The sequence below is a fragment of the Paraliomyxa miuraensis genome (genome assembly GCF_026337845.1).
GTDB classification, from domain to species: Bacteria; Myxococcota_A; Polyangia; order Nannocystales; family Nannocystaceae; genus Paraliomyxa; species Paraliomyxa miuraensis.
In genome coordinates this window covers 171466-229136 of sequence record NZ_JAOVZF010000146.1, presented here as the reverse complement: position 1 = coordinate 229136, position 57671 = coordinate 171466, and the positions used below count along the sequence as shown (strand labels likewise).

Here is a 57671-nt window from a genome sequence, read left to right as displayed (position 1 = left end):
GGAAGCCGGCCTCGTCGAGCGGCAGCGGCGTGTCGCCGGCCGACGCGCTCGCGGGCCGCCAGCCCGCGTAGCCCGAGCCCCCCGTGGGACCCACCAGGGGGCCGTTGGGGAAGCCCACGAACAGCACCTTGGGCAGCGGAACGAGGCCATCGTCCTGGGCGCCCACGGTGAACGAGCGAAGGAAGGGAACGGCAGCCGCGGTGCTGCACAGCGAGCCGAGGAAGGTGCGGCGGCTGGTCTTGGTGGAGCGGCGGCGACGGGAAGCGGTGGAATTGGCGCGGGTCATGGCGAGGTCTCCTGCGATACGAGTCGAGCATCAAGGGGCTTGGAAGTCGCTGGCGGCACGCGAGCGGAACCACTCCGAGGTGGCGATGGCGACCACCAGCGAGCGCAGGTCTCCGTCGCTGGTGGCCACGATCTCGGAGAAGGCATCCATCGTGCAGCGCTCGGCGCTGGTGTCGAGCCGCTGCAGGGCGTAGCGCGACCACTGGATCGCAAAGCAGCGATTGACCTCGGGCTCGCCGATGAGCAGCTGGGCCAGCTCGGGGATGGTCTCGAACGTGCCCTCCACCCCGTCTGCGCCGATGGGCTCGATCTCGCCGTCGGCCTGCAGTGGATCGCCGTCGGCGTCGAGCGACTGGAAGCGCCCCAGGCCGTCGTAGTTGTCGAAGCCGTGGCCGATGGGGTCGGTCCAGCGGTGGCACGCACCGCACACCGGATCCTCGACCCGCGAGGTCTCAAGCCCCGCGTTGGCGTCGACCGCCCCCTCGGGCGGCGGAGGCAAGGTGCTGCACAGCAGGCTCTCGCGCACGAAGATCCCGCGATGGACCTCGGGGAAGATCGCCCCCGTGTGCTGCAAGAAGCCCAGCTGGGTGAGCACGCCCGCGCGCTGCTGCGGGTCGAGCTCCACGCGCCCGAACGGCTCGGCGGGCGGCTCCACCCCGTAGAGCGCAGCCAGGTCCGCGTCGACGAACGTGTGGCTCGAGCCCAGCAGCGTCTCGATGCGAGAGTCCCCCGCGGTGAACAGGTCGTCGACGAAGGTGACGAGCTCGCGGGTCATCGAGTCGCCCAGCTCGAGGTCGTCGAGGTGCCCGACGCCGAGCCACTGGGTGTGGAAGCTCTCCACCGTGCGCAGGAACCGGGGATCGTCCATCATGCGCAGCACCTGCACCTCGATCTGCTCGGGCTCGTCGAGCTCGCCGGCCTCCGCCGCGTCGAGCAGCGCGTCGTCGGGCACGCTGCTCCACAGGAAGAACGACAGCCGCGAGGCCGTGGCATGGGGATCGAGCAGCACCACGCCCTCCTGGCCGTCGCCAGGCAGCTCGACCACCTCCTCCTCGAGGTAGAGGAACGCGGGCGAGGCCAGCAGCGCGGTCACCAGGGCCTGCACCGCGATCGATGGCCCCTGCTGGTCGCGCAACGAGGTGTAGAGCCCGACGAAGTCGGCCCGCTCGCTCGGATCGAGCGGGCGTCGGAACGCGCGCCGACCCAGGCCGTCGAGCAGCGTGTCGATGCAGCTGGTCTGCGCCCAGTCGCACGCGAGCACCTGCGGGAGCCGGTCGCTCACGTAGACCTCGGCCAGACCCTCGGCCAGCTCGAGGTAGCGGCGCGTCAGCTCGGGGTCGAAGCCGGCCGTGGTCGAGGCAAAGCCCCCCTGCGCGCCGTCGGTGATGAGCTGAAGGTGCTGCAGCGATTCCTCGGTGACCACGCTCGTCCCCAGCAGATCCGTCACCGCGTGGCGGTACTGCGTGGTGGTGAGGCTGCGCAGCGGGGCACGGGCCGCCACGACCTGGCCGGGCACGCACGCGGCGGCGGGGCCGTCGTCCCCGCCACTCTCGTCGTCATCGGCACCGTCGGCCCCGCTCGAGGAGCCACCATCGGTGGGATCTTGCTGGTCGAACGAGGACAGCCCCTGGTAGCACCCGGGGACGAGCAGGAGGCTGGCGAGGACGAGCGCGGGGTCGAGGCGCACGGAAGGGCGCGGCGACGCCCACGCCCGGCCGCGAGGGCGGCGATGCGTGGATCGGGACATGGGAAGGCTCCGGTCTGGGGAAGCTCGGCTGCGGCGGTCGCCGTCGGCCCGGCTTCACGGACCAAGTAACCCCTGGCGCCGATCCGTCCACGAAGTAATCGCACGGGGTGGTCTCACCGATTCTTCGGTCGGCGATGCCACCCCAGCGCCAGCAGCCCCACGAGCCCCAGCAGCCCCAGCGGGCCCTCCGCGGCGGGCACGAGGTGGCAGCCGTCCTCGTCCTCGCCGAGCCCGTTGCCGACCGGCTCGTCCATGCGCTCGGGCAGGCCGCTGGTGTCCAGCGCCAGCACGAACCCCGGCACGCGAGCACCCATGCGTCCCCCGATGCGTGCCACGTCGGTCAGCGTGCCGGTGTGGACGAGCGTGGCCTCGGCGTCGCGCCACAGCGGCTCGAGCAGCGACAGCATCACCGTGACCTCGCCCGCAGGCTCGTCGAGCGTGGCCGTGCACCCCGTCGCCACCACCACCTGGCCGCCCACCTGGACCTCGAGGCCCTCGCAGCCCCCCAGGGGCTCGAGCGGGGGCGCCACGCGGGACTCCACCGTCAGTCGCACCCGCGAAGGATCGCTGGCCTCCACCGTGGCCGCACGCACCACCGGCGCCTCGAGGGCCCCCAGATCTGGCGCGGCTCCGTGATGCGGCAGCAACGACGGCGCCGCGTCGATCGCCGGGCCGTCCGGCATCGGCGTCACGCCATCACCCACGTCGAGCCGCGGGTCGGCCACCTGCGAGGCCGCGTCGCACTCGCAGGCCCCCTGCCACTCCTCCAGGCTCGCTCGATCGCCGTTGCGCTTGAACAGCAGCGGATTGCCGTGCTGCCAGTAGAGCTGGTGGTCGATCGTGAACTCCGCATCGTCGCGGAACGCCTGCACCAGCGTGGTGTGTGCCACCACCACGTTGCTCGACACCACCGTGCCGAGCGTCTTGCCCAGGCGAATGCCCGTCGCCGCGTCGACCACCGTGTTGTGCTCCCAGCGATTGTCGGCGTTGCAGCCGGGAGCATCGCAGTCGTCGCCGGCGTTGCCGGCATAGTGATCGGCCGCGTCGCACAGGCTGCATCCACCACCCTGCAGCCCGATCGCCCGGGTCACGTTGTGGTGCACCCACCAGCGGCTGGCCCCGTCGTGCAGCGAGATCCCGCCCGCGAACCCGCTCGGCGTAGAGATGCTGCGGATGTCCTCGATCAGGTTGTGGTGGATCTCCCCGTCGGCCGCGCCCTCCCGCACCTCGATGCCCTGGGTGTGGACGCCCTCGAGCTCGAGACACTCGGGCTGATCTCGCACCGTGTTGTGGGCCACCGTGATGCGCTGCGCCCCGTAGCCGAGCTGGATGCCCGCGTACGAGTTGTAGCCGTTGTCACCGCAGCGGACCTGCTCGACGACGTTGCCCACCACCTCCCCGTCGTCGACCCCGTCGAGCTCGATGCCCGCGTAGGTCACGTCGCGGATGCGATTGTCGGCCACCACCACGTCGCGGATCGCCAAGCCGTTCTGCGGAGGGCCCACCACCACCCCATGGTTGGGCCAGTGCACGATCGTGCAGCCGCGGACCTCGAGGCCGATCACATCGGCGCCGATCGCCTCCACCGTGAGGGCCCGGCCCTCGCCCACCTCGCGGCCGTCCCAGGTCAGCCCGCGCAGCACCCAGTGGCTCACGTCGCGCACCACCACCGTGTCGCCGATGATCGGCGCATGGCCCGGGGCCGCGGCCAGCTCGATGGGCAGCTGTGCCGTACCGTCGACCCCCGTGATCATGAAACCCGGGTAGGGCTCGTCGGCCTCTTGCAGGCACACCACGTCGCCGGGGCTCGGCGGGGCCGCCAGCGCCTGCGCGATCGAGTCGAACGGCGACGAGGCGGTGCCATCACCCCCGGGCTCGGCGTCGCCGTCGACGAACCACTGGCACGCGTCCGCGCACGGGGACCACCCCAGGAGCCCCGCCCCCACCAGCACCGCCAGCCCCACGCGGATCCTCATGGCTCGAACCTCCGCAGCCACAGCCCATCGCCCGAGGGCGTCGCCCCCAGCACCAGCGGGCGCTGCTCGGCATCGAGCGCCACCGCCACCGCCCGCCCGGCCTCGGGCGGCAGCCTACGCTTCCAGCGCAGCTCCCCCGCCCAGTCGCGCTGCTCGATCCACGCCGCCGTGCCGCCCTCGCCCGTGCCGATCAGCGTGGCCCTCCCCTGATCGTCGAGCACCACGTCGGCCAGCCGCTCCACGCCCTCGGGCTCGACGAGCCAGCCCGGCGTGCCCGCGTTGCCCACCAACAGCGCCCAGGGCAATCCCGCGCCGGTGCCCGCGATCACCATGCCGCTGGGCCCCAGCGCGACGGCCCCGGGGGTCGTGCGCGCGCCGAGCTCCTCGAGCCCGAGCCGCAGCCCCAGCGCACCGCCGGGATCGACCAGCCACAGCCCGGCCTCGCCGTCGGCGCTCGCGCCCACCAGCGCCACCCGTCCGCCGCGCGTCACCGCCAGGTCGACCAGCTCGATCGAGCGATCGTCCTCCGGCCAGGTCTCGCCGAACACCAGCGCATCACCGGAGCTGCGTCGCTCGAGCCACGCGCGCCCGTCGAGCCGGCCTCCCACCGTGACCGCATCATCATCGTCCACGCCCAGGCCCACCACGCCCTGCTCGCCCCGCGTCGCCCAGCCCACGCCGCCCAGCACGGCCCCCGTGCCATCGAGCCGATGCAGGCTCACCCGCGACCCGGGCTGCGAGCCATCGGTGGTCTGCAGCGCGACCCATACCGCATCGTCACCGCCCACCGCCGCCGCGCGCCCCGTGGTGCCGGGCGTCAGCGCCACGTCGTCGCGCAGCACCGTGCCGTCGTCGCGCAGCAGCACCAATAGAGGCTCGCCGTCGATCGCCCCGGTCACCGCCACCAGGCCGCTGCGCCCTGCCGCCAGCGCAACGGGCTCGACCGCCGCCCCCGGCCGGCTCCACGTGATCAGCAGCACCGGATCGCCGCGCTCGCACGTCGCCGGGCAGCCGGGATCGTCGGCGCACGCCAGCTCGGGGCTCACCTCCGTGCAGTCCACGGTGCATGCACTCGCCTGGGCCGCGAACGGCCCGTAGCGCGACCCCGAGGGGCACTCGGCGCTCGGATAGGCGCAGTAGCCATCGGGCTCGCACGTGCCCTTGCGGTCGTCGAGGCGGCACTCCTCGTCGGCGCGGCAGGGTCGCGTCGTGGGCTCGAGGCAAGCACCCAGGCCCAGGCCCGCGGACAGCCCCAGCACCCACCCCCGCGGCGAGCCTCGACCCCTCCGCGCTCGCCGGGATCCCTGCATGCTCGTGTTGCTCACGCGTCCGCCGAAATAGTGTAACCAAAGGCCCGGTGCTTGGACGACCCGACGACTACGCGTTGCTAGCGCAGTGGGCGCAGGGCAACCGTCGCGCGGGCGATCGCCTGCTGCGACGCCATGTGCCGTCGCTGCGCCGCTTCTTCGAGGTCAAGGCGCCCGAGGTCGCCGACGATCTCACCCAGGCCACGCTGCTGGCCTGCATGGAGAGCCGCGAGCGCTTCCGCGGCGACGCCTCGTTCAAGTCGTTCCTGTTTGGCATCGCCCGTCGACGGCTGCTGCTGTACCTGCGCAGTCAGGAGCGCCAGGAACGCATGTACGGCTTTCGAGCCGCGCAGGGCCCCGACACCGTGCTCACGCCCAGCCGCTGTGCCGCGCTCCGGCAGGAGCAGTCCGCCATGCTCGAGGGCCTGGCCACGCTGCCCGTGCAGCTGCAGATGACGCTCCAGCTCTACTACTGGGAGTCGATGAAAGTAGCGGAAATTGCGCAAGTATTCGCGGTCCCGCCGAGCACCGTGACCTCGCGCCTGGCGCGTGCGCGCGAGCTGGTGGGCGCCCGCATCGAGGCGGGGCTCGGCCCGCAGCGCGGCAGGGCCATCGCCGACGACTTCGATCGCTGGCTCCGCTCGCTCGCCTAGCGATCGCGCCCCACCCCGGCGGCGCCGCGGCGCTGCGATATACACTGCCGTCGAGTGAGGAGCCCCGTCCTAAACCAGCGCGAGCGGGCCGAGATCCCGGCCGGCACCCGCTTCGGTCGGTACACCATCATTCGGCGCCTGGCCATGGGGGGCATGGCCGAGGTGTACCTGGGGCGGGCCGAGGGCATCCGCGGATTTCGTCGTGCGGTGGCGCTCAAGCTGGTGCTGCCCCACCTCGCCGGCGACGAGCGATTCATCGCCCTGTTCGAGCACGAGGCCAAGATCGCCGCGCTGCTCGACCACCCCAACATCATCCAGATCTACGAGCTGGGTCGCGAGCGCGGCGACACGTACATCGCCATGGAGTACGTCCACGGCCACACCCTGCGCACCGTGCTGGGCCGCGCCCACGGACCGCTGCCGCTGTCCGCGGCCCTCACCATCGTGATGGCGATCTGCCGCGCCCTGCACCACGCCCACACCGCGCTCGGGCCCGATGGCTGCCGCATGGGCATCGTGCACCGCGACGTCTCGCCCTCGAACGTCATGATCCGACCCGACGGCCAGGTGAAGGTGGTCGACTTCGGCATCGCCAAGGCCATGGCCCAGACCTCGATGACCGCCACCGGCACCGTCAAGGGCAAGGCGGGCTACATGTCGCCCGAGCAGTGCCGGGGCAGCAAGCTCGACCATCGCTCCGACATCTTCAACCTCGGCATCCTGCTGTACGAGACCACGACCGGCCGTCGTGCCTTTGGCGGCACCAACGTGTTCGAGGTCATGAGCCGGATCAACGATGGCCGCTACATGCCACCCTCGGAGGTCGTGCCGGGGTACCCGGCCGCGCTCGAGGGCGTCATCGCCCAGGCCCTGTGCACCGACCCCACCGGGCGCCCCGCGTCCGCGCTGGAGCTCCATCAGCGCATCGAGGAGGTGGCGCGAGCATGCTCGATCCACCTCTCCGAGCTCGAGCTCGCGGCCTGGATGGAAGCCCACGTACCTGCCCCGGCGCCGCTCGACCTCGACGTCGAGCCCGTCACCGAGGAGAGCACGCGCGTGCGACGATGGGGCTGGGCCAGCCGCGTGGGCCTCGTCGGCGTCCTCTCGGTGATCGCCGGCGCCTATGGGCTCTCGGCCCTCGCCACGCACGACGACGAGCCTGCATCCGATCCACTGCCCGATCCATTGCCCACGGCCAACGACGCCACCCCCCAGTCGTCGCCAACGCCCGTGGTGCAGGCGGGCGCTCCCGAGCCCGCCGGCCCCACGGAGCGCGTCGACGCCCCCGAGACCGTCGAGCGCGATGCCAGCACCGAGCCGGCCAAGGCCTCGTCCGCCGCCGATGCGGCCAGCTCCGCGGCGCCAGCCGCTGCGCGCTCCAAGGGCAGCAAGCGAAAGTCTCGCCGCGGCGCCTCCAAGCCGCCGGCCGATGCCAAGCGCGAGCCGCTGTTCCCGTGGATGGAGGGGGGCTAGAGCCGGATGGGTTTGCTGCTGATCTCGATCCTCGCGACGGTCGTGAGCACGCCCGCGCCCGAGAGCTTCGAGCAGATCATCACCCGCGCGCAGCAGCTATGGGACGCGGGGGACAACGCCGCCGTGGCCGAGCTGTTCGAGCGGGCCCATCGCGACGACCCACGGCCCGAGTACCTGTTCGGTCATGCGCGGGCCGAGGTGGCCATGGGGCACTGCGAGCGGGCCCATGCGCTGCTCGACGCGCTCGAGGCCAGCCAGCCCCCGGCCGCCATCCTCGACGCCTCCCGCTCGGTCCGGGAACAGTGCGTCGTGGAGCCGACCGAGCCCGTTGGACCCGCCGAGCCCGCCGAGCCCGCCGAGCCTCCCGCCACGTCGACGGCGCTGGAGCCCGACGCCTCCAAGCCCCGCGCACGGCACTGGACGCGAGACCCCGTGGGATGGTCCCTGGCCGGCAGTGGCCTCGTGGTGGGGGCGGTGGGCTCCGGTTTGTGGATCGGAGCCGCCCACGAGCTCGCCCATCCGCCCCCCACCATCGACGAAGACGCCTTCTCGGCCCATGCACGGCGCTGGCAGGGGGTGGGCCGAGCCGGAGTCGCCGCGACCTCCGTGGGCATCACCCTCGCGCTCGTCGGCGTCATCCGCCTCGCAGTGGTCGCTCGCCGCGGTCGCTAGGCAGGCGAACCGCGAGCACGAACCCGCGGGCCTCAGGTCTGCGCGCGCTGCCCCGCACCGCGCAGCACCACCAACCCCGCCACCGCCGCGACCACCGAGGCGCTCAAGATCCCCAGCTTGGCCGCCGCGAGCTCGGCCGGGCTGCCGAACGCGAGCCCTCCGATGAACAGCGCCATGGTGAAGCCGATCCCGCCCAGCAGGCCGATGCCGAGCACGTGCCGCCACGCGACGCCCTGAGGCAGGCGGCAGATCCCCAGCCTGACGGCCACCCACGAGAACGCCACGATGCCCACGGGCTTGCCGACCACCAGGCCCACCGCCACGCCGAGCGCGATGCCCTCCCCGAGCGCCCCCAGGCCGATCCCCGAGAAGCTCACGCCCGCATTGGCGAGCGCGAAGACCGGCAGGATCACGAACGTCACCAGCCCCACGATCGCATGCTCGAGCCGCTGCAGCGGCGCCGTGGCCGAGTCGTGGATCACCACCAGGTCGTGCAACGCGTCCTCCTGCGCGTGCGTGTTGAGGCCCGAGGTCGTGGGGGGTCCCACCCGGCGCAGGCGCTTCACGGCTCGCTCGAGCCGCCCCATCAGCAGCTCGCCGTCGATGCGCGTGCGCGCCGGGATCGTGAACGCCATCAGCAGGGCCGCGATCGTGGCGTGCACCCCCGACTGCAAGAATGCCAGCCACACGAGCAGCCCCACCACGAGGTAGGCCTGCCAGCTGCGCACGCCCAGGATGTTCATCAGGACCGAGACGCCAAAGCCCAAGAGCCCCAGCAGCAGCAGGTTGGTGGCGATTTGATCGGTGTAGAAGATCGCGATCACCAGCACCGCACCGATGTCGTCGACGATCGCCAGCGCCGTCAGCAGCACCTTGAGGCCCGAGGGCACGCGGTCGCCCACGATCGCCAGCACCCCCAGCGCGAAGGCGATGTCGGTGGCCATGGGGATGCCCCAGCCGTCGCGCAGCGGGGGCTCGGGGTTGATGGCGAAGTAGAGCAGCGCGGGCACCAGCATCCCGCCCAGCGCCGCCACGGCCGGCAGCGCGGCCTGGCCCGGGGTCGACAGCTCGCCCACGAGGATCTCCCGCTTGATCTCCAGGCCCACCAGGAAGAAGAAGATCCCCATCAGCCCGTCGTTGATGACGTGATGCAGGGACTTCTCGAGCGTCAGCGATCCCAGCGAGATGCTCGTGGGCAGGTGCAGCAGGTGCTCGTAGGCCTCGGCCCACGCCGAGTTGGCCCACGCGATCGCGATCGCGGTGGCCAGCAGCAGCAGGCCCGCCCCCGCGAGCTTGTGCGCCGCGAACACGCGCATCGGCGCCAGTACGCGATCGATCGGCATCACGACCGACCGCTCGGCGGGCGGGAGGTCGTCGGCAGAGCTCTGGTCGTGCGTCGAGGCCATGGCCGCCCGAGCCTACCCCACCCCGCCCCGTTGGCCACCAAACGCCGTCGAGGGTCGCCCCGCCGGCGTCTTGGGCGCCGATCGCCTAGAACACCACCACGCTGCGGATCGACTCGCCGTGGTGCATCAGCTCGAACGCCTCGTTGATCTTCTCGAGCGGCATGGTGTGGGTGATGAGCGGATCGATGTCGATCTTCCCGTCCATGTACCAGTCGACGATCTTGGGCACGTCGGTGCGGCCCTTGGCACCACCGAAGGCGGTGCCCTTCCACACCCGGCCCGTCACCAGCTGGAACGGGCGCGTCGCGATCTCCTCGCCGGCTCCGGCCACCCCGATGATCACCGAGGTGCCCCAGCCCTTGTGACAGCACTCGAGCGCCTGGCGCATCACCTTCACGTTGCCCACGCACTCGAACGAGTAGTCGGCGCCGCCCTTGGTGAGCTCGACCAGGTAGGGCACCAGGTCGCCCTCCACCTCGGTCGGGTTCACGAAGTGGGTCATGCCGAACTTCTCGCCCAGCGCCTTGCGGGCGGGGTTGATGTCGACCCCCACGATCATGTTGGCACCCGACATGCGCGCGCCCTGGATCACGTTGAGCCCGATGCCGCCGAGCCCGAACACCACCACGTTGTCACCCGGCGCCACCTTGGCCGTGTTGATCACCGCGCCGATGCCCGTGGTGACCCCGCAGCCGATGTAGCAGACCTTGTCGAACGGCGCGTCCTGCCGGATCTTGGCCACCGCGATCTCGGGCACCACCGTGTACTGGGCGAAGGTCGAGGTGCCCATGTAGTGGAACAGCGTCTTGCCGCCCTCGGCCGAGAACCGCGAGGAGCCGTCGGGCATCAGCCCATTGCCCTGGGTGGAGCGGATCGCCTGGCACAGGTTGGTCTTGCCCGAGGTGCAGTAGTCGCACTGGCGACACTCCGGCACGTAGAGCGGGATCACGTGGTCGCCCTTCTTCAGCGAGGTCACGCCGGGTCCCACGTCCACGACCACGCCAGCACCCTCGTGTCCGAGCACGCTGGGAAACAGCCCCTCGGGGTCGGCACCCGACAGCGTGTAAGCGTCGGTGTGGCACACCCCGGTCGCCTTGATCTCGATGAGCACCTCGCCAGCGCGGGGTCCGTCGAGGTCGACCTCCTCGATCGTGAGCGGTTGTCCTGCGGCATGAGCAACGGCGGCCTTGACCTTCATCGTGCGTCCTTCTCCCCGCGCCGCGAATCGAAAGGAGTGCCTCGGGAACGGCCCCGAGCGCGGCGCGGAGCCGACGATAGCGCCGAAGCGGGCCCCTGGAGAAGCGGGCCGCCAAATCGTGCGCACCCGGGTGATCTCGCTTTCCTGGGCCTACGATCGCACCCGACGACGGCCCCAGGGCCCGGGTGTACGCTTCATCGGGTGAGCGACCCCGATCGCGAGCTGCTGGAGCGCTGGCAGGGCGGTGACCGCGAGGCCGGCAACGCGCTGGTGCGCCGCCGCATCGGCGAGATCACCTGGTTCTTCCGCAACAAGGTCTGCAACGAGACCGACGTGGCCGACCTGGTGAGCCAGACCTTCCTCGGGTGCCTTCAGGCCGCCGAGGGCTTTCGCGGCGAGACCAGCGTGCGGCGCTTCCTGTTTCGCGTGGCCAACAACGTGCTCTACACGTACATCCGCAAGAAGAGCAAGCGCCAGCGCGAGCAGCTCGACTTCGCCACCGTGTGCGTGCACGAGCTCGACCCGCGCTCGGCCTCCTCGATCGTCATGCGTCGCCGCGAGGCGCAGGCATTCGTGCAGTCGCTGCGCCGGATCCCCGTGGGCGACCAGGTGGTGCTCGAGCTGATGTACTTCGACGGCCTCAGCGGCCGCGAGATCGGCGAGGTGCTCGGCATCCCCGAGGGCACCGTGCGCGGGCGTCTCCAGCGAGGGCTCCAGCGCCTGCGCGAGCAGGTCCAGCGCGAGCTGCTCGCCTACGTCGGGGCTCGCGGCGGCGAGGCTCCCGAGGTCTCGGTCGAGGACCTCGAGCGCTGGGCCCGGGAGGTCAGGGAGCTACGGAAGAGCGAGCTGGACGGCGATTGATACGAAGTGCATGTTAAAAGCGTCAATAGCCGACGTCAAGTATCATGCCGCAGAACCCGCCAACGAAGACCGAAGCGCTGCTCCGGCTCGCCCAGCTGGGGCCGATACGCGCGCGCGACCTCGATCGAGCGGGTATCCCACGTGCCTATCTCGGACGCCTCTGTGAACGTGGCGTGCTCGAGCAGGTCGACCGCGGACTCTATCGACTCGTCGACGCACCCGTCACCGAGCTCCACTCACTCGCCCAGGTGGCCAAGCGTGTGCCTCACGCCATCATCTGTCTGCTGAGCGCACTGCAGGTCCACGGGCTGACCACCGAGGCACCGCACGCGGTGTGGATACTCATCGACGGGCACGCGCGTACGCCGAAGATCGAGTACCCAAGGCTCGAGGTCGTTCGTGCCAGCGGTGCCGCGCGCGAGCATGGCATCGAGACACGAACGATCGAGGGTGTGGAGCTGCGGCTCACGACTCCGGCCAAGACCGTCGCCGACTGCTTTCGATACCGACGCCACGTCGGTCTCGACGTCGCGATCGCAGCCCTTCGGGCCTACCTTCGCCAGCGGCGAAGCGGGCTCGACGCTCTGATGGATGCGGCCCGTGCCGACCGCATCCAGACGGTCATGCGTCCGTACGTCGAGGCGCTTGCATGACGAAACAGCCGCCCAGGGATCGTGGCGCGTCGGTACGTGGTCGTCTGCTTCGGCTGGCGCGCGCGCACGGCGAGGACTTTCAGCGTCTGCTCACGCGCTATGCCAATGAGCGCCTCCTCTTCCGACTCGGAGCATCGCCGCATGGGCGCTCCTTCGTGCTCAAGGGCGCTGCTCTGTTCACGTTCTGGACCGGCAAGCCCCACCGAGCCACGCGAGACGTGGATCTTCTTGGCCTCGGCGATTGCAGTGAGGCGCACATTCGCGAGGTCTTCACGCAGGTCTTGGCGCCCACCGTCGAGGACGGTGTCGTGTTCGATCCGAATTCCATGGAAGTCGGACCCATTCGCGAGGACCAAGTATACGGTGGTGTCCGGGTCGAGGTCATCGCCCACGTCACGTCCGCGAAGCTGCGGCTACAGGTCGATGTGGGCTTCGGGGATGCGATCACGCCGAAGGCGGTGCTGGTCGAACTTCCGTCGCTACTCGATTTCCCTGCGCCTCGGCTGCGAGTGTACCCGCGCGAGACGGTCGTCGCAGAGAAGCTCGAAGCCATGGTGCAGCTCGGAATGGCCAACAGCCGAATGAAGGACTTCTACGACCTCGCCTTGATCGCGAGGATGTTCGACTTCGACGGACGAGTGCTGTCGCGCGCCATTCGAACAACATTCGAGCGACGACGAACGCCACTGCCCCGGGGACTTCCACTTGCACTCACGACGGCGTTTGCCGATGACGCAGGCAAGAACGTTCAGTGGACCGGCTTCGTTCGCAAGTCGGGTGCGGTCGATGCTGGCAGCTTGTCAGACACGATCACCACGATCGCCGCATTCGTCGAGATGCCGCTTCGGATGGCCGCCCAGGCTTCGGCGTTTCCCGCGACTCGATGGCAAGCGGGCGGTCCGTGGCGATCGAATCCGGAGTAGTGGTCGTGGAGACAATCGGACGTACGATACGAAACGTTTAAACATCGCTCATAATCACCGGCGTTTCGTATCACCCGTCCCATCGAGCATGCGCGGCCTCCTGAAGAGCCGCGGAGTCCCCGCACTTGCGGGGTCCTTCTCCGTCGTTCATTGGTTGGTTATACAATCAACTTATGGGCCGCCCCTCCAACGCCTCCGAGCGCCGCCTGCAGATCGTCGAGGCCACCCTCCGGGTGATGGCGCGCACCGGCTTCGACGGCGCCTCCGTCCAGGCCATCGCCAAGGAGGCCGGGCTCGCCGCGGGCCTGCTGCACCACCACTTCGGCAACAAGGCGGAGATCCTCCACGCGCTGCTCGACCACCTCGAGGTGCTGGTTACCTCCCGATACGAGCGCCAGTCGGCCCGCCGCCGCGGGGCGTGGGGGCGGCTCGAGGCCTGGATCGACGCCCACCTCGCCCAGGGCGACGATGCCGAGCCCGACGCGGTGGCCGCCTGGGTGTGGATCGGCGCCCAGGCCCTCAAGGACGACGACGTGCGCGAGCGCTACCGGGCGGTGGTCGAGCGCCGCCTGCAGCAGCTCACCGCGCTGCTGCACGAGGTCGCCCGCGAGCACGACGTGCGCGTCGATGCCCAGGGCCTGGCCGTGCTCACCCTGGCCACGATCGAGGGCTACTACCAGCTCGCGGCCAGCACCAAGGTCGTCCCCCCGGGCAGCGCCGCCCCCGAGCTGCGCCGCTCGTTGCGGCGCACGCTGACCGGGAGGCGTGGATGATGAGCCCGATCCAAATAGCCTCGCCCGTGTCGCTCACCACTCCGCGCAAGCTCGGCCTGCTCACCGCGCTCTACCTCTCGCAGGGCCTGCCGTTCGGGTTCTTCACCCAGGCCCTGCCCGCGGTGATGCGCCAGCAAGGCGTGTCGCTGGCGGTGATCGGAAGCAGCACCCTGCTCGCCCTGCCATGGGCGCTCAAGGCCCTGTGGGCGCCCATGGTCGATCGCCATGGCTCGCGACGGGCGTGGATCGTGCCGCTGCAGCTGACCAGCGTGGTAGTGCTGCTCTCGCTCGCCCTCGCCGATCCCTCGCACTCGCTGTCCTGGCTGATGCTCGGCGTGCTGCTCACCAACCTGGTGGCCGCCACCCAGGACATCGCCACCGACGGCCTCGCCGTCGATCTGTTGGCTCGGCACGAGCGCGGCCTGGGCAACGGAGTACAGGTGGCCGGCTATCGCGTGGGGATGATCGTGGGCGGCGGCGCCTTGCTCGTCGCATTCGAGCACTGGGGCTGGGCGTGGACCTTCACCTGCGCCGCCGGGATCCTGCTGCTCGCGACCATCCCCGTGTGGCGATTTTGCGAGCCACCGCGCCCGCGCCCCACGACCTCCGAGCCCAGCGTGCTCGACTCACTGCGCCGCTTCGCGGCCGACCCCGCGCGACGACGATGGCTCGCGGTGCTGGTCGTCTACAAGGCCGGCGACTATCTCGGCACCAGCATGCTGCGCCCGTTCTACGTCGACCGCGGCCTGGGCCTGGCCGACCTGGGGCTCCTGCTCGGCACGGTGGGCTTTTGCGCGGGCCTGTGCGGCGCGCTGCTCGGCGGCGCCTTGGTGGAGCGCCTGGGGCGAAGGCGTGCGCTGCTCGGGTTCGGCACCCTGCAGGCGCTCTCGGTCGCCAGCTACGCGCTCAGCGTGGATCCCAGCGCAGGGCCCATGCAGCTCTACGGCCCCGTCGTGTTCGAACACCTCGCCAGCGGCCTGGCCACCGCCGCCCTGTTCACCCTGATGATGGACCGCTGCCGCCCCGAGCACGCGGCCACCGACTACACCCTGCAGGCCTCGCTCGTGGTGCTCGCCTCGCTGGGCTCCGCCGCGCTCGGTGGGTTCACCGCGCACTGGCTCGGCTACGGTCCCAACTTCGTGCTCGGCGGCGTGGTCAGCCTGCTCGCGGTGGGGCTGGCGTGGAGCCCGGGTCTCCTTCGCGAGCCAGCCGTGACCTGAGCACCCCTGCGTAGGCCGATCCCCGCCGCCGCGATCGCCTGCGCCCGAGTCTTCAGGGCTCGGTCTTGCCGCCCGCGATCATCGCCGCGTAGACGCCCGAGCGCGGGGTTCCGGTCGCGACCTTGGCCGCGGCCTTGGCCTTCTCCTCGTCGATGAGCCGCTGAAAGCTCTCGCGCGGCTGCGCACCCGACAAGAAGCGCCCGTTGATGAAGAACGCCGGAGTGCCGCGCGCGCCGAGATCGTTGGCCTGCCGCTGGTGGCGATCGACCCGGTCGGCGATCGCGGTGCTCGCGAGATCGCGCTCGAACTGCTTGACGTTCAGGCCCAGCTCGCGCGCCCACGCCACGAAGTTCGACTCGGTCAGCGAGCGCTGGTTCTCGAACAGCTTGTCGTGCATCTCCCAGAACTTGCCCTGCTCCCCCGCCGCCTCGGCCGCGATCGCAGCCGCCCGCGCGTCCTTGTGGAAGCCCAGCGGGTTGTGCTTGAACGCGTAGCGTAGGTCGTCGCCGTTGGACTTGCGCAGCTCGGCAATCGTGGGAGACACCCGCGAGCAGAACGGGCACTGGAAGTCGGAGAACGTGACGATGGTGACCAGCGCGTCGGCGGGTCCGATCGTCTGCGCGTCGCCGAGCTCCACGCGATAGGTCGACGCGGGATCGGGCCGGCCCGCCATGCTGGGCGTGGTCGGCTTGGGAGGCGGCGCCTTGCCGAGTTCCTCGAGCTCCGCCTTCGCCCCTGCGAGCTGCCCCTCGAGCCCGGCGAGCTGCCCTTGCAGCTCCGCGACCTCGCGCTCGAGCGTCTCGAGCCGGCGCGTCTGGTCGTCGTTGGCCGCGCCGAGCTTGCTCTCGACCGCGCTCACCTGGCTCGACGCCACCTCGCTCATCATCGAGCGCAGCTCCTCGTCGCTGCGCTGGTCGCAGGCCGGCATGAAGGCCAGCACCAGGGCCAGCCCGAGGGTGGAGCGCAACGGGGCGGAGCGAAGCGGGGGCACCATCGGGCGCATCATAGCCTCATCGCCGGTCGAACGCGGCGGCATGGCCCTGGGCGATGGCCTGGTGCAGCCGAGCCCGCGTCATGCCGGGAATCTCGGCCACGCGCGCGTGCTCCCGTGGCGCGTCCACGTGCGACATCGAGGTGTTGTCGGTCGCGATGCAGACCCGCACTCCCCGGGCCATCCACGAGGCGATCGGGTGCGCGGTGATGCTCGGGATCACCCCGGTGTGCAGGTTGGAGGTCACGCAGGCCTCGAGGGTCACCCCGCGCTCGATCACCAGCGCGGTCACGGCCGGGTCCTCGAGCAGGGTCGTGCCGTGACCGATCCGCTGCGCCAGCAGCAGCTCGATCGCCACGCGGAGCTCCGCCGGAGGCCGCCCTTCCCCTGCGTGAACGGTACGGCCCAGCCCGAGGTCGCGCGCACGACGAAACGCCGGCACGTAGGCCTCCATGCCGAAGCGATGACCCGGCGCGGGGCCACCCGCCAGATCGAGCCCCACCACGCCGCGGCGGGGCCGGGCGAGCGCGACCAGCTGCTCGACCAGCTCCGGCGGGTCACCGTAGAGACCGCACAGGATGATCCCGGCTCGCCCCGCACAGCCCGCCACCGCGGCGTCGAGGATCGAGTCCATCGAGGCACCGGCCGCCTGGTGGAGCTGGGGGGCGAAGCGCAGCTCCAGCGTGCTCACCCCCGAGGCCCGGGCGTCCTCGCAGATCTCGCACGCCACCCGCTCCACCGCCGCCGGCGTCTGCAGCACGCGCAGGGTGAGCCCGAAGCAATCGAGCGCGGCTTGCAAGCCCATGCCGGGATGGAAGCCGAAGTCCTCGGGGATCGTGAGTCCGAGCGGCGCTGCGAGCTCGGCGAAGGTGCTCGGGCGCAGCGAGCCATCGAGGTGGCGGTGCAGGTCGGCCAGCGGGGGCAGCAGCGGGGCGTTCATCGGACGAGCTCGGTGCGATCGTGCCACACCGCGCCCGAGACGTAGTGCACCCGCAGCTCCACCACCGCCTTGCGCGGGAGCACCACGTCGACCTCGACCGGCTCGAAGCCGCCAGACGGCTCGCCGTCCTCGCAGCCCACCTCGCGCTCGGCCACGATCGCGTTGCTCGCGATCACCCGCACCTGCGCCGCCGGCTGCCCGCCCACCGCACCACCGCAATCCCAGCGCAGCCAGAACCTCGCCACGTAGCGCCCCCTGGGCAGCCCGAGGTCGGGGCCATGCGTCAGCACGAACGGACTCTCGCGCGGCCCATCGGGCACCCGTGCACGGACGCGACCGCCCGAGGCCGTCGGATCGGACCGGAGCGTGTCATCGCGCTGGCTCGGCATGTGCTCGGCCTCGAAGGTCAGCGGGCCGGCGTCGAGCAACGCATCGAGCGTTGCGGAGGTCCACGCAGCACGGCGCGGATCCCCGCCCAAGAACGCCATCACCCCCGGCGCGCGCACGATCTCGCTGCCATCCTCGGGATGCAGCTCCAGGGGCCACAGCGCACTCGTCACATACGCCTGCGGGGCCTCGTCGCCCTCACCCCGCCACGGCGGCCGCCTCACCACCCGGGCCGCAGGGCCATAGTAGGTCACCAGCGGGTACTCGCCGCCGAGCCTGGTGTCGGCGTCCACGTCGACCCTCGTCACCCCGCGGGCCGCCAGCGTCCGCATGAGCTGCTCGTGGCCACCGGGCGGAAGCCACAGCGTGGGATCGTGCAGGGTACCCACCACGAACGCCACCGCCGCCGCCCCCATCAGCGCCACGCGCCCCGCTCCGGCGAGCGCCGGGCGTCGCATCACCCCCAGCGCCGCCACGCCCACGAGCACCGCCACGTCGAGCTGCGACACCACCGACCCCAACATCCCCACCGCACCCACCCCCAGGGCGAGCACACCGCCGGCCGTCCGCGCCATCCCCAGTCGATCCCCGCGGGTCTCCACCACCCCCGCCACCAGGAACCCGAGCCCCGCCGTCAGCGGCACCACCACGTCGAGCGCATACCAGGGTACCAGCGACTGCGACAGATTGTCGTAGACCACCACCGCCGTCACCAGCAGCCCCGCCAGCAACGGCGCGCCATCGTCACGTCGGTCATCCGCGGGGCGCATCAACAGCAGCAACACCAGCCCCGCCACCCCCAGCACCCAGGGGAACGGCTCGCACGCCTCGCTCACCGTGCGCGCCAGCTCGTTGAGCGAGCGCGCCCCGTGTCCCGACTCGAACCCGGCGACGCGCCGCACCACGCCCGTGCGCACGTAGAGGTCGATCGCCGCGTCGCCAAAGCGGCTCGTCATCCACCAAAGCCATGCCACGCCCACGACCACCGCGGGTCCCAGCGCGAGGGCGAGCCGCGGAAGCGCCCGCCGCCCCTCGCGACGATGCAGCTCGAGCCCCACGATCGGCACCACCGCCAGCCCCACCACCACCTGCTTGGTCGCCATCGCCAGCGCCAGCGCCACGCCGGCCCCCACCGCCCACAGCAGGCCCGAGCCGCCCCGACGCACCAGCGCCTCGTGGTAGGCCCACAGCCCCAGCACGATCCACAGCATCAGCATCGGCTCGACGCACGCCACTCGGCCCCAGCGCATGCACGCCGCCACCCCCAGCAGGCACCCGGCCCAGCCCACCGCCATCGCCAGGCCCCCGATCCGGCGCCCCCAACAAAAGGCCACCGCGCACAGCCCCAGCATCGACAGGGCAAACGGCAGTCGCAGCGCCAACATCGAGACCCCCAGCGCGCGAAACGACAGCGCCACGCAGGCGATGGACAGCGGCGGCTTGGTGAATCCCGGGTAGAGCCCTCCCTCCCGATCCACCGCATGCATGAACTGGCCGTGCTCCAGGGCGTTGCGCCCGAGCTGGCCGTAGAGGCCTTCGTCGTAGACCCGCATGGTCCCGCCCTCCAGCCCCCACAGCAGCACCACCGCCCCGGCCGCGAGCACCACCAGCAGCCACGCCCAGCTTCGGCGGTCCCAGCCTTCGACGGAGGAGCCCGGCGCGTGCATGGGGCGCCTGCTCTCCATCACCTTCGCCGCAAGAGCGGCGCCGGATCGACCGGCTTGTCCCCGTGGCGCAGCTCCAGGTACACGCTCGAGCCCAGCCCGTCGTCGAGGACCTTGGGGGCCGCCGACGCGATCATCTCACCCGCCGTCACCGGATCACCCTCGGCCACCGTGGCCTTCCACAGCCGCCCCAGCATCACCAGTCGGCCATCGCCGAGATCGATCACCACCACCTGCTCGAAGCCCGGCAGCTCGGCCACCATCACCACCTGGCCGTCCGCGGGCGCGCGTACGTCCTCGTCGCGGCGCGCGGCCAGCTCCACGCCGTTGCGCAGCATGGGCAGGCGCAGGATCGGATCGGAGTAGTGACCGAACCGCCCCACCACCCGACCACGGACCGGCCGAACCAGCCCCTCGCCCCCCGTGTGCTGCAGCCGCTCGAGCTCGTCCCGACTCGCGCGCAGCTCGGCCAGGCGCGTCTTCTGAGCCGCCCGCGCGCGGGCCCGTGGTGACGCCTTCGACAGCAGCGCATCGCGCTCGCCGTGGGCTCGGGCCAACGCCGCCCCCGTGGCCCCCTGCGCCGCGCCGATGAGCTCGCCCTGCACGTCGTGCACCGTCGCGAGCACCGACAGCGCCTGGAGCTGGCGCTCGGCATCGAGCAGCTCGTTGCGTGCGCGCAGCTCGGCGCGCTGGTAGGCCGACAGCTCGCGCAGATCGTGCCGCACCAGCCATCGCAGATCGCGTCCACGCGCCAGCCGATCGGCTCGATCCCGATCGCCATCTCCCTCGTCGAGCACGATCCGGGCAATGCCCCCTCGGGCCGCCTTCGCCATCGCGCGGGCACGCTGCCGCACCACCCGCTCGCGCTCCGCTCGTCCGGCCCGATAGGCATCGAGCCTGCGCATGCTCTCGCGCCCCGCGTGGTCGAGCATGGCCGCCCCGTACTTCGCGCCATCCTGCTCGTGCTCCAGGGTCGCCACCGCTCGCTCGAGATCCACCGCTTGCCGGGTCAGGCCCAGCTCCGCGTCGATCGCCCGTTCGAGTCGGCTGGCCGCTTCCTTCCAGCCCACGCGCGCGTGCACGGGCACCGCCACCGACAGCGCCATGCCGAGCCCGGCCAGCGCCCAGCCCAGCCGACGCCTCCGTCCCTCCCGTCGAGGGCTCCGCGGTGCACCGAGCATTCGTGCGAGCCGTGCCATTTCGTCCTAGACCTCCGCGTAGCGACCGACCGCCGCCCGAGCGCCCAACAGGCCCAGCCCAGCGCCCAGCGCCACGCCGATCGCCAGCTCCTGCGGCGAGAAGAAGCGCAAGGCACCCCCCGCAAACAGCAGCGACAGCCCACGCTCGAGGAACGGCGCCGCCGCATCGAAGCCCACCCAAAGGATGCCCAGGGCCAGCCCAGCGCCCAGCGCTCCCTGCACCATTCCTTCGAACACGAACGGCCCGTGCACGAAGCGATCGGTGCCCCCCACCAGCCGCAGGATCTGCAGCTCGGCCCGCCGCGCGTAGACCCCCAGCCGGATCGTGCTCCACACGATCGCCATGCAGGCCAGGCTCACCAGCAGCCCCGCGCCCAGCGCCAGGTCCTCCAGCGTGCGCAGCAGATCGTGCGCGCGGCCGGCCCAGGCTCCCGCCACCGCCACTTCCTCCACCATCGGCTGCTCGGCCAGCCCCTCCGCCAGCACGTGCCCGAAGTCGGGGTCGATGCCCGGGGCCAGCTCGATCTCCAGCGATGGTGGCAGCACCGCGGGATCGAGCCCCTCCACCAAGGCACCGTCCTCGCCCAGGCCCTCGGCCAAGCGCTCCAGCGCCTGCTCCGACGACACCCGCTCCACGCGGGTCACCTCGGGCAACGCCCCGATGCGCTCCACCATCAGATCCACCGCCGCAGGCTCGGCGTGGTCCACCAGGTACACCGTCACCGGCACGTCCAGCCCCCACGCATGCACGATGCCCTGCGCGTTGCTCCACACCAGCATCACCACGCCCAGCAGCAGCATGCACACCGCCATCGTGCTCACCGCCAACAGCTGCACCACTGGTGCCTGGGCCATGCCCCGCAGCCCGCGGCTCACCACGTAGCCCAACGAGAACAACGGTCGGAACCGGCTCATCAAGCTGTGGCTCATCGTGCTCCGGTCCATCACGCCACCGCCCCCGCCGGTTCGGGCCATGCGGCGGGCAGGATCGCCGGGATCCCGTCCTCGTCCTCGCACCGACCGTAGGCCCGCGTCGCCTGATGCAGCGACACCAGGCGCCCGTGCTCGAGGTGGATCTGCTGGGTGAGCGCCGGATGATCCAGCACCAACGGGTCGTGCGTCGCCAGCAGCACCGTGGTGCCTCGCTCGCGCACCCGCGCCAGCAGATCCAGGATCTCTCGGGTCAGGCGGGGGTCGAGGTTGCCGGTGGGCTCGTCGGCCAGCAGGATCGCCGGCTCGCCCGCCAGCGCCCGGGCAATTGCCACCCGCTGCTGCTCGCCGCCCGACAGGCACCGCGCGGGGCGATGCGCATCGGGATCCAGCTCCACCTGGCTCAGGGCCGAAGCCGCCCGCCGCCTCACCTCGCCCGGCGGCATGCCCAGCACCTGCAGGGCCAGCGCCACGTTCTCCAGCGGCGAGGCATCGGACAGCAGCTTGAAGTCCTGGAACACGGCCCCCACGTTGCGGCGCAGATACGGGATGCTGCTTCGGCGCAGCCGATGGATGTCGCGCCCTGCCACGCGGATCGTGCCCTCGTCGGGCCGCTCCATCGCCAGCACCAGCTTGAGCAGCGTGCTCTTGCCGGCCCCCGAGGGGCCCATCAGCACCGCAAACGCGCCTTCCTCTACCGCCACGCTCACCTCGCGCAGCGCGGCCCGGCGCTCGTCCTTCCTGGCGGCCCGTCGCTGCGCGTCGCCTGGCGGCGCCGCAGGGCCGCGCCCGTAGGTCATGGTGACGTCGCTCAGCTCGATGATGGCCATGGCTGCTCCGACCACCTTCCAAGCACGCCTGGGCCCCAGGAGTCCAAAAATTGGCCAGCGCAAGATCCGCTGCGCGTTCGCGACGTTCTCGTTCCGAGCGGACACGTCGACAAGTCGTGTCGGGAACGATTGACATCATGTCATCCGCAGACCGCGCTACACCCTCCATCCGCCGCCGCAACCCCTTGGATCGCTTCGATCACGGCTCGGTACGACAACGGGCACGATGCTTGCGAAGTTGGCGGACGACCATGGCCGATGTCGCCCCGCCCACTCGAGCCCGCCGGATGCCCCCGGCTCCTCGTGTGCGGTCGATGGCTCCGGCACCGGCACCGACCAGTCCGTCCGTACCGAACCGCCCGGCGTCCGAGCGCGAGGCGGCATCGAACCCAGCGATGCCGCCTTGCCTCGGGCGCCCGGCCGACCTCCCCCCGCGCGTGGGCCCCTACCGGGTCCACGGGCGTCTCGGCGCGGGCGGGGTGGGCGTCGTCTACGAGGCCGAGGACGAGGCGCTCGGGCGTCGCGTTGCGGTGAAGGTGCTGGCCGACCGCTCACCCGCCAGCCAGGCCCGCTTCCGCCGCGAGGCCCGGGCCATGGGTCGGCTCAATCACCCCAACGTGGTCAGCGTGTACGACGTGGGCGAGGCCGAGGGCCAGGGCTACATCGCGATGGAGCTGGTCCGCGGCCGCACGTTGACCGAGTGGCTGCGTGACGCCCCCGCCTGGTCCGAGGTCCTCGCGGTGCTCCGCCAGGCCGGGCAGGGGCTCGTCGCCGCCCACGAGGCCGGTCTTGCCCACCGCGACTTCAAGCCCGACAACGTGCTGGTCGGCGATGACGGCCGCGTTCGCGTGCTCGACTTCGGCCTGGCCAAGCACCACGCCGAGCTCCAAAGTGGCCGGTTCGACCGCGCCGCCCTCGCCCGCGAGCTGGCCGACGGCCGCATCACCCAGACCGGCTCGCTGATGGGCACGCCCGCCTACATGGCCCCGGAGCAGTTCCGCGGCCAGGGCGACGTCCGCTCGGATCAGTTCGGCTTCTGCGTCGTGGTCTACGAGGCGCTCTACGGCCGGCTCCCGTTTGCCGGTGACACCGCCGAAGAGCTCTTCGAGGCCACCTCGCGCGGGCGCCTGCGCCCATGGCCGCCCTCCACCGGTGGCTTCGACGTGCCCATGGGCGTGCGGGCCGTGCTGCGACGCGGGCTCTCGGCCGACACCGACGACCGCTTCGCCTCGATGAGCGCGCTGCTGCAAGCGCTCGACGACGTCGTGGCCCGCGGCGACGCCGAGCCCAAGCGACGCCATCGCACCAAGGGCACGCGAAGCTGGCGCTGGCGGATCGTCGGCGTGGGCGCGGGGATCCTACTGGCGGCGCTCAGCTCGGCACTGCAGCCCCCGCGCCCCAGCGAGAGCCGAGCCGAGCCGGTGCAGGCCTCCGCGACCACACCCCTGAGCGAGCGGCCCGTCGAACCCGAGACAGTGCAGCACGAGGCAAAGCGCGGCACCGTGCACGCCCGCGCTGCCCACGTGCCTGCCTCATACCTGCGCGCCCGCACCCGCCGCCCGGCCCAGAGCTGAGCCATGGGCCACAGTGGGTGCTCCTTGCGTTGCCTTGAGCTTCACGTTGGGCTGCGAGAGGATCGCGTCACCGAGGCGCGAGGCAGCCCACATTCGTGACACCAGAGCAACAACGGGAGGAACTCAGCAAGGCGTACGTCGCCGCCATTGCCGCCCGTTGTGGCTTCAAGCTCGGCGTTTGGAGCCAGGACGACGACTGCCTCGACGTCACCATCGGGTCTGCGGGCGTCCTGGGAGGCGGGATCTTGGCTGGGCCGAAGCTCGACCTCCAGCTGAAGTCGTCGAGCGATCAGCGCCACGTGCACGATGACTACATCTCCTGGTCCTTGTCCAGGAGCCACTACGACAAGCTGCGAAGCGACGCCTGCTCACCTCGAATCCTGGTCGTGCTCATGCTGCCCAAGGAAGAGCTCGAGTGGGTTCGCCACTCACCCGAGTCCCTGGTGTTGCGTCGATGTGCATACTGGGACAGCTTGCATGGCCGCGGTCCCATCGAAGACACCAGGGACAGCACCACCGTCCGCATCCCCAAGCAAAAGGTCCTCTCCCCCACGGCGCTCCACTCGCTCATGGTGAAGGTGAGCCGCAAGGAACCCCTATGAAGCCGGATTGGGCCAGCGACGCAGCACGGCTGCCGCCATCGGCTCTACGCCGCTATCTCGTTGCCGCGGGCTGGGTCGACGACGACGAGAACGAATCGGCAACGTACTGGAGCTACTCGCGAGCCACCCCGCAGGGGCAGGTATCGGTCGAGGTTCCCAAGCGCCAGGACTTCGTGGACTACGACCGGCGAGTCGCAGAGCTCATCGAGATCCTGACCCTGGTGGAGAAGCGCTCCGCTCGCGCCATCATCTTCGAGCTGGGCCAGCCGGGTGCGGACGTGCTCTCTTTTCGCTACCACGGCGCAGAGACCGAGGACGGTACGATCTCGGTCGACGACGGCATCCGCATTCGTGAGGAGCGCAGGCGATTGCTGCTGTCCACGGCACACTCCGTGATCGAGCCGCTGCCGCACCATCCCCGACTCTCTCGCTCGGAACCCGCGGCGTTCATCGCCTCGTGCCGCGAAGCACCTTCGCGCATCGGAAGCTATCTCTCGCCCGTACTCGTTCCCGTTTCCCCCGAGGTAGGGGATGCCGAGGTCGAGGATCCGTTCTCGCGCAGGGTGACCACGATGCTGGCCAACGCGCTGCACATTGCTGCCGAGGCACTGAGCGCGGGGGACGACAAGCACCTGCTGAGAGGCGCCGAGAAGGGCTTGAGTTCGAACTTCCTGGCTGCTCTGTCGGGGCTTCGCCCTCCAGGTCGCGGTACGCTGGTGATAGGCTTCTCCTGGGCCGCTCGACGAAGACCGCCGTCCCTGCCGTTTCGCTCGGTGACGTTCGACCATCGAGTCTTCGAGCCACTCGGCGAGATCGCCCGCGTCCTGCGAGAGTCTTCGCCTTCCCCGGGCACGGTGGTCGAGGGCTACGTTGCCAGCTTCGATCGAGAGGCCACGGATCCGACCCAGCCTGGTGACGTCGTTCTCATCGCTACGATCGAGGACCGTCCGGGCACCCCGAAGGTGCACATGAAGCTGTCGCAGGAGGCCTATGCCCAGGCGATGCTTGCTCATCGAGAAGCCCGGCGCGTGCGCGTAATGGGCACTTTGATCAAGGAGGGGCGTCGCTACGTTCTGCGCGATCCTGGGGGGTTTGGAGTGATCTCCGAGTCCGAAGACTAATTTCGCGCCACTCAACTCGAGCCGCGAGCCCCGGCCAGTCATGCGCCAATACGCGAAGGGGGCACGGCGACCATTCGCCGTGCCCCCTCGCGAGTTGCCGATTCTCTTAACTCTCGTCCTAGCGCTCCACCGCCGCGGTGCAAGCGATTAGCTGCACCCGCTGGTGCTTCCGCAGGTCTCGCACTTGAGGCATGAGCCATTGCGGACCATTGTGAAACTCTGGCAGTTGGGGCACGCATCCCCTGTATACCCCTGCGCGCGCGCCTTGGACACCTCCGCGCTGAGGCTGGCCGCCGCCTTGAGCTTGGCCGCGCGACGCCTTTCCTTCCGGCCGTTGCCCTCCGCGGGCGCTGGCTCCGCCACCGCTTGAACCTGAGCGTCTCCCTGAGTGCGATCCTCGAACTCGATCGTGCGCTTGCGCTCGGCATCGGCCAGGAGCGCCGCCGCCGGCGGAGCGACCGTGAGCTTGAGAGGACCCGGAGTGACCACCCGTTGCTCCACGACCTCCTCGGTCTCGCGCACCTCGACCACGCGCTCGTCCACGACCTCCTCGTCGCGATAGTCGACCCCGCGCTCCATGTCGTCGTCATCGCCCGTGGTGTCGGGCGCCAGATCGTCGGGTGGCACGTGGGCCAGGTCGTGACGGCCGAGGTAGCTGATGGCCAGCTCGCGGAAGATGTAGTCGATGATGCTCGTCGACATCTTGATGTGCGGGTGACCCTGCACGGGGCCGTTGGGCTCGAAGCGGGTGAACGTGAACGCATCCACGAACTCCTCGAGCGGCACCCCGTACTGCATGCCCAGGCTGATCGCGATGGCGAAGCAGTTCATCAGGCTGCGGAAGGCGGCGCCCTCCTTGTGCATGTCGATGAAGATCTCGCCCAGCGAACCATCGGCGTACTCCCCGGTGTGGATGTAGACCTTGTGGCCGCCGATGGTCGCCTTCTGCGTGTAGCCACCGCGACGATCGGGCATCTTGCGGCGCTTGGCGAGGTAGCGATAGACCATCTTCTCGCTGATCTTCTCGACCACCTTGGGACGGCTGGTGGTCAGCGCCACCAGCGGGAGCTGCCCGTCGGGCTCGTCGCCCACCGTGAGCTCGTCGTCGTCGTCCTCCTCGTCCTCCATGTCGTCCTCGAGCTCGCCGAGCAGGGCGGCCGACAGGGGCTGGCTGAGCTTGGAGCCGTCGCGGTAGAGCGCAATGGCCTTGAGCGCGAGCTTCCACGAGGCCATGTAGACCTCCTCGACGTCGCCCACCGAGGCCTCGGCCGGCATGTTGATCGTCTTGGAGATCGCGCCCGAGAGGAACGGCTGGGCCGCGGCCATCATGTGCACGTGGGCCATGGGCGCGATGAAGCGCTTGCCGTAGCGACCGCACTTGTTGGCGCAGTCGAACACCGGCAGGTGCTCCGCCCGCAGGTGCGGCGCTCCCTCGAGGGTCATGGTGCCGCACACGTAGTCGTTGGCCAGGCGCACGTCCTCGGCGGAGAAGCCCAGCGCCGACAGCATGTCGAAGGTGGGGTCGGAGAGCTGCTCGAGGGAAAAGCCCAGCGCCTTGGTGCAGAACTCGTCGCCCAGGGTCCAGCGGTTGAACACGAACCCGATCTCGAACGCCTGCGGCAGCTCCTGCTCGATCTTGGCGATCTGGAGCTCGGTGAAGCCCCTGGCCTTGAGCTGCGCGTGCGAGATGCGGGGGCTGCCCACCAGGCTCCCCGCGCCCCGGCAGAAGCGCACGATGTCGTCGATCTCCACGGGGCCGTAGCCGAGGTGGGCCAGCGCGCGCGGGACCGACTGGTTGATGATCTTGAAGTACCCGCCGCCGGCGAGCTTCTTGAACTTGACCAGCGCGAAGTCGGGCTCGATGCCGGTCGTGTCGCAATCCATCAACAGGCCGATGGTGCCGGTGGGCGCGATCACGGTGACCTGCGCGTTGCGGTAGCCGTGGGCCTGGCCGCCCTGCAGCGCGTCGTCCCACGACTTGCGCGCGGCCGTGAGCAGGTACTCGGGGCAGACGCTGGCATCGATGGCCATGGGCGCGATCGCCAGGCCCTCGTACTCGCGCTTGGGCGCATCGTGGGCCGCGCGTCGATGGTTGCGAATGACCCGCAGCATGGAGTCGGCGTTGCGCTCGTAGCCGGGGAAGGCGCCCAGCTCCTTGGCCAGCTCGGCCGAGGTCGCGTAGCACTCGCCCGTCATCACCGCGGTGACCGCCCCACAGATCGCCACCGCCTTGGGCGAGTCGTAGGGCAGGCCCGAGACCATGAAGTAGGTGCCCAGGTTGGCGTAGCCCAGGCCCAGGGTGCGGTAGCGGTAGCTGAGCTCGGCGATGATCCGGCTGGGGAACTGGGCCATCAGCACCGAGATCTCGAGCGCGATCGTCCACAGCCGACAGGCGTGGCGGATGGCCTCGATGTCCAGGGCGCCGTCCTCGGCCACGAAGCGCATGAGGTTCAGCGACGCCAGGTTGCAGGCCGTGTCGTCGAGGAACATGTACTCCGAGCACGGATTGCTGGCGTTGATCCGCCCCGAGGCCGGGCACGTGTGCCACTCGTTGATGGTGGTGTCGAACTGCAGGCCGGGGTCGGCGCAGCTCCACGCCCCCATCGCGATCTTGTCCCACAGCTCACGCGCGCGCAGGGTCTTGGCCGGCTGGCCGTCGATGCGGCGCGTCAGCTTCCACTGGCCGTCGGTCTCGACCGCCTCGAGGAACGCGTTGGACAGGCGCACCGAGTTGTTCGAGTTCTGGCCCGAGACGGTGCCGTAGGCCTCGGAGTCCCAGCCGGTGTCGTACTCCTCGAACTCGATCTGGGTCACGCCCTGCTCACCGAGCTGGAGCGCACGCTGGATGTAGTTCTCGGGCACGTGGGCCCGGCGAGCGGCGCGGATGGCCTTGCGCAGCTCCCGGTTCCTCTGGGCGTCGAACCGCCGGTCCTCGGGGAGCTCGGTGGCACCGTGGGCCGCGTCGAGCACCTCGTTCAGGTGCTGATTGCACGCCTTGGAGCCCGCCACCAGCGCCGCCACCTTCTGCTCCTCGACCACCTTCCAGTCGATGAACTTCTCGATGTCGGGGTGATCGATGTCGACCACGACCATCTTGGCCGCGCGTCGGGTGGTGCCGCCGCTCTTGATCGCGCCGGCCGCCCGGTCACCGATGCGGAGGAAGCTCATCAGGCCGCTGCTGCGGCCGCCGCCGGACAGCGGCTCGCCCTCGGCGCGCAGGCTCGAGAAGTTGGTGCCGGTGCCCGAGCCGTACTTGAACAGCCGCGCCTCGCGAACCCACAGATCCATGATCCCGCCGTCGGAGACCAGGTCGTCGCCGACCGACTGGATGAAGCAGGCGTGGGGCTGCGGGCGCGTGTAGGCGTCGGTGGAGCGACGCACGTGGCCGGTCTGGGGCTCGCAGTAGAAGTGGCCCTGCGCCGGACCGGTGATGCCGTAGGCCCAGTTCAGCCCCGTGTTGAACCACTGCGGGCTGTTGGGCGCCGCCATCTGGGTGGCGAGCATGTGCAGCATCTCGTCGTGGAACGCCCGCGCCGAGGTCTCGTCGGTGAAGTAGCCGTGACGCCAGCCCCAGTAGGTCCAGCAGCCGGCCAGGCGTCCGAACACCTCGCGGCTGTCCTGCTCGCCGCACGTGCGCTCGTCGGGGGGAAGATCGGTCAGCTCCTCCTCGTCGGCCTCGCTGCGCCACAGCCACTGCGGCACGTCGGGCTCGGGCACCCGGCGCAGGCGGGTGGGGATTCCGGCCTTCCGGAAGTACTTCTGCGCCAGGATGTCCACCGCCACCTGCGACCAGCCCTTGGGCACCGCGATGTCCTTGGCCTCGAACACCACCGAGCCGTCGGGGTTGGCGATGCGAGAGCTGCGATCCTCGAATTCGATGCCTTCGAAGGGTTGGGCGCGATCGGAGGTGAACAGGCGGGTGACCTTCATGGGGGAGCACTCCGGAAGAGGCGAGCGAGCGGATGGCCCGGGGGTGAGGGCCGGAGGAAGAGGAGGAGGGAATCGGTCGGGGGTTGAGTCGGCGACCGCAGCGACTTCGAATCACGAGGGGGCCCCTTGGGGGCATGCTGGGCGTGGGTGACGCTCCAAAGTCGGTTGCGGAGGGGGTGCCTCGTTGGGAAGCGAAGACACCCGTTGCCTAGCCGGCCAGAGGAAGGGGGCACCTCTGGTCGAGCGAGACCTTCGTGATCGTCCTGATTCGCAGGACCCGAGTTGGAGGACCCGAATCCTTGGGACGAGACCGAGCGGGGTGAGTTGCTCGGCCCTGGTCGGCACCGGTGCCGCGGGTCTCCCCGGAACACCGCCACCCCCAACCCTTTGGGGCGGGGGACCTATAAACCACAAGATATGGTGGCCACGCAAGAAGCTGGCGCGACCCGAGGCCACGATTTCATCCACTATTTCGGCCAGTGGGCCGCCCTCGCGAATCCCCAAGTGATCCACAGGGTTGTCCCCAACCCGGAGCCATCCCCGAAGCTGCGGTGGCTCCGCAATCCAGGTCGATGCGGCGGCCGATCGCCGTCCCGGGGGAGGGGGTGGAACGCGCAGTCGCGAAGCCGCGGGATCGTCCACGGCGCTCCACCGCCTGCGACCCGACCAACCATCCCCCGGTCATCCCCAGGACGACCGATCAAGCGGGTTCACCGCGCCGCTTCGCCCCCAGGTGGTTGGAGGAAGGAGATCTCCTCCGCCCCCTCCTGTCGTGACGAGATCGTGAGGTAGACCCTCCGAATCATTGTAAGGGAAAGCCTTGGTCCGCTCGGGCCAACCCTCGATGGCCGGGGCCCTCCATCGGGGGTCGATGGGAAGCGGCTCACTGGCACTTGCACCACCCCGGCGGCATGCCTCATGATCGTCGGCGCAAAGAAGTCGAGGCTCGGACGCGGAGCGACGTGGATGGCACGACGCCCGCGCCCGAGGTCCTGCAAAACCACGACAAAGAGCCTCCAATCCTTTGGGCGAGCCGCCAAGCGGGCGTGGTCGCGGGATCGAGGTCCAACCCGATGAGCCCGATGATGCGCAAGGACGCGAGCGCAATCTTTCAGTCCCACGCCGGCACCTACGACGAGCTCGAGCGCCTCAGCGCCCTCGAGACGCTCAAGGGGCTGCGTAGCCCCGACACGGTCACGCTGGGCGACCTGGTCGGCTACCTCGAGTCTCGCGGCCTGTGGGCCCAGTTCGCCAAGATCACGCTCGGAGACCTGCGCGATGCCTTTGCCCCGCCGCGGGCCGAGGCCGAGGCCACGGGTCGCCGTCGCAAGCGTCGGATCCTCGAGGACGAGCTCGAGGATGCCTACGCCGAGAAGGCCGAGAAGGAAGGCAAGGCCAAGGTCGAGGAAGAAGAGGACGACGGCGTCGACTTCGAGGAGTGCGCGCGCCAGGTCCTTCCCTTCGTGGAGGGCAACGGCGAGGTGACGTTCGACGACATCGAGGAGTACTGCCGGATCGATCGCAAGGTGCTGCGACGCCATCTCGCAGCGCTGGTCAAGGACGGGCGGCTCGAGCGGATCGGCGTGGGGCGGCACGCGGTGTACTCGTCAGCGCTCTAGCCGCGGGCACGACCCACGCGATGCCGAGCGCGTCGCCGTTCTGCGGCGGCCCGATTCTCAACGCCGAAGCCGTCGCTGGACCAGCGCCGTGATCGTGGGCAGCACCAGGAGCGCCGCGAGGGCGGCGAGCACGATCCCCAGCACCGCGAGGCTGCCGATGCCCCGCACGCCACCAGAGTCGGCGACCATGAACGCGGCGAAGCCCACGGCGGTGGTGGCGGTGGCGGCGAGGATCGCCCCGCCGGTCTCGTGCAGCGCGTCGACCAGGCCCTCGTCGGTGGCGGGCGCGCGGCGGATCCGATCGGTGAGGTAGACCCCGTTGTCGACCCCGATGCCCAGGATCGCCGGGAGGATGGGCAGGTTGAACAGCGTGAAGCGCATGTCGATCGCGCCCATCACCCCCAACAGCCACGCCATGGCCAGCAGCAGCGGCACCAGGGTCATGAGCATCAGGGGGATCGAGCGCAGCTGCCAGAACACCAGCACCGCGATGAGGATCGCGGCCATGCCCAGCACGACCGGCGCCTCCTCGCGCAGCATCAGGTACATCGCCGCGTAGACGACCGCCTCGCCCACGAAGGTGCCCGACTCGGGGTCGTCGAGGTAGGACGAGGTCTCGTCCATGAACACGAGCCCGCGTTGCATGTCGGCCACGTCGAACGCCGGGTAGGCGAACAGGCCGTACGAGCCATCGGACGCGCGCACCTTGGCCAGCAGCGTCTCGGGTAGATCGTCGACGGTGAACGGCTTGGCATCGAGCATGGCCAAGAGCAGCTCGGCGTCCTCCTTGGACAGTTCCTCCGGCTCGGCTGCGGGCGCAGCAGGCTCGGGCGGCTCGGCCCCTGGCGGGGGCGCGGGTGCGGCTGGCGAAGGCGCAGGCGCAGCTGGATCGGGCGCGGCCGGCGAAGGCATGGCCGGCGCAGGCGAGGCTGGATCGGGCGCGCCCGGCGAAGGCGAAGGCGCGCCCGGCTCGTCGTCGCTACCGTCCCACTCGTCCCAATCGTCGGCGTGGGGCGCGGGCGGAGCAGGCGTGCCACCCGAGCCAGCAGCGCCATCGTCGTCCCAATCATCCCAGTCGCCGTCCTTGGTGCCCTGCGAAGGCTCGCGCGGCGGTAGGCCGGCGCGCTCGCGCAGCTCGTCGACGAGCTCGCCATGCTCGGCGGAGAACCGGGCGATCCACCGCGCCCTTGCCTGCATGTCGATGGTGGGATCGGGCAAGAGGTCGGTCACCCCGAACAGCTCGGCCACCACCGTGTCGTCCGCGGCCACGCGCTCGGCGTGCCGGGCCCGCGCCAGCTCGAGGGTCGCGCGAGCCTCCTGCAGCGTGGGTCGCACCAGTACGGCCGCGTGGATGTCCTTGCCGAAGATCGAGGAGATCAGCTTGGCATCGGGCTCGGTGTTCTCTCGCGCGTGGTCCGACTGCAGGCTGCGTCCGTTGTATTCGAAGCCCACGTGGCGAGCGCCTTGCAGCGCCACCAGGCTGACGGCGACGAGCATGATGAACATCAGGCCGGGTCGCGCGAGCACCAGGCGAGCGGCAAGGCTGGGCTCCTCGCGCGAGTGCTGCTCTCGCTTCTTGATCCCCACCAAGAAGCACAGCGCGGGCAGCACGGTGACCATGCTCAACAGACACAGCGCCACCCCCAGGGCCGCGATGATCCCGAACTCGCGAAAGGCCGGGAACTCCGAGCTGGCCATGCTGCAAAAGGCGCCGATGGTGGTGCTCGAGGCCACGAGCAGGGGGATCACCAGCCCATCGAAGGCACGGCGGATCGCCTCCCCGTCGTCGTGCTCGAGCCGCGCCCGCTTGGCGCGACTGAAGAAGTGGATGCCCGCGTCGATGCCCACCCCCATCACCACCGTGGAGATGGTGCTGGTCATCACGTTGAGGTGACCGAGCACGAGCTGCGTGGCACCGAGCGACCAGACCACGCCGCACAGGAGCGGAACGAGCAGCACCAGCACCGCCCGGTGGGAGCGGAACAGGAAGTAGAGGATCGCCACCACCCCCACGAAGGCGAAGATCCCGCTGCGCAGCATGTCGCGCAGGATGGTGGTCTGCTCGTCGGCCTTGGTGATGTAGGGGCCGGTGATGTTGTAGGTCATCCCGGTGCCGGCCCACGGTGCGTCCGATCGGTCGAACACCTCGGCGGCCAGGCCCCGGATCTCGTGCGTGACATCCTGGGCGACCTCGAGCCGGTTGGCTGGCTCGTATGGGTGCACGAGCATGACCTCCGCCTCGATGCCCTCGCGTTCGTAGCGGTCGCGGAACCCGGTGCGAGCGTTGGCCTGCTCGCGCTTGTCGTCGATGAAGGCGCGCAGGTCGTCGGGAGCCCGGGGGTCCGGCTCGGTCAGGCACGCGTCACCCTGCCGCGAGCACAGCTGATAGTGCTTCCAGGCCTCGACGAGCTGCTCGAGCCGGTCGAGCTCGGCGTCGGCGAGGTAGTAGAGCCCACGCTCGCTGAAGAACCCGCTGGGCAACCCGTGCTCGACGTCGCGGAACAGCGGATGGCCCTGCAGGCGGGCCTGCAGCGCGTCGGTGAAGGCATGACGCGCCTGCGGGGTCCCGTCCTTGGCGACGATGTTGACGCTGTTGATGCTGCCGAACGTGGACTCGATCTGGTCGAGGCTCCGCACCACCCGGTGGTCGGGCGGCAAGAGCACCCGCAGGTCGCCATTGATCTGCAGCCGGGTGGCGAACAGGCTCGCGACCAGGGTCAGAACGGCGGCCGCGAGCAGGATGACGCGATGGCGTAGCAGGACCCAGCGGATCCAGCGGTCGCTCAGCGGCTCGCGACCGCGGAGTGGTTTTGGCCCCGCCAAAACGGGGGCGACTCTCGCACGAAACGTCTGCGTGCGCACATCAGACCTGCGCATTGAGCGCAGGCGCGGGCGCGCGCAGGCCTGGGTGGCTCAGCCCTGGCCCGACAGCTCGGCGTGAATCACCTGCTCGACGTGGGTGGTCAGGTGGTGCGCGCCGGCCACGGTGAGGTGGATGCCATCGCCGGCCCGCACGGTGACCTTCTTGCGTTTGGTCTCGCCATCGTCGGGCGTGAGGTAGATGCGGTCGGCGTACTGGCCGTCCTCGTCGGCGAGCACCGACCAGATGTCGACGAACCGCGCATTGGGCCGGATGGCCATCTCGGCGCGGTAGATGGTGTTGACCCGCTGGACCCGGGCGTGGAACTTGGTGGGCCGCATCACCGGCATGCCGATCCAGAACAGGTGCTGGCCATCGGGTGCCACGGCGTCGGCGAGCGCGTTGATGCGCCGGGCGTACTCCTCCGACCAGCCCTCGTCCTCCCAGCGGATCCACTCTGCGGCGCCCGAGGCCTTGCCCATGTACAGGCCCTGCACGTCGTTGCCCCCGAACATCACCGCGGTGGCGTCGAACGGGCCCTCCTCGACGAGGTCGGCGGCTTCGGCGATCCAGTCGAAGAAGTCGGGGCGGGCCAGGCCCGAGCTGGACTTGCCGCGACGGGTCACGTCGTAGCCCCGCTCCTCGCCAAGGGCGCGGGCGAGGTAGAGCCCGAAGCCCCCTGCGATCATGCTGTCCCCGATCACCAGCACCCGGGTGCCCCCGCGGGGGCCGTAGCGATCGGCCCGGGCCACTCCGGGTCGCATCAGCGCGGTGGCGCCCGCCAGGCCGGCCAGACCGGTCAACCAGCGCCGACGCCCCAGCCCCCCACCGTGCTCTTGGTTCCCCAGTTCCTCATCGAGAGCTTCGCGATCCACGCGTATACCGTCCTTCTCTTGGCGGCCCAGCGACCCCGAGGCCGACTCACCATGGCGCGGTTGGCTGGACGTGCCAAGTCCCCGGCACATTTCGCCGACGCGCGCATTGCGCACAGGCCAGGAACATCGCTGACCCACGCCCACGCCCCTTGAACGGGCCGGGATTCGGCACTATCCAACGCTACGTCAGGCTCGTGACAGCGCATTCATCGCTGCCGCGCCCCCGGGCGCCGAGCCTAGAGGAGCTGATCCATGCTCGCCGACGACACCCGCAAGTTCATCGATACCCTGGTGAAGGGCAACAAGGTCATGTTGTTCATGAAGGGCAACCCGACCTTTCCGCAGTGCGGCTTCTCGGCCGCGGTGGTCGAGGTGCTCAAGAAGCACGGGGCGACCTTCCACCACTTCAACGTGCTGCAGGACCAAGCCGTGCGCGAAGGGATCAAGGAGTACGGCGACTGGCCGACGATCCCGCAGCTCTACGTCGATGGCGAGCTCGTGGGAGGCTGCGACATCGTGCGCGAGATGGACGCCAATGGCGAGCTGGCGCAGCTCTTGTCGCCGCGGTCCTAGGCGAATGCGATCCAGGCGACGACGGCGGCGATCACCGCCACCACGGTCACGATGAGGCCGACCGGAATCAGCCGCGCCGGCTGGGGGATCACACGAGGGAAGAGATCGCTGCCGAGTCGGCGCTCCGGCCGAGCGCGCTGCAAGCCGCGTCCCTTTCGATCGAGGGCGACGACGTTGATGCCACCTTCGGTGTAGCGCGCGTTGGAATCGTCGTCTCCACCTCTCACGGCCTTCGCCTCGTTGGGCACGATTGAAGCGAGGATCGCTCCCGAACGCAATGGTCCGGTTCGAGCCGAACCATTGCGCTTCGAGGCCACGGGCCCACTCCTGGGGCTGGCTATGGAGCTGGATGCACGCAGATGCCCGCGCCGCCGGCAGCCTGGCAAGTGGCACCGGCGGGGCAGTTCGTGTCGTCCATGCAGATCAGGGCGCACTGGGTGGGGCCGGCGCCCATCATGAGTTCGAGCACGCACATGGGCTGCGCGGTCCCCTCGTTGGGCATGGCGCACATCGAGCCGGCGCCATCGCAGGGCGGCGAGCAGAAGCAGCCATCGAGGCCCATGATCTGGACCGGCGACTCGCCGGCCGCGCACATGTTGCAGGGGCCGTAGTCGCTGTCGGTGGGCGGCGGCGGCTCGCCGGTGGTGGTCTCCTCCGGAGGAATGTCGAAGCAGGCGCCTTCGATGCACATCTGGCCGGCCGGACAGGGCGGGTCGCAGGTCACGCCACCCGAGGTATCGGGGTCGGCGGTTTCCTCGGCCGGCATCGTGGTGGCCGAGCTGGTGCTCTCCTCGGCCGTCGTGCCGTCGGTGGCCGTCATGCCGGTGGTCGGCACGGGCCCCGAGTCGACCACGGTGGTGTTGGTGCCGTCGTCGCCCCCCACCACGCAGCCTTCCATCGTCATCGCCATCGCCAGCGCCGCGAGGCCCCAAAGGCCCTGGGCGAGCCCATTCACGAGTCTCGATCCAAACGTCAACGTCATGGTCATCGTCCCTTCGTCCGCTGTCCCTTGGGCTCGTCGCCCGATGCAGCTGGTCACCGAGGGACGCTGCCATAGTGCCGGCCCGAGGGGCAATTGCCTCCGACGTGGGAATTGACGCGTCCAGGGCTGAAACCGCGGTTCTTGGCCCGGACCCTCGTTCATGCCGTAAGATGGGATGGGACTTCGCTGCGCGGACGACCTGGGTCGGCGGTCCGGCCGCGGCGAAGCAACGACGAGGGTCGAGCCATGCAGCACAGCAAACGACGAGGAGCGCGTAGAGACGTACGGGGCTGGTGGATGGGCGTTGGGCTCACGACCGGCTTGGTGCTCGGCGCCTGCGCGCCGCAGGTCGATCAGGGGGGATGCGACGAGAACACCCCCTGTAGCGGGCGCGGCCAGGTCTGCGACCTCGAGGTCTTCGAGTGCGTGGCGGCCGAGATCGACGCGAGCACGGCCGAGAGTCCCGCCCCCGGCAGCTTCTCCAACAAGGTGATCGCGTTCCATCGCGGGGAGATCTGCCTGCCACACGAGGTGCAGTCGGGCGCGAGCATGCCGGTGGTGGTGCGGCAGTGCTTGCACCCCTGCGTGTCCGCGTCTTCGTACGAGTTCGACTACGGCTTCCACTGCCGGGGCAGTCGCTGCGACGCGCAGGTGCTCACGTGGACGGTCGGCGCCTCGGCCCCCACGGGCTGCCCCGCCGACGCGTTCTCGGCGTTCGACCCGGCGACGTGCCAGTACGCCAACGAGATCGAATTCCACATCGACACCGAGACCAGCAGCGGGCCCATCAACGGCAGCATGAAGCTCGAGATCCCGTTCCTCACCAACGCGGACGCCACGATCATCGCGATGGATCCCGACGACACCGACACGGTGGACGAGCTGGTGATGCAGTACCCGCAGATGACCAGCCGGATCCCCGATGGTCGCGACGTGAGCATCCTGCCGGGCAACCCGGCCCCGCCCGAGAGCTGCCGCGGCGGCGCTTGCCCCTGCTATCCGATCGGGTTCTAGCGAGTGGTCGACGTCAAGGACGACGTACCCCGCGTGGGCCTGGTGCTCTCCGGGGGAGGCGCGCGCGGGGCCTACGAGGTGGGAGTGCTCCGCTACATTCGCGAGCAGATCAAGCGCCCCTGTCCGTTCCACGTGATCACGGGCAGCAGCGTGGGGGCGATCAACGGCTCGTACGTGGCGGCCACGCTGGATCGGCCGCGCGCGCAGATCCGGCCGCTGGCGCGGGTGTGGAGCGAGCTCGATCTCGACCAGATGTACCGCTTTGGCTGGTCGCAGGTGCGCCACCTGCCGCAGGTGTTGTTCGGCCGCCACCTGCCCAAGGACGGGCGCGTGGAGACGATCGGCGGTCTGGTCGACTCCTCGTACATCGAGGACTTCGTGCGGCTGCGGATCCCCTGGAAGGGCCTGCGCGACAACATCGAGCAGGGGCACCTGCATGCGATGGCGTGCAGCGCCACCGAGCTGGCCACGGGCAAGACCACGGTGTTCGTGCAGGCCAGGGAAGGGGCGGTGCCGCCGTGGCCCGCCGAGCCGGGAGGCGAGGCGGTGCCCACCGTCATCACGCCCGCGCACACGCTGGCATCGGCGGCGATCCCCGTGCTGTTTCCCGCGGTGCGGGTGGCCGAGCGCTACTACGTGGACGGCAGCCTGCGGCAGAACACTCCGGTGCGGCCGGCGATGCGGCTGGGGGCCAACCGGCTGCTGGTGATCGGCCTGCGCCACGAGAATGCGCAGACGCTGGCCCAGCAGCGCGCGCGGGAGAAGGCGCGCACGATCTTCCCCAACGCGGTGTTCATGGGCGGCAAGCTGCTCGACGCGCTCATGCTCGACAAGCTCGAGGCCGACCTGCGCCGGATCGAGCGGCTCAACGAGATCATCGCGGCCGGGCAGGATCTGTACGGGACGGACTTTGGCGCGCGCATCGGCGATGCGATCCCCGGGCGCCACGGGCGAGCCTACGTGCCCATGGAGGTGCTGCTCATCCGCCCGAGCCAGAACCTCGGCGAGGTCGCCCACGACGTGATCCGGCGCTCGAACCTGTCGCGCTACAGCGGGGTGATGGCGCGGTGGATACGGCGCTCGATGCTGGGCGACGAGATGCCGGAGAACGACCTGGCCAGCTACGTGCTGTTCGATCCCGACTACACCAAGGCGCTGATGCACCTGGGCTATCACGACGCCCAGGCGCAGCACGCGAGGATCGCTGCGTTGTTCGGGTGAGCGAGGCGGGCGGGACGGGACGTCGATGGCCGAACCGACCAACGAGCTGCCCAACTGCTCCAATGACGAGACGCTGGTGGCGGAGGACACGGGGCTCGATGCGGGCCTTGGATCCTCGGGCTCGCGCTCCCTCGACCTCGAGGCCTTGTTCTCGATCCGCGACGGCGCTCGCTCGCTCGGACGCTACCTCGTGCTGGGCACGCTGGGCAGCGGCGGCATGGGAACGGTTCTGCGAGCCTTCGACCCCAAGCTCGACCGTCGCGTGGCCATCAAGGTGCTCCATCGCGAGCTGAGCGAGCAGCAGACCGAGCGCCTGCTGCGAGAGGCCCAGGCGCTGGCCAGGCTCTCGCACCCCAACGTGGTGCAGGTCTACGAGCTGGGAGAGCTCGACGGGCGAACGTTCGTGGTGATGGAGCTGGTGGAGGGCCAGACGCTCGCGCAGTGGCTGCGCGCGACCCCGCCGCCAAGCTGGCGGCGCTGCGTGGAGGTGTTCGTGCAGGCCGGCGAGGGGCTGGCCGCGGCCCACGAGCGGGGCCTGGTGCACCGCGACTTCAAGCCGGGCAACGCGATCATCGACGAGCACGGGCGCGTACGGGTGCTCGACTTCGGGCTGGCGCGGCCGGTGGATGGCGTGGACGACGAGGCGGCGACGTCTGGGACGAGCTCGGGCACGCTCGACTCCGAGAGCTCGAGCACACCACTGACCCGTACGGGAGCGGTGCTGGGCACGCCCGCCTACATGCCGCTCGAGCAGATGCACGGAAGCAAGGTCGACGCGCGCAGCGATCAGTTCAGCTTCTGCGTGTCGCTCTACGAGGCCGTGTACGGCGAGCGCCCGTTTGCGGGGGACTCGATTGGCGCGCTGATCATTGCCATGACGGAGGGCGAGCTGCGCCCGGCGCCCGCGCATGCGAAGGCACCGTCGGCCTTGCGTCGAGCGCTGCTGCGTGGGCTGTCGATCGAGCCGGAGAGGCGCTGGCCGTCGATGGGCGCGCTGGTGGCGGAGCTCCAGCGGCTGCTCGCGCCGCGACGATGGTGGCTCGGGGTGAGCATCGGCGCAGGGCTGGCGGCGCTCGGGGTGGGGCTGGGCTACCAGGCCGAGGTGGGACAGCGCTGCACGGGTGCGCGAGCACAGCTTCAGGACACGTGGAACGACGAGCGGAAGCGAGAGCTGGCGACGACGATCATGGCCGACGGGTCTGCGTATGCCGAAGGCACCTGGGAGCGGGTGGACGCGCGGCTGGCCGCGTATGCAGAGGCATGGGTCGCCAAGCACACCGAGGTGTGCGAGGCGACGGCCGTGCGTCGGGAGCAGAGCGAGGAGGAAATGAGCCTGCGCATGGCGTGCTTGCGCGAGCGCAAGACGGCCCTGCACGCAGTGGTGAAGGTGCTCGCGCAGACCGACGCCGAGGTGCTGGAGCACGCCGTGGACCTGGTCGCGGGCCTGCCGGACCTGTCGGACTGCGACGATGTGGAGCGGCTGCAGGAGCAGCGCCAGCGACTCCCCCCACCGCAGGACGACGACGTGGCCAGGGAGGTGGAGACACTGCGCGAGCAGCTGGCGGAGATCGGAGCCGAGCGCGAGGCCGGCCGCTACGCAAGGGCGCTCGACCAGGTGGATCCGCTGATCGAGCGCGTGCGGGCGCTGGACTACGCGCCGCTGGTGGCCGAGGCGACATTGTTGCGCGGACGAGCGCGAGACGAGGCCGGACAGCACACCGAGGCCGAGCAAGACCTTCGGGAAGCATACGCGCTGGCCGCCGAGCACGGACACGACGCGCTGGTACTGGACGCTGCGATGAAGCTGGCGTTCGTGGTGGGCTATCAGCAGGCGCGGTCCGCAGAAGGTGCGGTGTGGATCGACACGGCCATGCCCCTGGCCCGGCGCAGCGGTGACGAGGTCGACCTCGCCGAGTGCATCAACAACCATGCGGCCGTGCTCCTGGCGCAAGGAAGGTATCGGGACGCAGAGCTGGAGTATCGGCGAGCGCTCGAGCTCCAGGAGCGCGTGCTCGGAGCCGACCACCCGGGGGTTGCCATGAGCTGGAACAACCTGGGGGTCGCGCTGGAGCTCCAGGGCAAGCACGCGGAGTCGGAACAGGTCGTTCGACGCGCGCTGGAGCTACGACGGCGCGTGCTCGGAGAGGAACACCCCTCCACCGCGCACTCGATGCACGGGCTGGCGCATACGATCGCAGGGCAGGGGCGGGACGCGGACGCCGAGCTCTTGCTCCGCCAGACGATCGAGATCCAGGAGCGCGTGCTGGGCAAGGAGCACCCGCACCTGGCCGAGAGCTACAACACGCTGGGCGCCGTGTTGATCAACCAAGGGCACCTCGAGGAGGGCGAGGCCCTGTTTCGGCGCGCGGTGGCGATCTTCGAGCAATCGGTCGGCGAGGACCACCCCGACCTCGCCAGGGCGCTGGGGAACCTGAGCTTCGCGCTCTCGTCGCTCGACCGGCGCGCCGAAGCGGAGCCCGTGGCCCGAAGAGCGCTGGATATCCGCCTGCGGGTGCTGGGGGAGGACCATCCCGAGGTCGCCCACTCCTGGAAGAGCCTGGGGACCATGCTCACCATCCAGGACCGGTTCGCGGAGGCCGAGCCGTGCCTTCGGCGCGCGCTGCAGCTGCGTGAGCAGGAGCTGGGGGCCGAGCACCCGGACCTGTCGTGGGAGCTGGAGGGCCTGAGCGATGCCCTGCGGGGGCAAGGCAAGCTCGACGAGGCCGAGTCGCTCGTTCGAAGAGCGCTCGCGCTCCGAGAGCGGGCGCTCGGAGCCGATCACCCGGCGGTGGCTGACGCAAGCATGCGACTGGCCATGATCGCGCTCGAACGAGGCGAGCACGAGGGCGCCCGCGACCATGCCGAGCGGGCGCTCTCGATCCGCGAGGCGGGGGCGATGCCACCGGACTATGTCGCTTCGGCGCGCTTCCTGCTCGCGCGCACGCTATGGCCCGCTGCCACCGAGCGAGTCCGTGCCCGTGCGCTGGCCGAGCAATCCCGACGGACCTACGAGTCGATCGGCGATGCCAAGACGACCGAGCACGACGAGGTCATACGGTGGCTGGCCGAGCACCCCGTGCGCTGAGCGTGCCCGCTCACGCGCCGCGCCGCGCGCCACCGAGCGCGCGCAGGCTGCCCGCGACGTCCTCGTCGAGGTGCAGGTCGAGCTGCGGGAACGCGATCACCACGCCCTCCTCCTTGAACGCCCACCAGATCGCCTCGTGCAGCGACGAGCGAGCCGCACGCTCGCGCCAGGGGTCGGACATCCACACGAAGATCTCGTAGATCACGGCGTTGTCGCCGAACTCGGACAGGTAGACCTCGGGCTCGTGCGCGGCCAGGCGCCAGGACTGCTCGCGAGACACCTCCTCGAGGCGGGCCCGAACGCGGCGGAGATCGGACGAGTAGAGCACCCCCACCGCGGCGCGCAGGCGAAACTTGGAGTCCTCGAGGGTGTAGTTCTTCACGCTCGACTGCGCGAGCACGGAGTTGGGGACGATGATCTCCTCGCCGTCGCGGGTCTGCACGATGGTGGCGCGAATGCCCATCTGCCGCACCTTGACCACGTCGCCCTCGACCTCGAGCACGTCGCCGGGCTTGATGGCGCGCTCGGTGAGCAGGATGACGCCCGACATGAAGTTCTGGGCGATGTTCTGCATGGCAAAGCCCAGCCCAATCGCGAAGATCGCCCCGGCGGTGAACAACGCGGCCAGATCGATGCCGATGGTCTGCAGGGCCACGCCAAAACCGGTGACCAGCACGACGTAGTAGAGAATGCCGCCGACGGTGCCGGCCGTGCCCTCGCCCAGGCCGCGGCGCTCGAACACGCGGCGCACCAGGCGTCGCATGACCTTGGCCAGCCATGCGGTGAACGTGATGACCAGCAGGGCGCTGAGGGCAGTGGCGAGGGTGACGGACGTGCCCCCGACCTCGAACAGCTTGACGTCGAGGTGCTCGAGCACTCCGGTGGGTTCGGCCAACAGTGCATACGCGGGGGGCATGTCAGCGGCAGGGTAGCGCGCACCCACGAGGGCGTCGCGTGACACCGGCACCAAATGGCCGAGATCGAGGCCCAGCTCGATGGCCAAGCTCGACAGCAAGCTGCGTGGCCGAGCGCGGTCGCCAGTCAGCCGCGCCGCGGCGGACGGCCCTGACGCAGGCCCAGCGCCAGGATCTTCTGGATCACCTGCTCGTGGGTCATGCCGCCGTCCTCGGTGGCGCAGTGCAGCTCGCTGCCCAGCGACACGTCGGGGTTGGGGTTGGCCTCGAGGAAGTAGAGCTCGCCCTGGGGGTCGAGCCGAAAGTCGATGCGCCCGTAGCCCGACATGCCGAGCGCCCGGTAGATCCGCTTGGTGGTGCGCTCGATGTGCTGGCGCAGGGCGTCGTCGACCCGGGCGGGATCGAGGGTGACCCCGCGCCGCTCCTGGTAGTCGAGATCCCACTTGGTGCGCTCGGTGGCGATGAGCGGGGCATCCGGGCGGCGATTCTTGATGATGAGCTCCCACGGGGGAAACACCCGCAGCTGGTGGTTGCCCATGATCGTCGAGTAGAGCTCGCGACCATCGATGAATTGCTCGACGATCGCGTCGGTGCCGAGCTTGTCGTGCACGAACTCGACGCGCTCGATGAGCTTGGCGTCGCTGTGCACCACGGAGGCCTCGGCGATGCCGAGCGAGCCCTCCTCGACCAGCGACTTGACGATGAGGGGAAAGCCCAGGCGAGGGGGGCGGCGAAAGCGAGTGCCGCGGGGTGCCACCGCGAACCCGGGCACGCGAATGCGGTGGTAGTGCAGGATCTTCTTGGACAGGGCCTTGTCGCGGGCCAGCACCAGCCCGCGGGGGTTGCAGCCGGTGTAGGCCTGACGCTGGAGCACCAGGTAGCTGACCACGTGGTGGTCGTAGATGGCCTCGCCGTGGAATTCCTCGAGCAGGTTGAAGACCACGTGGGGGCGGATCTCCTGCAGCGCCAGGCGCAGGGGCTTGATCTCGTCGTGCAGGCCGATCTGGTGCACTTCGTGGTCGAGGTGATCGAGCGCCACCACCACGTCGTACTCGGTCTTGAACGGCTCGATCTCCTTGTCGCTGAGGCCCTCGAGGCTCTCGGGGGGCATCAGGTCGCGGTGCATCATCACCAGAACGCGGAGCTTGCGACTCATACGGCGTGCCACTGCGAGGTATGAATGCGATGGACGGTGTGTGCGGTGAGCAGCACGACCATCTCCATCAAGAGGGTTCGCTCGCTGCCGGCTGCGCGCAGCCGGAGCTCCTGGCAGCGGGCGATCATCTCCTTGAGCACCTGGTCCACGGTGACGGGATGCTGGCCAGTGCCTCGGGCCACCAGGGCCCGCAGCTCGGAGCGATGCTTGCGGAGGAATGCAGCGGCCGTGTTGCGGCCGCGGTCGGCGCTGAACAGCACCTGCAGCTGCTGGTCGTAGGCGCCCGGCGTGGAGCGGCCGTAGCGGGCGCGCTTCTCCTCGTAGTACTCGCCGAGGCGCTGGCGCAGCGAGGGCAGCGAGTACGGGCGCCCGCGGCTGTGCACGGGGGGACGAACGCCGCGCAGCTCGTTCATGAGCTCGTCGACGTACTCGAGCTTCTCGAGCGCGGGCCAGCCCTCGTACTGGCGCCGCCAATTCGAGCGCGGAGCCAGCCACACGGCGAAGGTCTCGGCAAAGTCCTCGGCGGGGTGCGACTGGGCATACCAGCCCTCGAGGTGCTGCACGAAGCGGCGGCTGCCGGGGCGAGGACGGTAGTAGTCGGGATAGGGCTGCGAGGACGGACCGAACAGCCGCTGCCAGCGGCGCCGGCGGTGCAGGGCGTAGCCGTGCTGCATGGCATGGCCCACCTCGTGACGCAGCAGGCGAACGCACTCGCGCCGGTTGCCGCCCTCCACCTCGTACATCTGGGCGCGCTCGAGCGCGGCCAGCCGCGGGTGTGCCAGGTAGAAGGGGATCGCGACCCCGGGGATGCCGTCGGGAGACGCCCACTCGTCCGAGAGCCAGAAGTGCGGCCGCAGCACGAGGCCTTGGGCGTGCAGCTCGCCCTGCACGCGCTGGACGAGCACGTGCAGCCACGTGCCCTCGAGACGGAGCTTGAGGTCGCACAGCCGCACCTGCAGCAGCTCGTCGGCGGGGAGATCCTCCCAGGGGAAGGCCTTGGCGGCCGAACGCGACCGGCGAGCGCTGCCCAGGATGGCCTTGCGCCGCGCGCCGTGGGTCGAGGAGCGGCCGCCGTTTCGCGGGGCGGGCACCGCTGGGGAGCATACACCATGCGGCCACCATGCGGCGACGTGCGTGGTCAGTCGGACATCACCAGCACGCCGTCGAGCTGCCACGAAAGCGGCATCACGTCGCGCGGCCGCAGCTCGGCGGTGATGGTCGCGGGCACGCCGTGCAGCTCGTACGGGTCGAGCTCGTCGGCGATGATCATCGGAATGAAGGTGTAGTGGAAGCCTCCTTCGCGGCGCGGCTGGAACGACACCGGAAAGCCGACCACGGCGGCGACGGGACTTGCGTGGCCCTCGGCCTCGATGCGGACGTCGAGCGTGGGGACCAGGTCGTAGGCGTAGGGATCGGCCGGCACGCAAAAGCCCTCGGCACGCACGCCCAGCGGGACCATCCAGGCCCCCTGCCCTCCCACGGTGATGGTGATGGGTCCTTCGCGCTCGAGATCGATCCAGCCGTCCTTGTAGTCCCAGCCGAGTACGAACCGGGGATCGGGTGCCTGCTCGGTGGGGCACAGCCAGGGGTCGTGGTCGTCCGGCTCGCCCGTGAGCTCGGGCTCGGGCTCGGGCTCGGCGGTCGTCGTCGATGCGCTCGTCGAGCCGCCCGCCGTGGACTCGGATCCCCCGTCGGTGGCGGCAACGCCGTCGGACGTGCAGCCTCCGACGACGAGCACGGCCGCGAGCCAAGGGCTCGCACATGTGCGTCGGTTCGGCGTCGGCGTCACGCGGACAGCATGGCAGACCGAGCTCAGGCGTGGGAGCCGGACACGGGTGGTGGGCCATCGGATGGCTCGTCGTCGTCGACCGCGGGATCGTCGAGGAAGCGCCGGAGGATCTGCTGCGCCACGCGCCCGCGCTGCCGGGCCGGCGCGGGAAAGCGCAGCAGCAGCTCCACGCGGTTGGGCTCGGGCACCTCGAGGTACACGGCCGGCTCGGTGCTGATGAGATGGGTCTTGACCCCGCCCGGCGAGGCCTTGGCCAGGGCACGGCGGGCATCGTCGACGTATCGCGCACATCGCTCGGTCGCGATCGAGGCCAGCTTGTCCCGGGCCGTGCGCCAGTCGGCGTCGGCGGTCAGGGGCACCCGCAGCACGTGCAGCACGAACTCGTCGGACATCGTCTCGTTGGTGACCGGGTGGGTCAGGAACACGCTGTTGGGCAGGGTGATCTTGCGACCCGTGCGCTGGTGGATCGACTGCCCGGGACCCACCTCGAGCACCGCGGTCGTGAGCGGTCCGATGTCGAGCACGTCACCGCGAACGCCCGCCACCTCGATGCGATCGCCCACCCGAAAGCCGCCGCCGCTGGCCCGCAGCGTGCTGCCCATGAGGCACATGATGAATTCCTTGGTGGCGAGCACCAGCGCCGCCGCCACGGCCGCCACCGAGATCGCGGCGGTGTGCAGCTCCTTGGCCCACACCACCACCGCGCCGAGCCCGAGCACGATGATCGCAATGTTGCGGACCTGGGTGCGCCAGCGCAGCTGGTCGTCCACATCGAGCTTGGAGCGGCCGATGGCCCGCAACACCGCGCTCCGCAGGACGAGGACCACGACCACGAGCAGCAGGAAGACGAGACCATCGCGCGCGAGCTCGTTGTCGCGCAGCACGGCGAGGAGCTTGGTCTTCATGACGGGGGCCGAGAGTAGCGCCTAACGCGGCTCGCGCTCGCGCGCCTTCTTCTTCCGGGCCCGATTCCACCGCCACAGCTCCACCACGCCGCGCCCCGCCGCGTCACGCGCACGCGCCCCGAGGCTCTTGGGGGCCGCCTTGCCCTCGACCGCCTCGCGGGAGCGGCTGGCCGCGTATCCGACGTAGAGACCGCCCGCGACGGCGAGCACGACCAGCAGCACGAGCACGGGGGTGGGCATGGGTACCCGACGAACGTAGCAGCTTCGGCCGCTCCTCGCTTGCATGCAGGACGGGCCGCAGTACCATCCGGCTCGATGAACGAGATCCCTGGACACGACCAAGCCACTCAAGACGAGCTCGCCAAGCTGGTTGCGTCCGACCAGGTGGTGTTGTTCATGAAGGGCAGCCGCGGCGCGCCGCAGTGCGGGTTCTCGGCCACCGTGGTCGAGATCCTCGACCGCTACGTGCCCGAGTACACCACCATCGACGTGCTGGCCAATCACGCCATCCGCGAGGGCATCAAGAAGTTCAGCGACTGGCCCACCATCCCGCAGCTCTACGTGCGCGGGGAGTTCCTCGGCGGCTGCGACATCGTGCGCCAGATGGACGCCGAGGGCGAGCTGCTCAAGGCCCTCGGCAGCACGGTGGCCAAGATCGAGCCGCCCGCGGTCACCGTGACCGACGCGGCCGCGGCCGTGTTCCGCCAGGCCTCGGCCGAGGGCGACCGCGACGACGACCTACGGGTCACGATCGATGCCGCCTTCCGCCACGACCTCTCGCTCGGGCCCAGCCAGGAGCACGACGTGGCCGTGATCACCAACGGCATCAAGCTCGTGTTCGATCCAGCCAGCGCGCGCCGTGCCGCGGGGCTGGTGATCGACTACGTCGAGCAGCCGCAGGCCGGCTTCAAGCTCGACAACCCCAACGCACCGGTCAAGGTCGAGCAGGCCTCGCCAGCCGAGGTCAAGGCCTGGCTGGACGCGGGCGAGCCCATGCGCCTGCTCGACGTGCGCACCCCGGCCGAGCGCAACACGGCCCACATCGAGGGCAGCACGCTGGTCACGGGCGACAACATCGACGAGCTGATGGCGCTGCCCAAGGACACCAAGCTGGTGTTCTACTGCCACCACGGCATGCGCAGCTTCCAGGCGGCCCAGCACTTTGCGCAGCAGGGGTTCCGCAAGCTGTGGAACATGAGCGGGGGGATCGACGCGTGGTCACAGGGCGTCGACTCGGACGTGCCGCGGTACTGAGCGGGCAACCAGGTGCGGTGGGGACGGGCAACCAGGTGCGGTGGGGAGTGGAATGGCCAACGACACGGAGCACACGGTGGGAATCCGCATCGAGCCCGGTCGCGGGATTGCCTTCTTCGGGATCGAAGAGGTCAACCGCCAGCTGACGGCTGGCCGACGCATCAAGGAGATCCGCCCCGGAGGCGCGGTGATGAGCAAGGTCGGAGAGGACGAGCACAACGTTCGCTTGCAGCTCGCCGGCTGTGATCTCCAGATCGTGTTCGAGTAGGGACGACGATGGCGGTCTTGCTCGAAGCCTGGAACGTGGTGGCGCGCCGCACCGCGGTCGAAGATCGGCTCGAGGGGGACGTGGACGGATGGTTCCGTCTGGCTCCCAATCAAACCGCGTGTGTCGGGCCACACCTGTGCCGGATCGGATTCATGCACGGGCGCGACGCCACGGAGTTCCTTCGGCAGCTCGAGGCGCTGGGGCTGCGGGGGGAAGAGGGCGGCACCTACCGCGAGGTCGCCATCCTCTCTCCGACCGAGCCATGGCAGCACACGTGCCCGTGGATCGAGCTGGGGCACTACGCGGGAGTGCAAGCGGCCTGGCTGCGGGGCGCGAACCCGGAGCCGCTGGTCGTTCCGTTCTCGTATCGACCGGAGGCTCGGATCTTCGACCTCGGCGCCGAGGAGGCCGCCGAGCGCTTCGAGTTCCTCCGTCGCGAGGGCAACATCGAGGTCTATCGCGACCGTCAGACCGACCAGGAAGTGTACCGAGGGCGTACCACCGAGGACGCGGCGCTTCCCGAAGACGTCGGGCAGCGATTCCTACGCGCGGTGGAATCGATCGAACCCCTGCTCGCCTGGGATGGGATTCCCAAGCGACTGGGCCTGCTCGAGCGTCGTCGCCTCCGCAAGGGCATAGCCGCGCTCGAGGGCCTGACCGGGACCACGCGCGGTGCGTGGCGGATCTGGTTCTACCTCGGGATGGCTCGACGATCGGCCCGCGACGCCCAAGGAGCGTACGAGGCATTCCGCGAGGCCTACCACGACAACGCCGAGCATTCCGACGTCGTACGGGAGTACTCGGGCCAGTGCCTTGCGCTGGGCCGCGGCGAGGAAGCGGTCGCCCTCGCCCGCCGCAACTGCGAGCGCAACCCCAACGATGCGAGCCTGCGCTCGAACCTCGCGCTGGCGCTGATGATCGCCGATGACATGCCCGAGGCCAAGCAGCAGGTCGATCGAGCCCGCGCGATGGAGCCCGATGACCCCATCACTGCCGCGCTCGCTCGCATGATCGACGATGTGCTCGCGGGGCGCACCCGTCGACCCGAGAAGTACCCCTGACCTGAAGCGGAGCGCGAAGCCTAGAACCGCCCGCTGATCACCGCGCCGCCCAGCGACGGGGCCACGCGGATGTGCGCCTGGTTCAGCCGCTCCTGCATCTTCACGCCCTTGCGGAAGATGACGCCGCCCACGACCACCGCGATCGCACCGGTCAGCAGCAGCGCGCCGCCGATCTGGCCGTTGCGGTTGGCGCTGTCGATGCCGTCCTCGGTGGCGGTGAGGTCGGCACGGATGGTCTCGCAGGTCGACGAGGTGCTCATGGCGCAGTCCTCGAGGGCAAGCGCTTCCTCGATGCCGCGGGCGTCCTCTTCCTTCTGCGTGCCGATGGCGGTGAAGGCGATGGACAGGGCCAAACCGCTCAGGGCCAGGGTGCCACCTGCGATCATCACCCCCGCACCAGCGCGCCGCAGACGACGCGCCTTGGCGGGATCGGGCAAGGGCTCGCCGTCATCGAGCGCATCGGGTGCAGGCTCGGGCTTGGTGACGACCGGCTTGGGCTTGGGTTCGGGCTTGGGCTCGGGCTGCGCCTCGGGCTCGGGCTCGGGCTCGGGCTGCGCCTCTGCTTCGGGCTCGGCGGGCTCAGCCGCGGCATCGGGAGCCGGCGCCTCGCCCTCGGGTGCAGGCTCGGCGACGGCCGCGGCATCTTCGGCTTCGGCCCCTGCTTCGGGAGCTGCCCACCCGGGCACGGGCAGCAGGGCCAACCCACCCGCGAGACCGAGCGACAGCAAGCGCCCAGCCATGCATGTGGTGGAGGAACGGGACGAGCTACGGTGATCCATGGTCATGGCGATCCTCGTGGTGGTGGCGGCCTATTGGTAGGACGGCGGCTCTTCCGACAGCACGCACATGCCCAGCTCGGTCAGGCACTCGGTGGCGAAGTTGGGGTTGATGCCGTTGAGGTCGTCGTCGCAGTCCTCGTTGGTCTCGCAGTAGACCACGGGGAACACCCCAGTCACGTGGTACGAGGCCCGGCAGCCATCCTGCTCGAAGTCGAGCTCGGCCGACATCTGGGTGCCCTGAGCATCGGCGTTGACCAGGATGTTGACGTTGCTCCACTCGTAGCTGATGGTGGTCGCCGGCTGGGCCGGGACGCTCTCGTCCTCGTCGGGCGTCTCGGGATCGTCCTCGATCGCGGCCACCTCGGGGATCGCAAGCGTGGTCCTGTTGGTGCTCGGGACCTCGCAGAACTCATTGGAGTCGGGCAGCGCGGCGGTGAAGTCACCCACGGCCTGGGTGTTGTCGTCCATCGTCAGGTCCACGCCGTCGTCGAGGGCGCGGAACACATAGTTGTTGAGGTACAGCGGACGGATGGCCACCGAGCCCTTGTCGAGGTCGGGGCGCATGCCCGCGTCGGCAAAGTAGGTGTTGAGCCCGAGCTCGTCGCCGAGCAACGAGCCACACGGGCTGCTGGCATCACCGCTCTCCAGCTCGTACTTGGCAGCGAAGTACCCGTGAGCAGTGGTGCAGTTGAGGGGCGGCTGCTTGCAGCCGGTCGTGGCGAGCACGCCCAGCAGCAGAGCAGGGCAGACCAGGGCGAGGTTCTTGTCGAAGGTCATGTCGGCTTGCTCCCAATGCTAGAACTCGAAGCGGAGGCCGAAGCGGAAGGTCCGCGGGCGCTGGTAGGCGATCGGCTTGCCGAAGTTGGGGTTCTTGACGACCGGATCCCCGTAGATGTCGTTCAGGTTGTCCAGGTCGTCCATGGTGCCGCCGGGGATCGGGTTGACGTCACCGGTGGTGTAGGTCTCATCGACCGCGATCACCTGCTGCAGGTTGAGGACGTTGAACACGTCCATCGACACGGTGAGCGCGAGGTCCTTGTTGAACTGGTGCCGGTAGCCCAGGTTGGTGTCCACGCTGAAGTTCCACGGCAAGCGCTCACCCGAGCCGCGCGGCAGGATGAACGACTCCTGCGAGCCGTAGAGGTAGTGCGAGGCCATCACGTTGGTGGGGCCACCCGAGCGGGTTCGCACCGCGCCGCCGGCCATGATGAAGTCCTTGTCGCCGATGGGGATCTCGCCCGCGGTGAACAGCTTGATGTCGTGGCGGTGGTCGCCCGGCAGCGGCCCGAAGCGGTTGTCGAGCAGCGAGATCAGGTCGAAGTCGGAGTTGATGTTGGGATCGAGCTGCCCCGACTCGGGCCGGAACAGACCCGCGATGTTGCCGCGCAGCCACGACACCGTGTAGCTGGCGTCCAAGAGCCAGTGGTCGGCGAAGCGCTTGTGCAGGTAGAGGATGATCGCGTCGTACTTGCGCTGGGCCTTGGGGAAGTCGGTCGCGATGCCGTACCCCGGGTTGCCCACGAAGTAGGTGTAGGCCTCGTCGCGGCTCATGTCCTCGATGACTCGGTTGAGCCACCGACGGGTGTAGCTCATGCCCAGGCGACCGTTCTGGAAGATCTCGTACTCGCCGCCGAACACCAGCTCATCGCTCGACTGCGGCTTGAGGTTGGGATCGACCGGGGTCTTGCCGGCACCGAACGCGATCCACAGCTGATCGTTGTCGGCGGGGCCACCGATGGGCAGACGCGCGGCGTCCTCGCGGCAGGCGCCGGTGGCCTGGTCCGGGTCGCTCGGATCACACGCCGAGGCGGGGTGGATCGAGGCCAGACCCGGGTCACCCGAGCCCGAGCGGTCGGCGATGTCGAGCGGCACGCTCTGATAGAAGCGGGCGTAGTTGCCGAAGATCTTGGCACGGCCCTCGTAGGTGGGATCCCAGATGAGGCCGACGCGCGGCGAGAGCTGGTTGGGCAGGGCCAGGGCGAGGTTCTTGTCGTTGCCGAACAGGAACTGGGAGTCGTAGCGAAGGCCCGCGTTGAGCGTGACCTTGTCCATGATGTTCCAGCTGTCCTGCAAGAACGCGCCCGAGGTCACCGAGAAGGTGGTCCACTGCAAGCTCCGCAGCACCACCGCGTCGTCGGGTCCGATGAGGAAGCCCTGCTGGCGGTAGTCCGAGAAGGTGGTGCCGCTGGTCGACTCGCGGTACAGCACGCCGCCGCTGTAGCCGCGGAGGTTGGTGTACTGCATGTAGTCGACGTCGATGCCACCCTTGATGAGGTGGTGACCCGCCCCCTGCGCCCAGTGGGTGATCATGTGGCGGCCCTGGACGCGCTCGAGCTGGCGGTCGTAGAGGAAGCCGGGGCCGTTGATGGAGTAGCCGGTGACCGGGCAGGTCTCGGTCACGATCTCGAGCGTGGGATCGGTGGGATCGGGGACCGTCACCGGCGCGCACGCATCATCGGGCGCTCCGCTCGGCAGATCCTCGAAGTCGAGGATCGAGTGCGGGCCCGGGTTGTTGCGGCGGTAGATCACGCCGGGGATCGCCGCCAGGCCGGTGGTGTCACCCAGGCGCGAGCCATCGGAGGGCATCCGAGAGGCGCGCTGGTGGTGCCAGCCGACCATGGTGTCGAAGATCCACTTCTTGTCGTTGGTGGTGGCCGACCACTTGAAGTTGAGGTCGCCCGCATCGTCGCGGTAGCTGTGAGCCAGCGACTCGTAGTGGCCCAGGCCCGTGGCCACCTCGGGCAGCCCGGTGCGCGCGTCGAGACCGTAGGTCCCGTTGCCGCCCGAGAGGGTCGGGATGTAGATGCCGAGCAGGTCGAAGCTGTGGTTCTTGTTGGCCCGGAACGTCAGCTTGCCGACCACCTGAATCGAGGTCGACTGCGCCTTGCGATGCACGAACGTACCGGGGATGCGCTCGGTGAGGGCGAACCCGGTCACGTCGTCGGTGAGCACCTCGGCCGTGTCGGGATCGACCAGCGTGCGGTACCACGAGGTGTCGAGGTTGTAGACGCTGCGCGCGGCCTGGAACCCGCCGTAGAACCACAGCCTGTCCTTGATGATCGGCCCGCCGATGTCGAAGCCCGCGTCGCCGATCCAGCCCAGGGAGGGCTCGGCGATCACGGCCGAGCCTTCCCGCTCGACGATCTTGCGGCGCCCCTCGAGCTGACCCGGCGTGTAGAAGCCCCACACGCTTCCGTGCAGCTCGTTGCCGCCGCTCTTGGTCACGGCGTTCAGGATGCCGCCGGTCGCCCGGCCGTACTCCGGCATGAAGCCGCCGCTCTCGACGTCGACCTGGGTGAGGAACTCGACCGAGAGCGCGGTGCCGTTGATGCCGAACGCGGGGTCGTTGACCGAGATCCCGTCGACCACGAAGTTGTTCTCGGGCGACGTGGTACCGGCCACCGAGGTGCCGTAGAGGTCGTTGCGCGCGCCCGGGGTCGCCTCCGCCACCGCCTCGAAGCTGCGGTTGGCGCCGCCCTTGCCAGCGGGCTGCGCCACCGGCACCCGGCGGGAGAACTCGGTGGAGATGTTCATCCCCGTGGAGGTGCTGCCCACGTCGACGGTGGGCGAGGGCACCACGAGGGTTCGGGTGGTCGCCGTGTCGACCGGCCGCAGGCGGGTGTCGATGCGAACGGTGGCGTTGGCCTGCAGCAGCACGCCCGCACGCGAGACCACCTCGTAGCCGTCGCGGACGATCTCGATGGTGTACTCGCCGGGCGGGAGGTTGGGCAGGCGGAAGATGCCGCTGCTGTCGGTCACCACCGCTTGCTCGCCCTGCAGGTTTTCGCTGGTCACCGAAACCGACGCCTCGGCGATCGGGTCTCCTGACGCAGCGTCCTTGACGACACCGATGATGACGGCATCTCCCTGGTCCGCCTTGGCGGTTTGAACCACCGCCGCTTGTGCGGCGAGGGCACCCATGGCCCAGATCCAAGCCTTCGTTCGCATAGACGAGTCTCAGCGTTCCCACGGTCGTGGACCGCGGGAGTCGGAGTGAAGGGCAACAGCCCGCAAGACCCCATCGCCACGCAACGTGCGGGACGCGGAAGTCGGCAGTGAGTGCTCTGGCCGGGGCCAGAGGGGTGAACGATTCGCCGTGTCCGCCTCGTTGGGACCCTCAGTGGCGAGATCTCGAGGGCCCTACCCGGGAATTCCGGGGGGAAGGACGGGTGCAAAATCGATAGCAGCCGGAGCAAAACCCCGTCAACGCCAAAAGTAGGGGGAATGCCCTCCGAGGGTGGTGCCCTAGCGGGCCAATCGAGGGCCCAGGGACCTGGGTGGAGACTGTGCCGAATGCGCGAATTCGCAATTCGGCCGCCCGGCCAGACGGTCGGAGACGACTCGGTCGGCCCGATCGAATCGATCGAATTGGCGACCTGCAACGATGTCCGGATCGTATTCGCGGTTGCGGTCCCGAGCGACGACGGCCGAGCCGACCCGTCACTGCGCAAGCGATTGCCGAGGTCCGAGACTCCGGCTGCGACCGCCGATGCTCTTCGAACGTTCAGGGGAGAGACGCACGAAAGTTCGAGAGTGGAAGTGAGGTGATCTGCCCGGCTCGACTGGGCCTCACACGTCCGCCTGGTCACCTCATCCCGAGCGGGCCAGTTTCTTCGAGCCAGTCGGCACCGTTGCTACGGTGGGGGCATGCCGGTCCGCCGCTTCACCAAGCCCAGGGAGGACGAGACCGTCCGCCGAGCCCCGCCGCAGCCCGCCCTTCCGCCTCGCGGACGCCACTCCGTGGGCGTGGCCAGGATCTCGCTGCGCCGTCTCTCCGTGGGACGGGCTCCCATGCCCATGGAGAAGACCCGCTGCGATCGCCGTCGCGAGCAGCTCCCGCTGCCCCCCGGGTTCGTCGATCGCCGGAGGGCGTGAGGCCCGGGAGCTAGAATCGCCCGCTGATCACCGCGCCGCCGAGCGACGGGGCCACGCGGATGCGAGCCTCACGCAGGCGCTCCTCCATCCGCACGCCCTCGCGGTGGGCCACCCCGCCCGCGATGATCACGACGGCGCCTGCGAGCACGAGGATGCCACCCACGCGCGCGCTGGTGTTGGCAGCGTCGATCTTGCTCTGCGCGTCGGCGAAGTCGGCTCGGTAGGCGCGGCACGCCGACGTATCGCTCATGGCACAGTCATCGAGGAACAGCGCGTCCTCGATCGCACGCCGGTCGTCGTCGAGCCGCTTGCCCTTGATCGTGAAGCCAATGCCGAGCCCCACGCCAGCGAGGGCGACCACGCTGCCCGCGAGCAGCGTGTAGACGCCCCCCACTCGCAGACGGCGAGCCTTGGTGGGATCGGGCAGCGACCCGTCGGAGAGATCTTCTGGAGCAGGCCTGGGCGGGCTCACCACCGGCTTGGGCTGCGGCTCGGGCTGCGGCTGTACCTCCGGTTGCGGCGACGCTTCGGTGGACGCGGTCGCAGCCGCGGGAGCGGGCGGCTCACCTTCGGGCGTGGCCGCGGCCGCCTCGTCGGTGGCACCCGCGTTGGGAGCGGCCCTACCGGAGGTGGGCAGCAGCACGAGACCAGCGGTGAGCCCGAGCGTCAGCGCGCGAGCGAAGAAGGACGAGGTACGGTGGTGCACGATCATGATCCCCTCACGAAACGTTCCGGCTCACTCGTAGGAAGGCGGCTCGTCGGTCAGCACGCACAGGCCCAGGCCCGGTGAGCACTCGGTGGAGAAGCCGGGGTTGATGCTCCCAGCGTTGGCGCAGTCTTCGTCGCTCGTGCAGCCCACCGCGGGATACATCGCGATCACGTGGTACCGGGCGGCGCAGCCGTCTTGCTCGAAGTGCAGATCGGCCGAGAATTGCGTGCCCTGGGCGTCGGCGTTGACCAGGACGCGGACGTTGCTCCAGTCGTAGGAGATCGTCGTGGCGGGCTGGAGCGGGGCGCTCTCGTCCTCGTCCGGAGTCTCGGGGTCGTCGGGGACCTCGGGAACCTCGGGGATGGTGATCGTGGCCTCCGAGAGGGTCGGCGCCTCGCAGAAATCGTCGGCCCCCGGCCTGCCCGCGCTGAAGTCACCCACCGACTGAGCATCCTCGTCCATCGACAGATCCGTCACGCCCTGCTCGAGTGCGTGGAAGATCAGCGCGTTGACGTACCGGGGCCGGATGGCGATCGAGCCCTGCTCGAGGTCGGGGCGTCCACCCGCGTCGGCGTAGTAGGCATTGAGCCCGAGCACGTCGCCCGGCAGCGAACCACACACGGAGGTCGGATCGCCGCTCTCGAGCTCGTACTTGGCGGCGTAGGTGCCGTGGTAGACGGTGCAGTTGAGATCGGGCTGCTGACAGCCGGACCCGCCGAGCACGCCGAGCAGCGCCGCCGGGCAGACCAGCGCCGAGACCCAACGGAAGCAGCGGTCGAGCGTGGAGATCATGATCGGCTCTCCCATGGGCTAGAACTCGAAGCGAAGCCCGAAGCGGAAGGTCCGCGGGCGCTGGTAGGCGATCGGCTTGCCGAAGTTGGGGTTCTCGACGACCGGGGCCCCGTTGATGTCGGTGAGGCCGGGCAGGTCGTCCATGGTGCCGCCGGGGATGGGGTTGACGTCGCTGAACGTGTAGTCCTGGTCGACCGCGACCGTCTGCTGCAGGTTGAGCACGTTGAACACGTCCATCGAGACAGTCAGCGCGAGATCTCGGCTGAACTCGTGGCGAAAGCCCAGGTTGCTGTCGACGCTGAAGGTCCACGGCAGCCGCTCGCCCGACCCGCGCGGCAGGATGAACGACTCGTGGAGCCCGTAGCGGTAGTGCGAGCCCATCACATTGGTGGGGCCGCCCGAGCGCGCCCGAATGGCCCCGCCGGCCAGCACCATGTTGTTGCCCGGAAGCGGGATCTCCCCCGCGCCGAACAGCTTGATGTCGTGCCGGTGGTCGCCGGACAGCGGGCCGTAGCGGTTCTCGAGCAGCGAGATCAGGTCGAAGTCGGAATTGATGTTGGGGTCGAGCTGGCCCGTCTCGGGTCGGAACAGACCCGCGATGTTGCCGCGCAGCCACGACACCGTGTAGCTGGCGTCCATGAGCCAGTGGTCGGCGAAGCGCTTGTGCAGGTAGATGATCACCGCGTCGTAGTTGCGCTGCGCCTTGGGAAAGTCGGTGGCGATGCCGTAGCCCGGGTTGCCCACGAAGTAGGTGTTGGCCTCGTCGCGGCTCATGTCCTCGATGACGTAGTTGAGCCAGCGGCGGGAGTAGCTCACCCCCAGGCGGGCGTTGGCGAAGATCTCGTACTCACCACCGAACACCAGCTCGTCGCTCGACTGCGGCTTGATGTCGGGGTCGACCGGAGTGCGGCCGGCCCCGATCGCACTCCAGACCTGGTCGTTGTCGGTGCGACCGCCGGTCGGCACGCGCCCCTCGTCGGTCTGGCAGATCCCCGTGGCCTGGACGGGGTCGGAGGGGTCGCACACGTCGGCGGGGTGGTTCGAGGCCAGGCCGGGATCGCCCGAGGCCGCACGGTCGGCGATGTCGAGCGGCACGCTCTGGTAGAACCGCGCGTAGTTGGCGAACAGCTTGGACTTGCCCTCGTAGGTGGGATCCCAGATGAGACCCACGCGCGGCGAGATCTGGTTGGGCAGGGCCAGCGCCAGGGTCTTGTCGGCGGCGAACAAGAACTGGGCGTCGTAGCGCAGGCCCGCGTTGAGCGTGACCTTGTCCATGACGTTCCAGCTGTCCTGCAAGAACGCGCCCGCGGTGACCGAGGAGGTGCCCCAGAACAGGGAGTTCACGACGACCGCGTCGTCGGGCCCGACGAGGAAGCCCTGCATGCGGTAGTCCGAGAACGTGGTGCCGCTGGGCGACTCGCGGTAGAGGACGCCGCCGCTGTAGCCGCGCAGGTTCTGGTACTGGTTGTACTCGATGTCGACGCCGCCCTTGATCACGTGGTGGCCGGCGCCCTGGGCCCAGCGGGTGATCATGTGACGCCCCTGCACGCGCTCGAGCTGGCGCTCGAACAGGAACCCGGGACCGTTGATGACATAGGTCTGCACCGGACAGGTCTCGGTGCGGA

49 protein-coding genes (2 of these 49 only partly in view) are annotated in these 57671 nt (G+C 69.8%); 20 read left to right on the top strand and 29 right to left on the bottom strand.

Annotated elements, in window-relative coordinates:
- The 4 genes from OEB96_RS13610 to OEB96_RS13595 form a co-directional block, all read right to left on the bottom strand.
- Window positions 1-286, bottom strand: the beginning of a protein-coding gene (locus OEB96_RS13610; protein WP_266216054.1) for a DUF1552 domain-containing protein. 1136 nt of this gene lie to the left of the window's left edge; only the first 286 of its 1422 coding nucleotides appear in the window; it begins with the start codon at window positions 284-286; the stop codon falls past the left edge of the window.
- Between the two features lie 30 nt (window positions 287-316).
- Entirely contained in the window at window positions 317-2032 is a 1716-nt protein-coding gene (locus OEB96_RS13605; RefSeq protein ID WP_266216053.1) for a DUF1592 domain-containing protein, read from the bottom strand.
- Window positions 2033-2145: 113 nt separating this feature from the next.
- Window positions 2146-4008: a right-handed parallel beta-helix repeat-containing protein gene (locus OEB96_RS13600; RefSeq protein ID WP_266216052.1), complete on the bottom strand. Its 1863-nt coding sequence runs from the start codon at window positions 4006-4008 to the stop codon at window positions 2146-2148.
- Window positions 4005-5333 (bottom strand): hypothetical protein, encoded by a 1329-nt coding sequence (locus OEB96_RS13595; RefSeq protein WP_266216051.1) that lies wholly within the window; start codon window positions 5331-5333, stop codon window positions 4005-4007. Before OEB96_RS13595 ends, OEB96_RS13600 begins: the two co-directional genes overlap by 4 nt.
- A 32-nt stretch (window positions 5334-5365) precedes the next feature.
- Here OEB96_RS13595 and OEB96_RS13590 point away from each other — a divergent pair, with 32 nt between their 5' ends.
- The 3 genes from OEB96_RS13590 to OEB96_RS13580 are packed head-to-tail and all read left to right on the top strand — an operon-like array spanning window position 5366 to window position 8113.
- Window positions 5366-5968, top strand: a complete 603-nt coding sequence (locus tag OEB96_RS13590) for an RNA polymerase sigma factor (protein ID WP_266216050.1) — start codon at window positions 5366-5368, stop codon at window positions 5966-5968.
- Between the two features lie 54 nt (window positions 5969-6022).
- The gene (locus tag OEB96_RS13585; RefSeq protein WP_266216048.1) at window positions 6023-7441 is read left to right on the top strand and encodes a serine/threonine protein kinase; all 1419 of its coding nucleotides are present in this window, start codon (window positions 6023-6025) and stop codon (window positions 7439-7441) included.
- Window positions 7442-7447: 6 nt separating this feature from the next.
- Complete coding sequence (locus tag OEB96_RS13580; RefSeq protein ID WP_266216047.1) at window positions 7448-8113, top strand: tetratricopeptide repeat protein; 666 nt, start codon at window positions 7448-7450, stop codon at window positions 8111-8113.
- A 32-nt stretch (window positions 8114-8145) separates the two neighbouring features.
- On the opposite strand, the gene nhaA is transcribed toward OEB96_RS13580, so the two are convergent.
- Window positions 8146-9519 (bottom strand): Na+/H+ antiporter NhaA, encoded by a 1374-nt coding sequence (gene nhaA / locus OEB96_RS13575; protein ID WP_266216045.1) that lies wholly within the window; start codon window positions 9517-9519, stop codon window positions 8146-8148.
- An 85-nt stretch (window positions 9520-9604) separates the two neighbouring features.
- Window positions 9605-10717, bottom strand: a complete 1113-nt coding sequence (locus tag OEB96_RS13570; RefSeq protein ID WP_266216044.1) for an S-(hydroxymethyl)glutathione dehydrogenase/class III alcohol dehydrogenase — start codon at window positions 10715-10717, stop codon at window positions 9605-9607.
- A 201-nt stretch (window positions 10718-10918) separates the two neighbouring features.
- Between OEB96_RS13570 and OEB96_RS13565 the strand changes: the two genes are divergently transcribed.
- The 5 genes from OEB96_RS13565 (at window position 10919) to OEB96_RS13545 (ending at window position 15147) form a co-directional block, all read left to right on the top strand.
- Window positions 10919-11578: an RNA polymerase sigma factor gene (locus OEB96_RS13565; RefSeq protein WP_266216042.1), complete on the top strand. Its 660-nt coding sequence runs from the start codon at window positions 10919-10921 to the stop codon at window positions 11576-11578.
- 44 nt (window positions 11579-11622) lie between these two features.
- The gene (locus OEB96_RS13560; RefSeq protein ID WP_266216041.1) at window positions 11623-12231 is read left to right on the top strand and encodes a type IV toxin-antitoxin system AbiEi family antitoxin domain-containing protein; all 609 of its coding nucleotides are present in this window, start codon (window positions 11623-11625) and stop codon (window positions 12229-12231) included.
- A complete protein-coding gene (locus tag OEB96_RS13555; RefSeq protein WP_266216040.1) occupies window positions 12228-13154 on the top strand; it encodes a nucleotidyl transferase AbiEii/AbiGii toxin family protein in 927 nt (308 codons plus the stop codon). Before OEB96_RS13560 ends, OEB96_RS13555 begins: the two co-directional genes overlap by 4 nt.
- A gap of 173 nt (window positions 13155-13327) precedes the next feature.
- Window positions 13328-13927, top strand: coding sequence for a TetR family transcriptional regulator (locus OEB96_RS13550; protein ID WP_266216039.1), 600 nt, complete (start codon window positions 13328-13330; stop codon window positions 13925-13927).
- 26 nt (window positions 13928-13953) lie between these two features.
- Complete coding sequence (locus OEB96_RS13545; RefSeq protein ID WP_266216038.1) at window positions 13954-15147, top strand: MFS transporter; 1194 nt, start codon at window positions 13954-13956, stop codon at window positions 15145-15147.
- Window positions 15148-15199: 52 nt separating this feature from the next.
- On the opposite strand, the gene OEB96_RS13540 is transcribed toward OEB96_RS13545, so the two are convergent.
- The 6 genes from OEB96_RS13540 to OEB96_RS13515 are packed head-to-tail and all read right to left on the bottom strand — an operon-like array spanning window position 15200 to window position 22088.
- On the bottom strand, window positions 15200-16141 hold the full coding sequence (locus tag OEB96_RS13540) for a DsbA family protein (protein ID WP_266216037.1): 942 nt from the start codon (window positions 16139-16141) through the stop codon (window positions 15200-15202).
- 16 nt (window positions 16142-16157) lie between these two features.
- Entirely contained in the window at window positions 16158-17078 is a 921-nt protein-coding gene (locus OEB96_RS13535) for an adenosine deaminase family protein (protein WP_266216036.1), read from the bottom strand.
- Window positions 17075-19132 (bottom strand): ArnT family glycosyltransferase, encoded by a 2058-nt coding sequence (locus tag OEB96_RS13530; RefSeq protein WP_266216035.1) that lies wholly within the window; start codon window positions 19130-19132, stop codon window positions 17075-17077. Before OEB96_RS13530 ends, OEB96_RS13535 begins: the two co-directional genes overlap by 4 nt.
- A 17-nt stretch (window positions 19133-19149) precedes the next feature.
- Window positions 19150-20328 carry a murein hydrolase activator EnvC family protein gene (locus OEB96_RS13525; protein WP_266216034.1) on the bottom strand — a complete coding sequence of 393 codons (1179 nt, stop codon included), beginning with the start codon at window positions 20326-20328 and terminating at the stop codon, window positions 19150-19152.
- Window positions 20329-20334: 6 nt separating this feature from the next.
- A complete protein-coding gene (locus OEB96_RS13520; RefSeq protein ID WP_266216032.1) occupies window positions 20335-21243 on the bottom strand; it encodes a cell division protein FtsX in 909 nt (302 codons plus the stop codon).
- 29 nt (window positions 21244-21272) lie between these two features.
- Window positions 21273-22088: a cell division ATP-binding protein FtsE gene (locus OEB96_RS13515; protein ID WP_266216031.1), complete on the bottom strand. Its 816-nt coding sequence runs from the start codon at window positions 22086-22088 to the stop codon at window positions 21273-21275.
- Window positions 22089-22483: 395 nt separating this feature from the next.
- Here OEB96_RS13515 and OEB96_RS13510 point away from each other — a divergent pair, with 395 nt between their 5' ends.
- From OEB96_RS13510 to OEB96_RS13500, 3 genes are all read left to right on the top strand, one after another.
- A complete protein-coding gene (locus OEB96_RS13510; protein ID WP_266216030.1) occupies window positions 22484-23662 on the top strand; it encodes a serine/threonine-protein kinase in 1179 nt (392 codons plus the stop codon).
- Between the two features lie 95 nt (window positions 23663-23757).
- Entirely contained in the window at window positions 23758-24264 is a 507-nt protein-coding gene (locus OEB96_RS13505; protein WP_266216029.1) for a DUF4365 domain-containing protein, read from the top strand.
- The gene (locus OEB96_RS13500; protein ID WP_266216027.1) at window positions 24261-25385 is read left to right on the top strand and encodes a hypothetical protein; all 1125 of its coding nucleotides are present in this window, start codon (window positions 24261-24263) and stop codon (window positions 25383-25385) included. The genes OEB96_RS13505 and OEB96_RS13500 overlap by 4 nt, the downstream gene beginning before the upstream one ends.
- Before the next feature lie 147 nt (window positions 25386-25532).
- On the opposite strand, the gene OEB96_RS13495 is transcribed toward OEB96_RS13500, so the two are convergent.
- Complete coding sequence (locus OEB96_RS13495; RefSeq protein WP_266216026.1) at window positions 25533-29315, bottom strand: vitamin B12-dependent ribonucleotide reductase; 3783 nt, start codon at window positions 29313-29315, stop codon at window positions 25533-25535.
- A 1073-nt stretch (window positions 29316-30388) separates the two neighbouring features.
- Here OEB96_RS13495 and OEB96_RS13490 point away from each other — a divergent pair.
- Window positions 30389-30934 carry a hypothetical protein gene (locus OEB96_RS13490; RefSeq protein ID WP_266216025.1) on the top strand — a complete coding sequence of 182 codons (546 nt, stop codon included), beginning with the start codon at window positions 30389-30391 and terminating at the stop codon, window positions 30932-30934.
- Window positions 30935-30991: 57 nt separating this feature from the next.
- On the opposite strand, the gene OEB96_RS13485 is transcribed toward OEB96_RS13490, so the two are convergent.
- Both OEB96_RS13485 and OEB96_RS13480 read right to left on the bottom strand, forming a co-directional pair.
- On the bottom strand, window positions 30992-33757 hold the full coding sequence (locus OEB96_RS13485; protein ID WP_266216024.1) for an efflux RND transporter permease subunit: 2766 nt from the start codon (window positions 33755-33757) through the stop codon (window positions 30992-30994).
- Window positions 33758-33847: 90 nt separating this feature from the next.
- Window positions 33848-34669 carry an SGNH/GDSL hydrolase family protein gene (locus tag OEB96_RS13480; protein ID WP_266216023.1) on the bottom strand — a complete coding sequence of 274 codons (822 nt, stop codon included), beginning with the start codon at window positions 34667-34669 and terminating at the stop codon, window positions 33848-33850.
- Window positions 34670-34921: 252 nt separating this feature from the next.
- On the opposite strand from OEB96_RS13480, the gene grxD (OEB96_RS13475) reads away from it, so the two are divergent.
- Window positions 34922-35242, top strand: a complete 321-nt coding sequence (gene grxD, locus OEB96_RS13475) for a Grx4 family monothiol glutaredoxin (protein WP_266216022.1) — start codon at window positions 34922-34924, stop codon at window positions 35240-35242.
- On the opposite strand, the gene OEB96_RS13470 is transcribed toward grxD (OEB96_RS13475), so the two are convergent.
- Window positions 35239-35559, bottom strand: coding sequence for a hypothetical protein (locus OEB96_RS13470; protein WP_266216020.1), 321 nt, complete (start codon window positions 35557-35559; stop codon window positions 35239-35241). The genes grxD (OEB96_RS13475) and OEB96_RS13470 overlap by 4 nt on opposite strands.
- A 20-nt stretch (window positions 35560-35579) precedes the next feature.
- Complete coding sequence (locus tag OEB96_RS13465) at window positions 35580-36224, bottom strand: hypothetical protein (protein WP_266216019.1); 645 nt, start codon at window positions 36222-36224, stop codon at window positions 35580-35582.
- 297 nt (window positions 36225-36521) lie between these two features.
- Here OEB96_RS13465 and OEB96_RS13460 point away from each other — a divergent pair, with 297 nt between their 5' ends.
- Genes OEB96_RS13460 through OEB96_RS13450 form a run of 3 tightly spaced genes read left to right on the top strand, consistent with a single transcriptional unit; the run spans window position 36522 to window position 41544 of the window.
- Window positions 36522-37238, top strand: coding sequence for a hypothetical protein (locus OEB96_RS13460; RefSeq protein WP_266216018.1), 717 nt, complete (start codon window positions 36522-36524; stop codon window positions 37236-37238).
- A gap of 3 nt (window positions 37239-37241) precedes the next feature.
- Window positions 37242-38459: a patatin-like phospholipase family protein gene (locus tag OEB96_RS13455; RefSeq protein ID WP_266216017.1), complete on the top strand. Its 1218-nt coding sequence runs from the start codon at window positions 37242-37244 to the stop codon at window positions 38457-38459.
- 25 nt (window positions 38460-38484) lie between these two features.
- Window positions 38485-41544, top strand: coding sequence for a serine/threonine-protein kinase (locus tag OEB96_RS13450; protein ID WP_266216016.1), 3060 nt, complete (start codon window positions 38485-38487; stop codon window positions 41542-41544).
- 10 nt (window positions 41545-41554) lie between these two features.
- Here the strand turns inward: OEB96_RS13450 and OEB96_RS13445 are convergent, their stop codons facing one another.
- The 6 genes from OEB96_RS13445 to OEB96_RS13420 all read right to left on the bottom strand — a co-directional run bounded on the left by OEB96_RS13445 (window position 41555) and on the right by OEB96_RS13420 (window position 46548).
- Window positions 41555-42460: a mechanosensitive ion channel family protein gene (locus tag OEB96_RS13445; RefSeq protein WP_266216015.1), complete on the bottom strand. Its 906-nt coding sequence runs from the start codon at window positions 42458-42460 to the stop codon at window positions 41555-41557.
- Between the two features lie 125 nt (window positions 42461-42585).
- The gene (locus tag OEB96_RS13440) at window positions 42586-43614 is read right to left on the bottom strand and encodes a D-alanine--D-alanine ligase family protein (RefSeq protein ID WP_266216014.1); all 1029 of its coding nucleotides are present in this window, start codon (window positions 43612-43614) and stop codon (window positions 42586-42588) included.
- A complete protein-coding gene (locus tag OEB96_RS13435) occupies window positions 43611-44705 on the bottom strand; it encodes a putative zinc-binding metallopeptidase (RefSeq protein ID WP_266216012.1) in 1095 nt (364 codons plus the stop codon). Before OEB96_RS13435 ends, OEB96_RS13440 begins: the two co-directional genes overlap by 4 nt.
- Window positions 44706-44752: 47 nt before the next feature.
- Window positions 44753-45352: a hypothetical protein gene (locus OEB96_RS13430; protein WP_266216011.1), complete on the bottom strand. Its 600-nt coding sequence runs from the start codon at window positions 45350-45352 to the stop codon at window positions 44753-44755.
- A gap of 74 nt (window positions 45353-45426) precedes the next feature.
- The gene (locus OEB96_RS13425; RefSeq protein ID WP_266216010.1) at window positions 45427-46308 is read right to left on the bottom strand and encodes a mechanosensitive ion channel domain-containing protein; all 882 of its coding nucleotides are present in this window, start codon (window positions 46306-46308) and stop codon (window positions 45427-45429) included.
- A 21-nt stretch (window positions 46309-46329) separates the two neighbouring features.
- A complete protein-coding gene (locus OEB96_RS13420) occupies window positions 46330-46548 on the bottom strand; it encodes a hypothetical protein (protein ID WP_266216009.1) in 219 nt (72 codons plus the stop codon).
- 75 nt (window positions 46549-46623) lie between these two features.
- On the opposite strand from OEB96_RS13420, the gene grxD (OEB96_RS13415) reads away from it, so the two are divergent.
- Genes grxD (OEB96_RS13415) through OEB96_RS13405 form a run of 3 tightly spaced genes read left to right on the top strand, consistent with a single transcriptional unit; the run spans window position 46624 to window position 48891 of the window.
- Window positions 46624-47562 carry a Grx4 family monothiol glutaredoxin gene (grxD, locus tag OEB96_RS13415; protein WP_266216008.1) on the top strand — a complete coding sequence of 313 codons (939 nt, stop codon included), beginning with the start codon at window positions 46624-46626 and terminating at the stop codon, window positions 47560-47562.
- A gap of 52 nt (window positions 47563-47614) precedes the next feature.
- Entirely contained in the window at window positions 47615-47830 is a 216-nt protein-coding gene (locus tag OEB96_RS13410; RefSeq protein ID WP_266216007.1) for a hypothetical protein, read from the top strand.
- 8 nt (window positions 47831-47838) lie between these two features.
- A complete protein-coding gene (locus OEB96_RS13405) occupies window positions 47839-48891 on the top strand; it encodes a tetratricopeptide repeat protein (RefSeq protein ID WP_266216005.1) in 1053 nt (350 codons plus the stop codon).
- 20 nt (window positions 48892-48911) lie between these two features.
- Here the strand turns inward: OEB96_RS13405 and OEB96_RS13400 are convergent, their stop codons facing one another.
- The 3 genes from OEB96_RS13400 to OEB96_RS13390 form a co-directional block, all read right to left on the bottom strand.
- Window positions 48912-49631 carry a hypothetical protein gene (locus OEB96_RS13400; protein ID WP_266216004.1) on the bottom strand — a complete coding sequence of 240 codons (720 nt, stop codon included), beginning with the start codon at window positions 49629-49631 and terminating at the stop codon, window positions 48912-48914.
- A 69-nt stretch (window positions 49632-49700) separates the two neighbouring features.
- Window positions 49701-50447, bottom strand: coding sequence for a hypothetical protein (locus tag OEB96_RS13395; RefSeq protein WP_266216003.1), 747 nt, complete (start codon window positions 50445-50447; stop codon window positions 49701-49703).
- Between the two features lie 18 nt (window positions 50448-50465).
- The gene (locus OEB96_RS13390; RefSeq protein ID WP_266216002.1) at window positions 50466-53591 is read right to left on the bottom strand and encodes a TonB-dependent receptor; all 3126 of its coding nucleotides are present in this window, start codon (window positions 53589-53591) and stop codon (window positions 50466-50468) included.
- 726 nt (window positions 53592-54317) lie between these two features.
- Between OEB96_RS13390 and OEB96_RS13385 the strand changes: the two genes are divergently transcribed.
- Window positions 54318-54545, top strand: coding sequence for a hypothetical protein (locus OEB96_RS13385; RefSeq protein WP_266216001.1), 228 nt, complete (start codon window positions 54318-54320; stop codon window positions 54543-54545).
- 10 nt (window positions 54546-54555) lie between these two features.
- Here the strand turns inward: OEB96_RS13385 and OEB96_RS13380 are convergent, their stop codons facing one another.
- The 3 genes in view from OEB96_RS13380 to OEB96_RS13370 are tightly spaced (at most 24 nt apart) and all read right to left on the bottom strand, a layout consistent with a single transcriptional unit that may run on beyond the window.
- Window positions 54556-55257 (bottom strand): hypothetical protein, encoded by a 702-nt coding sequence (locus OEB96_RS13380; protein WP_266216000.1) that lies wholly within the window; start codon window positions 55255-55257, stop codon window positions 54556-54558.
- Between the two features lie 24 nt (window positions 55258-55281).
- Entirely contained in the window at window positions 55282-56046 is a 765-nt protein-coding gene (locus tag OEB96_RS13375) for a hypothetical protein (RefSeq protein WP_266215999.1), read from the bottom strand.
- A gap of 18 nt (window positions 56047-56064) precedes the next feature.
- A protein-coding gene (locus OEB96_RS13370; protein WP_266215998.1) for a TonB-dependent receptor crosses the window boundary here: on the bottom strand, window positions 56065-57671 show its 3' portion. 1549 nt of this gene lie beyond the right edge of the window; only the last 1607 of its 3156 coding nucleotides appear in the window; the start codon falls outside the window, past its right edge — the gene reads right to left on this strand; its stop codon occupies window positions 56065-56067.

Coding starts and splice junctions, on each gene's coding strand:
- OEB96_RS13605 (WP_266216053.1), bottom strand. CDS start 2,032: ATGTCCCGATCCACGCATCGCCGCCCTCGCGGCCGGGCGTGGGCGTCG.
- OEB96_RS13600 (WP_266216052.1), bottom strand. CDS start 4,008: ATGAGGATCCGCGTGGGGCTGGCGGTGCTGGTGGGGGCGGGGCTCCTG.
- OEB96_RS13580 (WP_266216047.1), top strand. CDS start 7,448: ATGGGTTTGCTGCTGATCTCGATCCTCGCGACGGTCGTGAGCACGCCC.
- nhaA (WP_266216045.1), bottom strand. CDS start 9,519: ATGGCCTCGACGCACGACCAGAGCTCTGCCGACGACCTCCCGCCCGCC.
- OEB96_RS13570 (WP_266216044.1), bottom strand. CDS start 10,717: ATGAAGGTCAAGGCCGCCGTTGCTCATGCCGCAGGACAACCGCTCACG.
- OEB96_RS13560 (WP_266216041.1), top strand. CDS start 11,623: ATGCCGCAGAACCCGCCAACGAAGACCGAAGCGCTGCTCCGGCTCGCC.
- OEB96_RS13555 (WP_266216040.1), top strand. CDS start 12,228: ATGACGAAACAGCCGCCCAGGGATCGTGGCGCGTCGGTACGTGGTCGT.
- OEB96_RS13550 (WP_266216039.1), top strand. CDS start 13,328: ATGGGCCGCCCCTCCAACGCCTCCGAGCGCCGCCTGCAGATCGTCGAG.
- OEB96_RS13540 (WP_266216037.1), bottom strand. CDS start 16,141: ATGGTGCCCCCGCTTCGCTCCGCCCCGTTGCGCTCCACCCTCGGGCTG.
- OEB96_RS13535 (WP_266216036.1), bottom strand. CDS start 17,078: ATGAACGCCCCGCTGCTGCCCCCGCTGGCCGACCTGCACCGCCACCTC.
- OEB96_RS13530 (WP_266216035.1), bottom strand. CDS start 19,132: ATGCACGCGCCGGGCTCCTCCGTCGAAGGCTGGGACCGCCGAAGCTGG.
- OEB96_RS13525 (WP_266216034.1), bottom strand. CDS start 20,328: ATGGCACGGCTCGCACGAATGCTCGGTGCACCGCGGAGCCCTCGACGG.
- OEB96_RS13520 (WP_266216032.1), bottom strand. CDS start 21,243: ATGAGCCGGTTCCGACCGTTGTTCTCGTTGGGCTACGTGGTGAGCCGC.
- OEB96_RS13515 (WP_266216031.1), bottom strand. CDS start 22,088: ATGGCCATCATCGAGCTGAGCGACGTCACCATGACCTACGGGCGCGGC.
- OEB96_RS13510 (WP_266216030.1), top strand. CDS start 22,484: ATGCCGCCTTGCCTCGGGCGCCCGGCCGACCTCCCCCCGCGCGTGGGC.
- OEB96_RS13500 (WP_266216027.1), top strand. CDS start 24,261: ATGAAGCCGGATTGGGCCAGCGACGCAGCACGGCTGCCGCCATCGGCT.
- OEB96_RS13495 (WP_266216026.1), bottom strand. CDS start 29,315: ATGAAGGTCACCCGCCTGTTCACCTCCGATCGCGCCCAACCCTTCGAA.
- OEB96_RS13490 (WP_266216025.1), top strand. CDS start 30,389: ATGAGCCCGATGATGCGCAAGGACGCGAGCGCAATCTTTCAGTCCCAC.
- grxD (WP_266216022.1), top strand. CDS start 34,922: ATGCTCGCCGACGACACCCGCAAGTTCATCGATACCCTGGTGAAGGGC.
- OEB96_RS13465 (WP_266216019.1), bottom strand. CDS start 36,224: ATGACGTTGACGTTTGGATCGAGACTCGTGAATGGGCTCGCCCAGGGC.
- OEB96_RS13460 (WP_266216018.1), top strand. CDS start 36,522: ATGGGCGTTGGGCTCACGACCGGCTTGGTGCTCGGCGCCTGCGCGCCG.
- OEB96_RS13450 (WP_266216016.1), top strand. CDS start 38,485: ATGGCCGAACCGACCAACGAGCTGCCCAACTGCTCCAATGACGAGACG.
- OEB96_RS13445 (WP_266216015.1), bottom strand. CDS start 42,460: ATGCCCCCCGCGTATGCACTGTTGGCCGAACCCACCGGAGTGCTCGAG.
- OEB96_RS13440 (WP_266216014.1), bottom strand. CDS start 43,614: ATGAGTCGCAAGCTCCGCGTTCTGGTGATGATGCACCGCGACCTGATG.
- OEB96_RS13425 (WP_266216010.1), bottom strand. CDS start 46,308: ATGAAGACCAAGCTCCTCGCCGTGCTGCGCGACAACGAGCTCGCGCGC.
- OEB96_RS13420 (WP_266216009.1), bottom strand. CDS start 46,548: ATGCCCACCCCCGTGCTCGTGCTGCTGGTCGTGCTCGCCGTCGCGGGC.
- grxD (WP_266216008.1), top strand. CDS start 46,624: ATGAACGAGATCCCTGGACACGACCAAGCCACTCAAGACGAGCTCGCC.
- OEB96_RS13410 (WP_266216007.1), top strand. CDS start 47,615: ATGGCCAACGACACGGAGCACACGGTGGGAATCCGCATCGAGCCCGGT.
- OEB96_RS13405 (WP_266216005.1), top strand. CDS start 47,839: ATGGCGGTCTTGCTCGAAGCCTGGAACGTGGTGGCGCGCCGCACCGCG.
- OEB96_RS13400 (WP_266216004.1), bottom strand. CDS start 49,631: ATGGCTGGGCGCTTGCTGTCGCTCGGTCTCGCGGGTGGGTTGGCCCTG.
- OEB96_RS13395 (WP_266216003.1), bottom strand. CDS start 50,447: ATGACCTTCGACAAGAACCTCGCCCTGGTCTGCCCTGCTCTGCTGCTG.
- OEB96_RS13390 (WP_266216002.1), bottom strand. CDS start 53,591: ATGGGTGCCCTCGCCGCACAAGCGGCGGTGGTTCAAACCGCCAAGGCG.
- OEB96_RS13385 (WP_266216001.1), top strand. CDS start 54,318: ATGCCGGTCCGCCGCTTCACCAAGCCCAGGGAGGACGAGACCGTCCGC.
- OEB96_RS13380 (WP_266216000.1), bottom strand. CDS start 55,257: ATGATCGTGCACCACCGTACCTCGTCCTTCTTCGCTCGCGCGCTGACG.
- OEB96_RS13375 (WP_266215999.1), bottom strand. CDS start 56,046: ATGATCTCCACGCTCGACCGCTGCTTCCGTTGGGTCTCGGCGCTGGTC.